Source organism: Streptomyces sp. NPDC048295, assembly GCF_040652135.1.
Classification (GTDB): Bacteria; Actinomycetota; Actinomycetes; order Streptomycetales; family Streptomycetaceae; genus Streptomyces.
This window is the reverse complement of sequence record NZ_JBEZLL010000019.1, coordinates 1-57,671: the sequence shown is the minus strand read 5'-3', so window position 1 is coordinate 57,671 and position 57,671 is coordinate 1. Positions and strand designations below refer to the sequence as shown.

47 protein-coding genes and 2 pseudogenes (1 of these 49 running past the window's edge) are annotated in these 57,671 nt (G+C 71.4%); 34 read left to right on the top strand and 15 right to left on the bottom strand.

Annotated elements, in window-relative coordinates:
- The 4 genes from AB0D53_RS26175 to AB0D53_RS26160 form a co-directional block, all read left to right on the top strand.
- Positions 1 to 907: the 3' portion of a CaiB/BaiF CoA-transferase family protein gene (locus AB0D53_RS26175; protein WP_362450721.1), read on the top strand. Its footprint begins 218 nt before the window's first position; only the last 907 of its 1,125 coding nucleotides appear in the window; its start codon lies off the left edge, out of view; it ends in the stop codon at positions 905 to 907.
- Positions 908 to 975: 68 nt separating this feature from the next.
- A complete protein-coding gene (locus tag AB0D53_RS26170; protein WP_362450719.1) occupies positions 976 to 2,118 on the top strand; it encodes an acyl-CoA dehydrogenase family protein in 1,143 nt (380 codons plus the stop codon).
- A 35-nt stretch (positions 2,119 to 2,153) separates the two neighbouring features.
- Positions 2,154 to 3,368: an acetyl-CoA C-acetyltransferase gene (locus AB0D53_RS26165; protein WP_362450717.1), complete on the top strand. Its 1,215-nt coding sequence runs from the start codon at positions 2,154 to 2,156 to the stop codon at positions 3,366 to 3,368.
- A gap of 39 nt (positions 3,369 to 3,407) precedes the next feature.
- Positions 3,408 to 5,579 (top strand): 3-hydroxyacyl-CoA dehydrogenase NAD-binding domain-containing protein, encoded by a 2,172-nt coding sequence (locus AB0D53_RS26160; RefSeq protein ID WP_362450715.1) that lies wholly within the window; start codon positions 3,408 to 3,410, stop codon positions 5,577 to 5,579.
- A 33-nt stretch (positions 5,580 to 5,612) separates the two neighbouring features.
- Here AB0D53_RS26160 and AB0D53_RS26155 read toward each other — a convergent pair whose 3' ends face one another.
- The gene (locus AB0D53_RS26155; RefSeq protein ID WP_362450713.1) at positions 5,613 to 6,344 is read right to left on the bottom strand and encodes a MerR family transcriptional regulator; all 732 of its coding nucleotides are present in this window, start codon (positions 6,342 to 6,344) and stop codon (positions 5,613 to 5,615) included.
- 127 nt (positions 6,345 to 6,471) lie between these two features.
- Between AB0D53_RS26155 and AB0D53_RS26150 the strand changes: the two genes are divergently transcribed.
- The 4 genes from AB0D53_RS26150 to AB0D53_RS26135 all read left to right on the top strand — a co-directional run bounded on the left by AB0D53_RS26150 (position 6,472) and on the right by AB0D53_RS26135 (position 11,737).
- Positions 6,472 to 6,948: a macro domain-containing protein gene (locus tag AB0D53_RS26150; RefSeq protein WP_362450710.1), complete on the top strand. Its 477-nt coding sequence runs from the start codon at positions 6,472 to 6,474 to the stop codon at positions 6,946 to 6,948.
- Positions 6,949 to 7,029: 81 nt separating this feature from the next.
- Positions 7,030 to 8,136, top strand: coding sequence for a helix-turn-helix transcriptional regulator (locus AB0D53_RS26145; protein WP_362450708.1), 1,107 nt, complete (start codon positions 7,030 to 7,032; stop codon positions 8,134 to 8,136).
- A 131-nt stretch (positions 8,137 to 8,267) separates the two neighbouring features.
- Positions 8,268 to 10,958 carry a M4 family metallopeptidase gene (locus AB0D53_RS26140; RefSeq protein WP_362450706.1) on the top strand — a complete coding sequence of 897 codons (2,691 nt, stop codon included), beginning with the start codon at positions 8,268 to 8,270 and terminating at the stop codon, positions 10,956 to 10,958.
- Between the two features lie 146 nt (positions 10,959 to 11,104).
- Entirely contained in the window at positions 11,105 to 11,737 is a 633-nt protein-coding gene (locus AB0D53_RS26135) for a TetR/AcrR family transcriptional regulator (RefSeq protein ID WP_362450704.1), read from the top strand.
- On the opposite strand, the gene AB0D53_RS26130 is transcribed toward AB0D53_RS26135, so the two are convergent.
- A complete protein-coding gene (locus AB0D53_RS26130; protein WP_362450701.1) occupies positions 11,655 to 12,629 on the bottom strand; it encodes an oxygenase MpaB family protein in 975 nt (324 codons plus the stop codon). The two genes, AB0D53_RS26135 and AB0D53_RS26130, sit on opposite strands and share 83 nt — an antisense overlap.
- A gap of 295 nt (positions 12,630 to 12,924) precedes the next feature.
- Here AB0D53_RS26130 and AB0D53_RS26125 point away from each other — a divergent pair, with 295 nt between their 5' ends.
- Positions 12,925 to 13,842 carry an oxygenase MpaB family protein gene (locus AB0D53_RS26125; RefSeq protein WP_362450699.1) on the top strand — a complete coding sequence of 306 codons (918 nt, stop codon included), beginning with the start codon at positions 12,925 to 12,927 and terminating at the stop codon, positions 13,840 to 13,842.
- Here the strand turns inward: AB0D53_RS26125 and AB0D53_RS26120 are convergent.
- Both AB0D53_RS26120 and AB0D53_RS26115 read right to left on the bottom strand, forming a co-directional pair.
- Complete coding sequence (locus AB0D53_RS26120) at positions 13,805 to 14,854, bottom strand: LacI family DNA-binding transcriptional regulator (RefSeq protein ID WP_362450697.1); 1,050 nt, start codon at positions 14,852 to 14,854, stop codon at positions 13,805 to 13,807. The two genes, AB0D53_RS26125 and AB0D53_RS26120, sit on opposite strands and share 38 nt — an antisense overlap.
- Positions 14,855 to 15,002: 148 nt before the next feature.
- Positions 15,003 to 16,493, bottom strand: a pseudogene (locus AB0D53_RS26115) (M1 family metallopeptidase).
- Between the two features lie 212 nt (positions 16,494 to 16,705).
- Here AB0D53_RS26115 and AB0D53_RS26110 point away from each other — a divergent pair.
- The 6 genes and pseudogenes from AB0D53_RS26110 (at position 16,706) to AB0D53_RS26085 (ending at position 24,680) form a co-directional block, all read left to right on the top strand.
- Positions 16,706 to 18,700: a Xaa-Pro dipeptidyl-peptidase gene (locus tag AB0D53_RS26110; protein WP_362450694.1), complete on the top strand. Its 1,995-nt coding sequence runs from the start codon at positions 16,706 to 16,708 to the stop codon at positions 18,698 to 18,700.
- A 265-nt stretch (positions 18,701 to 18,965) separates the two neighbouring features.
- Positions 18,966 to 19,454 (top strand): annotated as a pseudogene (locus tag AB0D53_RS26105) (BCCT family transporter); the annotation flags it as partial.
- Positions 19,454 to 21,091 carry an ABC-F family ATP-binding cassette domain-containing protein gene (locus AB0D53_RS26100; RefSeq protein ID WP_362450692.1) on the top strand — a complete coding sequence of 546 codons (1,638 nt, stop codon included), beginning with the start codon at positions 19,454 to 19,456 and terminating at the stop codon, positions 21,089 to 21,091. The pseudogene AB0D53_RS26105 and the gene AB0D53_RS26100, both read left to right, overlap by 1 nt.
- A gap of 195 nt (positions 21,092 to 21,286) precedes the next feature.
- On the top strand, positions 21,287 to 22,762 hold the full coding sequence (locus AB0D53_RS26095; RefSeq protein ID WP_362450690.1) for a chlorohydrolase family protein: 1,476 nt from the start codon (positions 21,287 to 21,289) through the stop codon (positions 22,760 to 22,762).
- Entirely contained in the window at positions 22,759 to 23,403 is a 645-nt protein-coding gene (locus AB0D53_RS26090; RefSeq protein ID WP_362450688.1) for a GntR family transcriptional regulator, read from the top strand. Before AB0D53_RS26095 ends, AB0D53_RS26090 begins: the two co-directional genes overlap by 4 nt.
- A 68-nt stretch (positions 23,404 to 23,471) precedes the next feature.
- On the top strand, positions 23,472 to 24,680 hold the full coding sequence (locus tag AB0D53_RS26085; RefSeq protein WP_362450686.1) for an amidohydrolase family protein: 1,209 nt from the start codon (positions 23,472 to 23,474) through the stop codon (positions 24,678 to 24,680).
- A gap of 70 nt (positions 24,681 to 24,750) precedes the next feature.
- On the opposite strand, the gene AB0D53_RS26080 is transcribed toward AB0D53_RS26085, so the two are convergent.
- From AB0D53_RS26080 to AB0D53_RS26050, 7 genes are all read right to left on the bottom strand, one after another.
- Positions 24,751 to 25,803: an oligopeptide/dipeptide ABC transporter ATP-binding protein gene (locus AB0D53_RS26080; RefSeq protein ID WP_362450684.1), complete on the bottom strand. Its 1,053-nt coding sequence runs from the start codon at positions 25,801 to 25,803 to the stop codon at positions 24,751 to 24,753.
- Positions 25,800 to 26,891, bottom strand: a complete 1,092-nt coding sequence (locus AB0D53_RS26075; protein ID WP_362450682.1) for an ABC transporter ATP-binding protein — start codon at positions 26,889 to 26,891, stop codon at positions 25,800 to 25,802. Before AB0D53_RS26075 ends, AB0D53_RS26080 begins: the two co-directional genes overlap by 4 nt.
- Positions 26,888 to 27,799 (bottom strand): ABC transporter permease, encoded by a 912-nt coding sequence (locus AB0D53_RS26070; RefSeq protein ID WP_362450679.1) that lies wholly within the window; start codon positions 27,797 to 27,799, stop codon positions 26,888 to 26,890. The genes AB0D53_RS26075 and AB0D53_RS26070 overlap by 4 nt, the downstream gene beginning before the upstream one ends.
- Entirely contained in the window at positions 27,796 to 28,770 is a 975-nt protein-coding gene (locus AB0D53_RS26065; protein ID WP_362450675.1) for an ABC transporter permease, read from the bottom strand. Before AB0D53_RS26065 ends, AB0D53_RS26070 begins: the two co-directional genes overlap by 4 nt.
- Positions 28,767 to 30,377 carry an ABC transporter substrate-binding protein gene (locus AB0D53_RS26060; RefSeq protein WP_362450673.1) on the bottom strand — a complete coding sequence of 537 codons (1,611 nt, stop codon included), beginning with the start codon at positions 30,375 to 30,377 and terminating at the stop codon, positions 28,767 to 28,769. The genes AB0D53_RS26065 and AB0D53_RS26060 overlap by 4 nt, the downstream gene beginning before the upstream one ends.
- A 489-nt stretch (positions 30,378 to 30,866) precedes the next feature.
- Entirely contained in the window at positions 30,867 to 33,287 is a 2,421-nt protein-coding gene (locus tag AB0D53_RS26055; RefSeq protein ID WP_362450671.1) for a Tex family protein, read from the bottom strand.
- 133 nt (positions 33,288 to 33,420) lie between these two features.
- The gene (locus AB0D53_RS26050; RefSeq protein WP_362450668.1) at positions 33,421 to 34,284 is read right to left on the bottom strand and encodes a hypothetical protein; all 864 of its coding nucleotides are present in this window, start codon (positions 34,282 to 34,284) and stop codon (positions 33,421 to 33,423) included.
- 133 nt (positions 34,285 to 34,417) lie between these two features.
- On the opposite strand from AB0D53_RS26050, the gene AB0D53_RS26045 reads away from it, so the two are divergent.
- Both AB0D53_RS26045 and AB0D53_RS26040 read left to right on the top strand, forming a co-directional pair.
- Positions 34,418 to 35,380: a GlxA family transcriptional regulator gene (locus tag AB0D53_RS26045; protein ID WP_362450666.1), complete on the top strand. Its 963-nt coding sequence runs from the start codon at positions 34,418 to 34,420 to the stop codon at positions 35,378 to 35,380.
- Between the two features lie 52 nt (positions 35,381 to 35,432).
- Complete coding sequence (locus tag AB0D53_RS26040; protein WP_362450664.1) at positions 35,433 to 36,068, top strand: DJ-1/PfpI family protein; 636 nt, start codon at positions 35,433 to 35,435, stop codon at positions 36,066 to 36,068.
- On the opposite strand, the gene AB0D53_RS26035 is transcribed toward AB0D53_RS26040, so the two are convergent.
- The gene (locus AB0D53_RS26035; RefSeq protein ID WP_362450661.1) at positions 36,062 to 36,832 is read right to left on the bottom strand and encodes an enoyl-CoA hydratase/isomerase family protein; all 771 of its coding nucleotides are present in this window, start codon (positions 36,830 to 36,832) and stop codon (positions 36,062 to 36,064) included. The genes AB0D53_RS26040 and AB0D53_RS26035 overlap by 7 nt on opposite strands.
- A gap of 80 nt (positions 36,833 to 36,912) precedes the next feature.
- Here AB0D53_RS26035 and AB0D53_RS26030 point away from each other — a divergent pair, with 80 nt between their 5' ends.
- Entirely contained in the window at positions 36,913 to 37,536 is a 624-nt protein-coding gene (locus AB0D53_RS26030) for an HdeD family acid-resistance protein (RefSeq protein ID WP_362450658.1), read from the top strand.
- A gap of 135 nt (positions 37,537 to 37,671) precedes the next feature.
- Positions 37,672 to 38,127, top strand: a complete 456-nt coding sequence (locus AB0D53_RS26025) for an ATP-binding protein (RefSeq protein WP_362450656.1) — start codon at positions 37,672 to 37,674, stop codon at positions 38,125 to 38,127.
- 39 nt (positions 38,128 to 38,166) lie between these two features.
- Here AB0D53_RS26025 and idi read toward each other — a convergent pair whose 3' ends face one another.
- The 3 genes from idi to AB0D53_RS26010 form a co-directional block, all read right to left on the bottom strand.
- On the bottom strand, positions 38,167 to 38,760 hold the full coding sequence (idi, locus tag AB0D53_RS26020) for an isopentenyl-diphosphate Delta-isomerase (protein ID WP_329817275.1): 594 nt from the start codon (positions 38,758 to 38,760) through the stop codon (positions 38,167 to 38,169).
- A 147-nt stretch (positions 38,761 to 38,907) separates the two neighbouring features.
- Positions 38,908 to 40,176: a bifunctional class I SAM-dependent methyltransferase/N-acetyltransferase gene (locus tag AB0D53_RS26015; RefSeq protein WP_362450651.1), complete on the bottom strand. Its 1,269-nt coding sequence runs from the start codon at positions 40,174 to 40,176 to the stop codon at positions 38,908 to 38,910.
- Between the two features lie 211 nt (positions 40,177 to 40,387).
- On the bottom strand, positions 40,388 to 41,329 hold the full coding sequence (locus AB0D53_RS26010; RefSeq protein ID WP_362450648.1) for a cation diffusion facilitator family transporter: 942 nt from the start codon (positions 41,327 to 41,329) through the stop codon (positions 40,388 to 40,390).
- 437 nt (positions 41,330 to 41,766) lie between these two features.
- Here AB0D53_RS26010 and AB0D53_RS26005 point away from each other — a divergent pair, with 437 nt between their 5' ends.
- From AB0D53_RS26005 to AB0D53_RS25935, 15 genes are all read left to right on the top strand, one after another.
- Positions 41,767 to 43,536 carry a DUF5941 domain-containing protein gene (locus tag AB0D53_RS26005; RefSeq protein WP_362450965.1) on the top strand — a complete coding sequence of 590 codons (1,770 nt, stop codon included), beginning with the start codon at positions 41,767 to 41,769 and terminating at the stop codon, positions 43,534 to 43,536.
- Entirely contained in the window at positions 43,533 to 44,270 is a 738-nt protein-coding gene (locus AB0D53_RS26000; RefSeq protein ID WP_362450646.1) for a phosphocholine cytidylyltransferase family protein, read from the top strand. The genes AB0D53_RS26005 and AB0D53_RS26000 overlap by 4 nt, the downstream gene beginning before the upstream one ends.
- Positions 44,258 to 45,319 carry an iron-containing alcohol dehydrogenase family protein gene (locus AB0D53_RS25995; RefSeq protein WP_362450644.1) on the top strand — a complete coding sequence of 354 codons (1,062 nt, stop codon included), beginning with the start codon at positions 44,258 to 44,260 and terminating at the stop codon, positions 45,317 to 45,319. Before AB0D53_RS26000 ends, AB0D53_RS25995 begins: the two co-directional genes overlap by 13 nt.
- Positions 45,297 to 46,076 carry a CDP-alcohol phosphatidyltransferase family protein gene (locus AB0D53_RS25990; RefSeq protein ID WP_329817269.1) on the top strand — a complete coding sequence of 260 codons (780 nt, stop codon included), beginning with the start codon at positions 45,297 to 45,299 and terminating at the stop codon, positions 46,074 to 46,076. The genes AB0D53_RS25995 and AB0D53_RS25990 overlap by 23 nt, the downstream gene beginning before the upstream one ends.
- Positions 46,077 to 46,084: 8 nt before the next feature.
- A complete protein-coding gene (locus AB0D53_RS25985) occupies positions 46,085 to 46,957 on the top strand; it encodes a glycosyltransferase (protein WP_362450963.1) in 873 nt (290 codons plus the stop codon).
- 107 nt (positions 46,958 to 47,064) lie between these two features.
- Complete coding sequence (locus AB0D53_RS25980; protein ID WP_362450640.1) at positions 47,065 to 47,994, top strand: ABC transporter permease; 930 nt, start codon at positions 47,065 to 47,067, stop codon at positions 47,992 to 47,994.
- Positions 47,987 to 48,772, top strand: a complete 786-nt coding sequence (locus AB0D53_RS25975) for an ABC transporter ATP-binding protein (protein WP_362450638.1) — start codon at positions 47,987 to 47,989, stop codon at positions 48,770 to 48,772. Before AB0D53_RS25980 ends, AB0D53_RS25975 begins: the two co-directional genes overlap by 8 nt.
- Before the next feature lie 480 nt (positions 48,773 to 49,252).
- Positions 49,253 to 50,137, top strand: a complete 885-nt coding sequence (hpnC, locus tag AB0D53_RS25970) for a squalene synthase HpnC (RefSeq protein ID WP_362450637.1) — start codon at positions 49,253 to 49,255, stop codon at positions 50,135 to 50,137.
- A gap of 29 nt (positions 50,138 to 50,166) precedes the next feature.
- Positions 50,167 to 51,087, top strand: coding sequence for a presqualene diphosphate synthase HpnD (hpnD, locus tag AB0D53_RS25965; protein ID WP_329817263.1), 921 nt, complete (start codon positions 50,167 to 50,169; stop codon positions 51,085 to 51,087).
- 118 nt (positions 51,088 to 51,205) lie between these two features.
- Positions 51,206 to 52,597 carry a hydroxysqualene dehydroxylase HpnE gene (gene hpnE, locus AB0D53_RS25960; protein WP_362450635.1) on the top strand — a complete coding sequence of 464 codons (1,392 nt, stop codon included), beginning with the start codon at positions 51,206 to 51,208 and terminating at the stop codon, positions 52,595 to 52,597.
- Entirely contained in the window at positions 52,594 to 53,697 is a 1,104-nt protein-coding gene (locus AB0D53_RS25955) for a polyprenyl synthetase family protein (protein ID WP_329817261.1), read from the top strand. The genes hpnE and AB0D53_RS25955 overlap by 4 nt, the downstream gene beginning before the upstream one ends.
- A gap of 109 nt (positions 53,698 to 53,806) precedes the next feature.
- Positions 53,807 to 55,807: a squalene--hopene cyclase gene (gene shc / locus AB0D53_RS25950; RefSeq protein ID WP_362450631.1), complete on the top strand. Its 2,001-nt coding sequence runs from the start codon at positions 53,807 to 53,809 to the stop codon at positions 55,805 to 55,807.
- Entirely contained in the window at positions 55,807 to 56,466 is a 660-nt protein-coding gene (locus tag AB0D53_RS25945; protein ID WP_362450628.1) for a 1-hydroxy-2-methyl-2-butenyl 4-diphosphate reductase, read from the top strand. Before shc ends, AB0D53_RS25945 begins: the two co-directional genes overlap by 1 nt.
- 5 nt (positions 56,467 to 56,471) lie before the next feature.
- Positions 56,472 to 57,491 carry an adenosyl-hopene transferase HpnH gene (hpnH, locus tag AB0D53_RS25940; protein ID WP_362450626.1) on the top strand — a complete coding sequence of 340 codons (1,020 nt, stop codon included), beginning with the start codon at positions 56,472 to 56,474 and terminating at the stop codon, positions 57,489 to 57,491.
- Positions 57,492 to 57,495: 4 nt separating this feature from the next.
- A partial coding sequence (locus tag AB0D53_RS25935) for a flavodoxin-dependent (E)-4-hydroxy-3-methylbut-2-enyl-diphosphate synthase (RefSeq protein WP_362450961.1) occupies positions 57,496 to 57,671 on the top strand: 176 nt, incomplete at its 3' end.

Sequence of the window (57,671 nt, the reverse complement as noted above, 5' to 3'; positions counted from 1 at the left end):
AGCCGCCAGGGTGCTCGATCTGGCCGAGCGTGCCGACATCCTGATCGAGGGGTACCGGCCGGGCGTCGCCGAGCGCCTCGGCGTCGGACCCGACGCCGCGCTGGCCCGCAATCCGCAACTCGTGTACGGGCGGATGACCGGCTGGGGCCAGGACGGACCGCTGGCCGAGCGGGCCGGTCACGACATCTCCTACATCGCGCTCACCGGCACCCTCTCCATGATCGGCAAGCCCGGCGAGCCGCCCACCGTCCCGGCCAACCTCGTCGGCGACTACGCGGGCGGCTCGCTCTATCTCGTCGTCGGGGTGCTCGCCGCCCTCCAGCACGCCCGCACGCCCGGCGGCCGGGGCCAGGTCGTGGACGCGGCGATCGTCGACGGCGCCGCCCATCTCGCCATGATGATCCACGGAATGCTGGCGGCCGGCGGCTGGCAGGACCGGCGCGGCTCCAACCTCCTGGACGGCGGCTGCCCGTTCTACGGCACGTACGAGACCGCCGACGGCCAGTACATGGCGGTCGGCCCGCTGGAGCAGCGGTTCTACGAGGAGTTCCGAACGCTCCTGGGGATCGGGGACGAAGCCCCGGACCGGGGCGACATCGGCCGGTGGGAGGAGCTGCGCGCCGTCGTCGCCGACCGGTTCCGGACCCGTACGCGCGCCGAGTGGACCGAGGTGTTCGAAGGGTCGGACGCCTGCGTCGCCCCCGTCCTCTCGCTCCGCGAGGCGCCGCACCACCCGCACCTGGCCGCCCGCTCCACCTTCGTCGAGCACGACGGGCTCACCCAGCCCGCGCCCGCACCCCGCTTCTCGGCGACCCCCGTCCATGTGCGCGGCGGGCCCGCACGTCCCGGCGCGGACACCGAGGCCGTCGCCGCCGACTGGGACGTACCCGGCATCGCCGGGCCGTGATCCCCGCCGGGCCCCGACCGGCCCGGCCCCTTCCCGCCCCGTCAAGAACCGGCCCCAGGAGGACTCCAGTGCAGCGGCAGATCTTCACCGAAGAGCACGACGCGTTCCGCGAGACCGTGCGCACCTTCCTCACCAAGGAGGTCCTCCCGCACTACGAGCAGTGGGAGAAGGACGGCATCGTCTCGCGCGAGGCCTGGCTCGCGGCCGGCCGGCAGGGGCTGCTGGGCCTCGCCGTACCCGAGGAGTACGGAGGCGGCGGCAACACCGACTTCCGGTACAGCGCCGTGCTCGCCGAGGAGTTCACCCGGGCCGGTGCGCCCGGCCTCGCGCTCGGGCTGCACAACGACATCATCGGCCCCTACCTCACCGGCCTCGGCACCGACGAGCAGAAGCTGCGCTGGCTGCCCGGCTTCTGCAGCGGCGAGACCATCACCGCCATCGCCATGACCGAACCCGGCGCCGGCTCCGACCTCCAGGCCATCCGCACCACCGCCGAGGACAAGGGCGACCACTGGCTGCTCAACGGGTCCAAGACCTTCATCTCCAACGGCATCCTCGCCGACCTGGTGGTCGTCGTGGCGAGGACCACCCCCGAGGGCGGCGCCAAGGGGCTCTCGCTGATCGTCGTCGAGCGCGGCGCGGAGGGCTTCGAACGGGGCCGCAACCTCGACAAGATCGGCCAGAAGTCCCAGGACACCGCCGAACTGTTCTTCAACGACGTCCGCGTCCCCAAGGAGAACCTGCTCGGCGAGCGGGACGGCGCCTTCATCCACCTGATGACCAACCTCGCACAGGAACGGATGGGCATAGCGGTCGCCGGGATCGCCGCTGCCGAACACCTGCTGGAGATCACCACGCGGTACGTCAAGGAGCGCGAGGCCTTCGGACGCCCGCTCTCCAAGCTCCAGCACATCAGGTTCGAGATCGCCGAGATGGCCACCGAGTGCGCCGTCACCCGCACCTTCCTGGACCGCTGCATCGTCGACCACTCCGACGGGACCCTCGACGCCGTGCACGCCTCGATGGCCAAGTGGTGGGCCACCGAACTGCAGAAGCGCGTCGCCGACCGCTGCCTCCAACTCCACGGCGGATACGGCTACATGGCGGAGTATCCGGTTGCCAAGGCGTTCACCGACGGCCGCATCCAGACCATCTACGGCGGCACGACCGAGATCATGAAGGAGATCATCGGCCGCTCGCTGCTCGCCTGACCCCGTCGCACAACCACCCCCGAAAGGCTGCTGTCTTGAGTACCGAAGCGTTTGTCTACGACGCGATCCGCACCCCGCGCGGCCGCGGCAAGGCCAATGGCGCCCTGCACGGCACCAAGCCGATCGACCTCGTCGTCGGCCTCATCCACGAGCTCCGCAGCCGCTTCCCCGGCCTCGACCCGGCGGCCGTCGACGACATCGTCCTCGGCGTGGTCAGCCCGCTCGGTGACCAGGGCTCCGACATCGCCCGGATCGCCGCCATCGCGGCAGGCCTCCCGGACACCGTCGCCGGAGTCCAGGAGAACCGCTTCTGTGCCTCGGGCCTGGAGGCCGTCAACCTGGCCGCCGCCAAGGTCCGTTCGGGCTGGGAGGACCTGGTGCTCGCGGGCGGCGTCGAGTCGATGTCCCGGGTCCCGATGGGCTCCGACGGCGGCGCCTGGGCGATGGACCCGATGACCAACTTCGAGACCGGCTTCGCCCCGCAGGGCGTCGGCGCCGACCTCATCGCCACCATCGAGGGCTTCTCCCGCCGCGACGTCGACAAGTTCGCCGCCCTCTCCCAGGAACGTGCCGCCGAAGCATGGAAGGAAGGCCGCTTCGCGCGTTCCGTCGTCCCCGTCAAGGACCGCAACGGCCTCGTCGTGCTCGACCACGACGAGCACATGCGGCCCGGCACCACCGCCGACTCGCTCGCGGCGCTCAAGCCCTCCTTCGCCGCGATCGGCGAGATGGGCGGCTTCGACGCGGTGGCGCTGCAGAAGTACCACTGGGTGGAGAAGATCGACCACGTCCACCACGCGGGCAACTCCTCCGGCATCGTCGACGGCGCCGCGCTCGTCGCGATCGGCAACAAGGAGGTCGGCGAGCGCTACGGACTCACGCCGCGCGCCCGGATCGTCTCCGCCGCCGTCTCCGGCTCCGAGCCGACCATCATGCTGACCGGCCCCGCACCCGCCACCCGCAAGGCCCTCGCCAAGGCCGGGCTGACCATCGACGACATCGACCTCGTCGAGATCAACGAGGCGTTCGCCGGAGTCGTGCTCCGCTTCGCCCGGGACATGGACCTCCCGCTCGACAGGATCAACGTCAACGGCGGCGCCATCGCCCTGGGCCACCCGCTCGGCGCCACCGGCGCGATGATCCTCGGCACCCTCATCGACGAACTGGAGCGCCGCGACCGGCGGTACGGCCTCGCCACCCTCTGCGTCGGCGGCGGCATGGGCGTCGCCACCGTCATCGAGCGTCTCTGACCGTCCCCCGGCCACCCCTGCTTACGGAGAAGAACCGCAATGACCGAGAGCACGACCATCCGCTGGGAACAGGACGAGACCGGCGTCGTCACCCTCGTACTCGACGATCCCGACCAGTCCGCCAACACGATGAACCAGGCCTTCAAGGACTCCATCGCGGCCGTCGCCGACCGCGCCGAGGCCGAGAAGGACTCCATCCGCGGCATCATCTACACCTCCGCCAAGAAGACCTTCTTCGCGGGCGGCGACCTCAAGGACATGATCAGGATCGGTCCGGAGAACGCCCAGCTGGCCTTCGACACCGGCACCGCCATCAAGAACTCGCTGCGCCGCATCGAGACCCTCGGCAAGCCTGTCGTCGCCGCCATCAACGGTGCCGCGCTCGGCGGCGGCTACGAGATCGCGCTCGCCTCGCACCACCGCGTCGCCCTCGACGCACCCGGCTCCCGGATCGGCCTGCCCGAGGTCACCCTCGGCCTGCTGCCCGCCGGCGGCGGCGTCACCCGCACCGTACGCCTCATGGGCATCGCCGACGCGCTGCTGAAGGTCCTCCTCCAGGGCACCCAGTACACCCCGCGGCGCGCCCTGGAGAACGGCCTGGTCCACGAGGTCGCCGCCACCCGCGAGGAGATGCTCGAAAAGGCCCGCGCCTTCATCGACGCCAACCCGGAATCCCAGCAGCCCTGGGACGTCAAGGGGTACCGGATCCCCGGCGGCACCCCGTCCAACCCGAAGTTCGCCGCCAACCTGCCGGCGTTCCCGTCCAACCTGAAGAAGCAGCTCGCGGGCGCCCCGATGCCCGCGCCCCGCAACATCCTCGCCGCCGCCGTCGAGGGCTCCCAGGTCGACTTCGAGACCGCGCTGACCATCGAGGCCCGGTACTTCACCGAGCTGGTCACCGGCCAGGTCGCGAAGAACATGATCCAGGCGTTCTTCTTCGACCTCCAGGCCGTCAACTCCGGTGCCAGCCGCCCCAAGGGCATCGAGGAGCGGCAGGTCAGCAAGGTCGCCGTGCTCGGCGCCGGGATGATGGGCGCCGGTATCGCGTACTCCTGCGCGCGCGCCGGGATCGAGGTCGTCCTCAAGGATGTTTCCGTCGAGGCCGCCGCCAAGGGCAAGGCGTACAGCGAGAAGCTGCTCGACAAGGCGCTCTCCCGGGGCCGCACCACCGAGGTCGAGCGCGACGCACTGCTGGCCCGGATCACCCCGACCGGCGACCCGGCCGACCTGGCGGGCTGCGACGCCGTCATCGAGGCCGTCTTCGAGGACACCGCGCTCAAGCACAAGGTGTTCCAGGAGATCCAGGGCATCATCGAGCCGGACGCGCTGCTCTGCTCCAACACCTCGACCCTTCCGATCACCGTCCTCGCCGAGGGCGTGGAGCGCCCGGCCGACTTCATCGGGCTGCACTTCTTCTCGCCCGTGGACAAGATGCCGCTGGTCGAGATCATCAAGGGCGAGCGGACCGGCGACGAGGCCCTGGCCCGCGCCTTCGACCTGGTCCGCCGGATCAGGAAGACCCCGATCGTCGTCAACGACTCGCGCGGCTTCTTCACCTCGCGCGTCATCGGCCAGTTCATCAACGAGGGCGTCGCCATGGTCGGCGAGGGCGTCGAGCCCGCGTCCGTCGAGCAGGCCGCGGCACAGTCGGGGTACCCGGCCAAGGTGCTCTCCCTGATGGACGAGCTGACGCTCACCCTGCCCCGCAAGATCCGCAACGAGACCCGGCGGGCCGTCGAGGAGGCCGGCGGCACCTGGGCCGGACACCCCGCGGACGCGGTCATCGACCGGATGGTCGACGAGTTCGGCCGGCCGGGCCGCAGCGGAGGCGCGGGCTTCTACGAGTACGACGAGAGCGGCAGGCGCACCCGCCTCTGGCCCGGACTGAGGGAGCACTTCACGCAGTCCGACCCGGGCATCCCCTTCACCGACATGCAGGAGCGGATGCTGTTCTCCGAGGCTCTGGACAGCGTCCGCTGCCTGGAGGAGAACGTCCTGATCACCGTGGCCGACGCCAACATCGGCTCCATCATGGGCATCGGCTTCCCGCCGTGGACCGGCGGTGTGCTCCAGTACATCAACGGGTACGAGGGCGGCCTGCCCGGCTTCGTCGCCCGCGCCCGGGAGCTCGCGCAGCGGTACGGCGACCGCTTCCTGCCGCCCGCCCTGCTCGTGGAGAAGGCCGAGAAGGGCGAGACCTTCCACGACTGAGCCCCACGGCCGACGCCCGCCCGCGGGCCGCGTTCACTCCGTCGTGAACGCGGCCCGCAGCTCTTCCTTCAGCGACCGCTGGAACGCGGTCACCAGCGCCTGGATCACCATCGGCTGCATATGGGCCGACAGCGACTTCATCGCCGCCACGTGCTCGGGGTCCGACTCCCGCTCCCGGTAGGGACCCCACACCTCGTCCCGGAACAGCCGGGTCAGCTCCTGCGCGGCGGACCGGGAGTGCTCCAGCAGGACCGTGCGGGCGGCCAGGATCGTCTCGTGCGCGATCGGCACGCCGAGCAGCTCGACCCCGAGCCGCAGCAGCCCCGGGTCCACCCGGTAGCAGCCGTCGACCGGCTCCGCGCGCTCCAGCACCCCCATCGCGGCCAGCCGCGCGATGTCCTGCCCGGTCAGCGCCCGGCCGGCCCGCCGCTCCAGCTCCGCCCGCGTCGCGTCCTCCGCCGAGTCCGGTGCCCAGGACGCCACCAGGGCCCGGTGGATCGCCAGGTCGTGCGCGCTCAGGTCCGGCGGCAGCTGCTCCAGATAGCGTTCGATCGCGGCCAGCGTCATGCCCTGGTGCTGGAGCTCCTCGATGAGCGCCAGCCGGGACAGGTGCTCGTGGCCGTAGTGCCCCACCCGGCGCGGTCCGATGACCGGGGGCGGCAGCAGCCCGCGGGTGCTGTAGAAACGCACCGTACGCACGGTCACTCCCGCGCGTGCCGCCAGCTCGTCGACGGTGAGCGTAGGTTCCTCGGCCCCGGTCGCCATGTCTGCTCCTCGTGTCCGGCCCTGAGGGCGATCCGCCGCGCGTGATCCACCCCGGTGCAACAGTATTGCTGTCTCACCATTGATGTGAAAGTGCCTGGTTGTCAGAGGCGCCGCCTAGCCTGATGCCATGTCCGGGATCATGTATGTACAGGGGGACGCGACGACGCCCCACGGCAAGGGTGTCAAGCTGATCGTCCACGTCTGCAACGACCTGGGCGGCTGGGGCAAGGGCTTCGTCCTGGCGCTCTCGCGCCGCTGGCCCGAGCCCGAAGCGGCCTACCGCCGTTGGCACCGGGAGCGCGCGGACAACGGCTTCGCCCTCGGCGCGGTGCAGTTCGTGCAGGTGAGCCCGTACATCTGGGTGGCGAACATGGTGGGCCAGCGGGGCATGCGCACCGGCAGCAACGGGGTCCCGGTGCGTTACGAGGCGATCGACGCGGGGCTGGACGCGGTGGCCGGACGCGCCCGCGAACTGGGGGCCTCGGTCCACATGCCGCGGATCGGCTGCGGGCTCGCGGGCGGGAAGTGGTCCCGGATCGAGCCCCTGATCGAGAAGCGGCTGACCGACCGGGACATACCGGTGACGGTGTACGACTTCGCCTAGCGGTCCGTCCGGCGCCGGGGCCTCGGCCTGCGGAAATCCGCCGGATAACCTGGCCCCGGCCGAAGGGCGGCAGGAAGAGGGGTGGGTCCGGTGGAGGGTGCCGAGGCGGGGCGCGAAGAGCCCGGACGTCCCGATGCCGGCGCGCCGGGCGACCCGGTGGACGGGTCCCTGCTGACCCTGCTCGGCCTCGGGGCGGACGAGGACGCGGTCTACCGCCTGCTGGTGGACCGTCCCGACAGCGAACCGGACGCGTTCATGGGCCCGTTGGACGGCTCGGCGGTGACACGTGTCCTCGGCTCGCTCGTCGATCGCGGGCTCGCCAGTGCCGCGAGGCCGGAGGCCGACGGCACCGTCCGGTACCGGGCCGCCTCGCCCGTTCTCGCGCTGGGGCCGCTCCTGGAAGCCCGCCGGTCCGCGCTGCACCGGGTCGAGTCGCTGGTGGGGGACCTCACCGAGCGCCACCGCGCCGCGCAGTCGCACGCCTCGGGCCCGCCGGTGGAGGTGCTGTCCGGTCCGGCGGCGATCCGGCGGCGCCTGCTGACCATGCAGCGCCAGGCCAGGAGCGAGGTGTGCACCCTGGTGCCGGCCAGGCATGTGCCCGCGGTGCTCAGCTTCGAGGACAACCACGAAGAGGTCGACTCCGAGATGATGCGGCGCGGGGTGACCGTGCGCAGTGTCGTCGAACGCGAATGGCTGGAGCATCCGGCGACCGCGGCGGTGCTGGCCTCCTGTGTCGCCCAGGGCCAGCACATATCCGTCACGGACCGGCTGCCGATCAAGCTCGCCATCGTGGACCGCCGCGTCGCCCTGCTGCCCCTGCACCCCGAGCGCGAGGCGGAGCCGGTGGCGCTCGTCGTGCACCGGACGGGGCTGCTCACCGCTCTGGTCTCGCTCTTCGAGGAGCACTTCGACAAGGGCTGGCGGCTGAGTGTCTCCGGCACCGAGGAGGAGCACGAGGCCCCGGTCGCGGCGATCGACCGGCAGATCGTCGCCCTCCTCCATGTCGGCCTGACCGATGCGGCCATAGCCCGCCAGCTGGGCATGGGCCACCGCACCGTCCAGCGGCGGCTGCACGCGCTGATGGACGAAGTGGGCGCGGCGACCCGCTTCCAGCTCGGCTGGTACGCCGCACGTGCCGGATGGCTGCCCGATATTTCGGACAACTCGCCTGCTGCCGAGCCCTCCTGAGGCGCAATTACGCCACGGCACTTTCGCGCCAGCTCCATCCCTTGTTCACGCAACCCCCCATGGCGAACGATCAGCACGTCAACGCCCGGGGCCCCGAAGGCCCGGGCGCAGGTGTGCGATGGGGAGGTCCCGTGAGACGAACGAGTGTGCTGCGGATGCTGGCGACCGGCGTGGTCGCCGCCGCGACCGGCGCGACGCTGCTGGCCGCACCGGCCTGGGCGGACGGCACCGCCGCGGCGCAGACGACGGACCCGGTGGGTGTCGCCCCGGCGATGACGCAGGGCCTGGACAAGACCGCCCGCGAGGGCACCCCGGCCGAGGCCGCCCGGGCCCACATCGAGGCCCATGAGGACACGTACAAGGTTCCGGTCTCCGACCTGAAGACGGTGAGGACCACCAAGGACGGCAAGCAGTCCTCGGTGCGCTTCCAGCAGAAGCACGACGGCGTCCCGGTCTTCGGCGCCGAGTACGCGGTGCAGACCCGGGCCGCGGACGGCGGCCAGCAGGTCACCTCCGCGACCGGCACGCTCTACACGGACCTCACGGTCTCCACCACGCCGAAGCTGAGCGAAGCCACCGCGAAGCAGCGGATGTTCACGCTCGACCGCGGCCTGTCCGGCGTGCTGGGAGCGAAGACCGAGGCGCACGGCCTGTCCGTGCTGCCCGACGCCCAGGGCGGCAGGCTGGCCTGGCACTTCACGGTCACCGGCGGCAGGGCGAACGGCAGCCCGGTGCGCCAGGAGGTGTACGTCGACGCGCGGGTGGGCGGCATCGCGCTCTCGTACAACAACATCGACGCGGCCGACGCGTCGCCCGCGCAGGGGACGGGCGTACGCGTCGACGGCACCGAGGCGAAGCTGGACGTCAACAAGGAGCCGGACGGCTCGTACACGCTCGTCGACTCCACGCGCGCCATGTACCCGCAGACCGGCGGCCAGATCCGTACCTACGACGCGAACCGCAAGGAGTACACGGCCGTCGCGGGCGGCCCGGTCACCGACGACATCCGGCTGGGCACATCGGCGAGCGACCGCTTCGACGGCGCCAACACCTCGTCGGGCGCGGTCGACGCGCACCTGAACGCGGCGAAGGTGTACGAGTACTACAAGAACCAGATCGGCCGCGACGGTGTCGACGGCAAGGGCGGCACGATCTACTCCGTCGTCAACGTCGCCGCGAACGGCAAGGACTACGCCAACGCCTTCTGGGACGGCTCCAAGATGGTCTACGGCCACATGGACGGCGTACCGCTGTCCGTCGGCCTGGACGTCGTCGGCCACGAGATGACGCACGGCGTCACCGAGCACTCCGCCGGGCTCGTCTACCTCAACCAGTCGGGCGCTCTCAACGAGGCGATATCCGACTACTTCGGCAACGCCATGGAGACCGCCGACAAGGGCATCGCGATGAGCGACCCGACGTCCGGCCTCGTCGGGGAGTACCTCTGCAACGGCACCAAGCCGCTGGAGGAGTGCGCCCTGCGCGACCTGAACGACGGGCGCAACGCACAGAAGGACTACGAGCCCATCACGCTCGACATCGACAACGGCGGAGTGCACTACAACTCCACCATCGTCGGCGGCGCGCTGTGGGACATGCGCAAGAACATCGACAGCAAGCTCGCCGACAGGATCGTCTACCGGTCCGCGCAGAACTACCTCACCCCCCTGTCCGGCTTCACCGACATGCGCAACGCGGTCGTCCTCGCGGCCAGGTCCCTGAACGTCTCGAAGGCCGATCTGGCCGTCATCACCAAGGCCTTCGACGACCACGGCATCGAGACCGGCTGGGAGAAGAAGGGCGGTACGCACGACGGCACGACCATCGGCGCCGACGTCCTGCCCGCCTACGAGGTCTACAGCGGGGTGGACGAGCAGGCCGCCCAGATCAACGGCGACGTCTATGCCATCAGCCACGGCGACGCCATCGCCTGGGACCAGGGCAGCGCCGCCTTCGGTATCACCGTCGGCCGCTTCAGCAAGAAGCCGAAGCACGAACTGGCCCAGAAGGACGCCTATCTGCTCGATCCCTCCGTGGACGACGACCGCATCGTCTTCACCCGGATCACCGCCGACGGCATCGGCATCTACCGGGCCGGTGACAAGGGCCAGGGTGCGATCAAGAAGCTGGTCGACCGCCCGGACGCGGACGAGACCGAGCCGGTGACCGAGAACGGGGCGCTCGCCTACATCAGCACCACCGCCGACGGCGAGCAGGACGTCATGCTCCGCAAGGCCGACGGCACCACGGTCAACGTCACCCCCGAGGCAGGCACCAAGGCCGGCCACCTCGCCATGAAGAACGGCCGGATCGCCTGGGCCGGCGGCGACGGCACGTATGTCTACGTCCACGACATCGCGACGGGCACCACGCAGACCAAGCGGATCGCCGGTTTCCTCTTCGACTACGTCTCGGACATCCAGCTGACCTCGGACCGTGTCTTCTGGCGGGAGACGAGCGGCTTCCTGATTCCGGGCTCGAAGTTCATGTCGGCTCCGCTCGACGATCTGTCCAAGGCGGCGAAGCTGCGGTACCCGTCGAGCGTCTACGCCGCTCAGTTCTCGGTCAACGACGAGTACTTCGCCTACTCCACGTACGACCTCTGGGGCGCGCTCGGCGCCTGGAACGGACCGACCAAGGTGAAGGTCGCCAGGACCGCCGATGTGCTCGCGGGCCTCGACAACTACTCCCGTGTCTCCTGCTCCTCCGGCTCCCAGCTGGCCCCGTCGCTAGGTGACGGTCAGCGCGTCGCCTGGCTGGACACGACCGCGGCGGCCACCGATGTGGTGACCCGCGGGACGTTCGCCGGGACCTGCGAGTAGTACCCACCGCACCGAAGGCAGGGGCGCCCACCGGAGTCGGGTGGGCGCCCCTGCCCGCGTCGGCACAGGGATACAGGGATACGGGGTGAGTCACTCCGTACCGACTCCTATGGTGGGGGTGGAAGCGGCGGAACGGGAGAGGGCCCATGACGGCACGGAGCACCGACGAGACACGGCTGGCCCTGGCGCTCCGCGCGACGCCGCCCTCCGACGCGCTGAGCGAGCAGATCCTGGACGCCGCGCGCGAGCAGTTCATGACCTTCGGGCTGCGCCGCTCCACCGTGGACGACGTCGCCAAACGCGCCAGGGTCTCGCGGGTGACCGTGTACCGCCGGATCGGCAACAAGGACAGCCTCGTCTCCGCCTGTCTGCTGCGCGAGTACCGCCGCTTCGTCGTGGAGGTCGACGAGGCCGTGGCCGCGCTGCCCACGACGGAGGACCGGCTCGTCGAGGGCTTCGCCGCGGTGCTCCGGCACATCCGCGAGCATCCGCTCATCGGCGGTCTGCTGAGGCTGGAGCCCGAGACGATGCTGCCGTTCCTGACCCTGGAGAGCGGACCGGCCTTCCTCGCCATCCGCGAGTACCTGGCGGACCGGCTGCGTGACGCCCGGCGCGCGGAGGGCCGGCCGGCCAGCGACCCGACTCCGGTCGCCGAACTGATGGTGCGGATCACCGTCTCCTTCCTCCTCAACCCCGTCAGCTGTTTCGAGCTGGACGACGACACCCAGGTGCGGGAGTTCGCCCGCCGCTATCTGGTGCCGCTGCTCGCCGCCGGGTAGATCCACCGGCGTGGCCGTCCCTCTCGTCGGGCAGGGGTTCCACGGGGCGGCTGCGCGCCCAGTTCGGCCCGAGGTCGTCGAGCCGCCAGCCGAAGGGGTACGAACGGGGGCGCGGACGCGCGGGAAGCCTGCGTGGCCGGGCCGGCAGCCTGCGGACACACCGGGCACGCAGGCGCAGGGCCGCCGACGCCGAGGCCCGCACCCACCGAGGCTGCGGCCGGAAGCCCAGCGCCGCCAGCAGCGGCTCGTCCAGCAGACCGAGGGCGAATCTCGCCACCAGGGGCCGTAACGGGCGCGGATACCAGCTCGCGATCACGCGGAACGTGGCGTTCGCGACCCGCCGGTTCGCCGGGTCGTAGGCGAACATCCGCTCCTCGTAGGAGTCGAGGAACCGCTCGAACCCCTCGTACGTGTCGGGCGCACCCTCGATGCCCATCATCGCCGCCGTCTTCCGGCCGGCCTCCACCAGTGCCTGCACCTCCTGGGCGCACAGGGGACGCCAGCCGAACCGGTCGATCCAGCGCTTCGGTCCCACGACCGTGGTGGCGAGGACATAGCGGAAGTCGTCGTCGGGGATCCTGTACTTGCCGTGGATCCGGTTGAGGTGACGCGCGGCCGCCCGCCCGCGCTCCGAGTCGAAGCCCTCCGCGGCCATCTCGTACCCGATCAGCACCGTGTCGTCGTACCGCTTCTGCCCGGCCCGTTCGAACTCCTGGGTCCGGTCCAGGAGCACGGAGATCCGGGGCACGCCGTAGTCCCTGAGGAAGGCGACGCTCACCCCCTGCCGGTAGTCCCAGGGGAACTCGTACTGAGAGATCAGCCGAAGGATCTCGGCGTAGTCGCGCGCCGGATCCATCCGGCGTATCTGGTGCAGGCGGCTGTATCGGCCCATGGTGCGCCCTCCTGTCCGGGTACCGACTCCCTGCGGGGCCGCTCCTGAGGGTTGTCGCTGTGCGGCCGGCCAACTCGCCTTCCGTGCAAGGAATGTGAGGGACCGTCTGGCAGGAGAGTCAAAGTTACAAATACTATCGACTTGTTTCACAAGTCCCGTCAACACCGCCGACGGCCGGGCATACGACGGGGTGCGGCAGGGGGCCGGTGCGCATGACTTCCCGAGCGCTCGCATACTGGATCACACAGGGGGCCGGGCGCCGGGCCGTGCGCCCGCCGACCGTCGGGAGCACCGTATGAGCAGCGAACCGGCCAGGGGCACCGACCCCGTACCGCCGCCGCCCGGCGGTGTGCTCTGGAGCCTCTCGGGCGACATCCGGGCCCTGCTGATGCTGCCCGCCGCGCTCACCCTCCAGGTCGCCCACCCGGCGGTCGGTGCCGGCGTCGACGAGCACTCCGTCTTCCGCACGGATCCCTGGGGGCGTGGCGAGCGGTCCCTGCGCTCGCTCCAGCTCTGGGTGTACGGGGGCGAGGAGGCGGCCGAGGAGGGGCGCCGCCTGCGCCGCCTGCACCGCACCATCCAGGGCACCGACACCAGGGGGCGCCGCTACCACGCGCTGTCGCCCGCTAACTACGCGTGGGTGCACGCCACCGGCTTCCCGGTCTACCAGCACGCCGCGCGCTATCTCGTCCGGCCGCTCACCGCGGCGCAGGAGCGGGCGCTGTACCGGGAGTGGCTCCAGGTCGGCCGGATCCTCGGCATCCACGACCGGGACATGCCGCAGACGATCGAGGAGTTCTGGCCGTATTTCCGCAAGGTGCTCGCCGAGGAGATCGAGGCGACCGCGGTCGTCGAGGACCTGATCGCCACCGATCGCCCCGTGCCGCCGCCGGACCGCGGGCCGCTGCCGCTCAGGCTGCTGCTGAAGGTGTTGTGGCCGGTGCTCTTCCCGCCGCTGGCTCGGTTCCGGCGGTTCGTCACCATCGGGCTGATGCCGCCGGAGGCACGTGAGGCGATCGGGCTGGAGTGGACGGACGAGCAGGAGCGCGCACTGCGGCGGTTCTGCTCAGTGGTGCGGTGCGTGGTGCCGGTGCTCCCCGAGCGGCTGCGCTATCTGCCGTACGCGCGCAGGGCACGGGCGGCCCACCGGCAGGGCCTCGGGAGCGGGGGAGGGCTCAGGCGGAAGCCCGGCGGACCAGCTCGGTCGGCGTGATCACCGATGCCTGCTCGTCGCCCCCGGCCTCGCCGTTGAGGCGGTTCATCAGCATCCGCACCATCAACCGGCCCATTCCCTCCACATCCTGACGGACCGTCGTCAGGGGAGGCTCGGTGGCCTCCGCAATCGACATCATGTCGTCGAAGCCGACCAGGGCCACCTCGTCCGGCACTCCGCGCCCGCGCTCGCGCAGCACCCGCAGTGCGCCCGATGCCATGAGATCGTTGGCGGCGAAGACCGCGTCCAGACCGGGGTGGCGGTCGAGCAGTTCCGCCATCGCCCGTGCGCCGCCCTCGACGGTGAAGTCGCCGTCCGCCAGGAGGGTCGGATCGGCGTCGGGCAGCACATCGCGGTAGCCGTCGATGCGGTCGAGGGCCGAGGTCTGGTCGCGCGGCCCGGCGATGTGCGCGATCCGCCGCCGGCCCAGGGCGACGAGATGGCGTACGGCCTCGGCCGCGCCGCCGCGGTTGTCGCAGTCGACGTACGGGACGGCCAGTTCGGACGCGGCGCCGGGCAGGCCCGGACGGCCGCCGTAGACCGTGGGTACGTGGAACCTGCGGATGATCGCGGGGAGTTCGTCGTCGGTGTGCAGCGAGAAGGCCAGCACCCCGTCCACATGGCCGCCGGCCAGATAGCGGGCGACCTGGTCGAAGTCCCCGCTGCCCTCCACCAGGAGCAGGACCAACTGGGAGTCGTGGAGGGTCAGTTCGCGGCTGATGCCACGGATCTGCTGGGAGAAGAACGGGTCGGAGAAGATCCGGAACTCCGGCTCGTCGATGATCACGGCGACCGCGCCGTTGCGCCGGGTGACCAGGGTCCGGGCGGCATGGTTCGGCACGTATCCGAGCTCCTCGACCGCCTTGCGCACCTGGTCCACGAGCGGCTTGCGCACCCCCGCCCCGCCGTTCACCACCCGCGAGACGGTCGCCCGGGAGACCCCGGCGCGGGCCGCCACGGCCTCCAGTGTGGGGCGGTCGTCGCGAACGGAATCGTGGGACGGACCGGGCAAGGGAGGCTCCTCGTACACGCGGGATCGGGCCGGAAACGGCCGGGCCGGCCGGACGGCACCGACGCCATCAGCCTAACCGGCGCCGCCGGCCCGCCGCCGGGCACCACCGCCCCCACCAGGGGGAAAGGGGCAGCGGTGCCCGGACCCGTCAGCGGTGGTCGTGCACGGAGTCCGTCGCGGCGATCTTCTTCCAGGACGCGGGCCGCGCGGGCTGCCCGGTGGCGTGCAGGGCGTGTGCCCCGGCCGCCGGGGCCTCGGGCCGTGTCGGCCGGAACAGCCAGGTGTCGAAGAAGGCGGCGAGCGGCTTGCCCGAGACCCGCTCCGCATAGGCGACGAAGTCGCTCACGCTCGCGTTCCCGTACGCGTGCTCCGCGGGCCAGCCCTTCAGCAGCGCGAAGAACGTCTCGTCGCCCAGCTCGTCACGCAGTGCCTGGAGCGCCAGCGCGCCCCGGTCGTAGACGGCCGCGTCGAACTGGTTGTCGGGGCCCGGGTCCCCGGGCTTCACCGTCCAGAAGGCGTCGTCCGCGGGGTGCAGGGCGTAGGTGTAGTCCGCCAGCTCCTGCGCCGTTCCCTCGCCCTCCTTCTCCGACCACAGCCACTGGCTGTAGCGGGCGAAGCCCTCGTTGATCCAGATGTCCTTCCAGCCCTTGAGGGACACACTGTCGCCGTACCACTGATGGGCCAGCTCATGGACGACGACCGAGACGTTCGCACCGTTGGCGAACTGCTTCGGGCTGTAGAACGGCCTGGTCTGGGTCTCCAGCGCGAAGCCGCTCGTCACATTGGGGGAGTACCCGCCCAGCGCGTCGAAGGGGTACGGCCCGAACACCTCCGTCAGCCACTCGGCGACCTCGGCGCTCCGCTCGATGCTGGCACGCGCCGCCCCGGCGTTGGCGCCGAGGTCCTTGCTGTACGCGTTGACGACCGGCAGCCCGTCCGACGTGGTGTCCGTGGTGATGTCGAACTTCCCGACCGCCAGCGTCGTCAGATACGTCGCCTGCGGCTTGCTGGAACGCCAGTTGAAGCGGGTCCAGCCCAGCTTCGAACTCTGCGACTGCAGCGTGCCGTTGCTGATCGCCTGGGTGCCGTCCGGGACGGACACGGAGATGTCGTACGTCGCCTTGTCCAGCGGGTGGTCGTTGCTGGGGAACCACCACGCGGCCGACTCGGGCTCCTAGGCGGCCACGGCGCCGTCGGGAGTGCGGACCCAGGAGGTCCAGTCGTTGATCTTCACCTCGGAGGGCTTCCCGGCGTATCGCACGACCACCGAGACGGCCCTGCCCTTCGCCAGCGGGGCCGCCGGGGTGATCTCCAGCTCCTGCTCGCCGTTCTTCACATGGCCGGCCTTCTTGCCGTTCACCCGCACCTCGGAGACGTCCAGCCCGAAGTCCAGGTCGAAGCGGGAGAGTTCCTGGGTGGTCGTGGCGAGGATCGTCGCCGTGCCCTCCAGCAGATCGGTCGAGGGCTGGTACTTCAGCCGCAGGTCGTAGTGGGACACGTCGTAGCCGCCGTTGCCGCTGGCCGGGTAGTAGGGGTCGCCGATGCCCGGGGCGCCCACGGTGCCTCCGGCGGCCGAGGCCGGGACCGCCAGCAGCAGGGAAGCCGCGAGTGCGCTCGGGACGATGAGTCTGCGGTGCACGGAATGCTCCAAGTGGTCGGGGCGAATGATCTTTCGAACCGTCACGTCGACACTATTCAGCGACCACGGCATCAGTGGTGTCCATGGCCGCAGCTGTCACACGATCGCCATTCGGCCGCCACCGCTGCTGTACGCATGTGCGCCGTGATCATGCCGTATGCACCACTGATCGCCCTCTGTCGCCGGGGAGTTGACCGGGGTACCTTCCGCCCATGCCGAATCGCGCGCGAGGCCCCCGTCCGAGGTACAGATCGCTGGTGGTGGCGGCCGTCGCCGCCCTGACGGCCGTCCTGCTGTCACCGGCAGGTGCACAGGGCGCGAGCCCGGGGAAGGAGCGGCCGGCGGAGAGCAGACCCGTCTACTCGTACGAGAACGCCGTCCGCGAATCGGTCTGGGTCGACACCGGACTGGACGGCGACGAGGACGGTCGGAGCGACCGCGTCGCCGTCGACGTCGTCAGGCCGCGCGAACCCGCCGGGCAGGGCCGGAAGATCCCCGTGATCATGGACGCCAGCCCGTACTACTCCTGCTGCGGACGCGGCAACGAGAGCCAGCTCAAGACGTATGACGCCGACGGCCGGCCCGTCCAGTTCCCGCTCCACTACGACAACTACTTCGTGCCGCGCGGCTATGCCTTCGTCGCCGTCGATCTGGCCGGTACCAATCGCTCCGACGGCTGCGTCGATGTCGGAGGCCGCTCGGACGTGCAGTCCGCCAAGGCCGTGATCGACTGGCTGAACGGACGCGCCCGCGGCTACACCACCCGCACCGGCAACGCCCGCGCCACGGCCGGCTGGTCCAACGGCCGCACCGGAATGATCGGCAAGAGCTACGACGGCACCGTCGCCAACGGTGTCGCCGCGACCGGCGTGGACGGGCTGCGGACCATCGTGCCGATCGGCGCCATCTCCTCCTGGTACGACTACTACTTCGCCCAGGGCGCGCCGCTCTACGACAGCGGCCCCGAATGGCTCTCCGACTATGTGGAGAGCCCGGAGGCGCGCGGACGCTGCGCCGCCGTCCAGCAGCGGCTCGTCGACGGGGCGCCGCGCACCGGCGACTGGTCGAGGCTGTGGAGCGGGCGCGACTACGTGAAGGACGCCCGCAAGGTGCGCGCCAGCGTCTTCGCCGTCCACGGCATGCAGGACCTCAACGTCCGTACCAAGCACCTCGGCCAGTGGTGGGACGCGCTCGCCGACCGGGGTGTGGAGCGCAAGATCTGGCTCTCCCAGACCGGCCACGTCGACCCGTTCGACTACCGGCGCGCCGAGTGGGTCGACACGCTGCACCGCTGGTTCGACCACTACCTCCTCGGCTACGACAACGGCATCGACCGCGAACCGATGGCCGACATCGAACGCCACCCCGACCAGTGGTCCACCGACCGTGTCTGGCCGCCCCGCACCACCCACGCCACCACCGTGCGCCCCGGCGCCGGGAGCGCGCCGGGCGTCGGCACCCTGTCCCTGCGGACGGCCCGCCCCGGCGCCACCGAGACGTTCACCGACGATCCGGCACAGAGCGAGACGGAGTGGGCCGCCGACCTGGACCGGACCACCAGAGCCAAGGCCGGATTCCGTACCGCGCCGCTCACCGCCGACCTCAGGCTCTCCGGATCCTCCGCGGTGACCGTCACCGCCACCCCGACCACCTCGACCGCCCACCTCTCCGCGGTCCTCGTGGACATCGGCCCCGACACCATCCGCGACTACGGCTCCTCCGGCGAGGGCATCACCACCCTCACCACCCGCAGCTGCTGGGGCGCGAGCACCACCGGGGACAGCTCCTGCTTCAAGGAGACCAGGGCCAGGACCACCACCGTCGACCGGACCGTGGTCAGCCGCGGCTGGGCCGACCTCGGCACGTACGCCTCCCCGGGGAAGGGCCGTCCGCTCACCCCGGGCCGGGCCGGCACCCTCACCATCGACCTGGCGGCCACCGACCATGTCGTCCCGGCCGGACACCGCCTGGCCCTGATCGTCGCCGGCACCGACCGTGACCTCATCGACCCGCCGGACTCCACCCCCACGCTCACCCTCGACCTGGCCCGAACCTCCGCGAAACTGCCGTTCGTCGGCGGCACCGGCGCCTTCGTCCGCGCCACCACGGGTTCCGCGTCCGCGACGGACACGCCCGGGGCGGCCGAGGTCCGGGGCGTGACACCGCCGCGCGCCGCCCGTCGCGTTCCGGGAGCCGGCCAGTCGTGACGGTGCCCATGCCCGTGCCGGGCACCTCCCGCGAGGGGCCCGGCACGGGCCGCGGGCGACCGGTTCCGGGGCGTCCCGCGATGCCGGTTCCGCGGGCGTCCGAACGCCCACCGCATCCAGGTCACCGAATCCGCGCGGATGCTCCTGGCGTGGGCCCGCATCGCCGTCGACCGCCGCGAGGCCGAACCGGCGGCCGCACGCCGGAGAGGCGCGATGCGGCCCGCGCCCGACCCGAAGGCATCTGCCGAGCCCGTCGCCGAACCGCACGCTCTCCCAGAAGGGCGTCCTCGAACCGGCCGGACGGGTCGTCGTCCTCCGGGGTGTGGTCACCGGCGCCGTGGCCGCGATCATGCTGCTCATCGGTAACGGCAAGGGCGACGCGCTCGCCGGACTCCAGGACCTGACGATCCTGGTCGCCGCGCCCTTCACCCTGGTCGTGATCGGCATGTGCGTGGCGCCGATGCGGGACCTGCGCCAGGACCCGCTGATCGTTCGGCGTGGGTTCGGTGTCGAAGCGGTCGAGTCCGCGGTCATCGAGGGGCACGCGAAGTACTCCGGCGACTTCGGGATCCGGATCGGTCCGGGCGGCTGCCAGGTCACCACCGGACTCCCCGGGGCCCCGACCCGCGACCGGGCAGCTCCGCGCCTACGGGCCTCCGGGCGACGGCTGAGGACGCTTCTGTCCGGCCCCGGTGCCGGTGCGGGGGCTGTCCGGTGGACCGAGGTCGGACAGGCCCTAGGATCGACACCCTGATGACTGCCACTCTCGTCGCCAAGGACCTCGCCGCCGGACACGGCGACCGCACACTCTTCGCCGGACTCGACCTCGTCGTCGCGCCCGGTGACGTGATCGGTCTCGTCGGAGTCAACGGGGCCGGAAAATCGTCCCTGCTCCGGCTCCTCGCCGGACTCGACCGGCCGGAGGAGGGCGAGCTGCGGCTCTCCCCGCCCACCGCCACCGTCGGACACCTCCCGCAGGAGCCGGAACGGCGCGCGGGGGAGACCGTGCGGGAGTTCCTGGCCCGCCGCACCGGCGTCGCCGACGCCCAGGCCGCGATGGACGCGGCGACGCAGGGCCTCGTCGACGGGACACCGGGCGCCGACGACGCGTACTCCGAGACACTGGAACGCTGGCTGGCCCTCGGCGGCGCGGACCTGGACGAGCGCGCCGAGGAGGTCGCGGCCGAGCTCGGACTGACCGTCGGCCTCGACCTGCCGATGACCGCGCTCTCCGGTGGTCAGGCCGCCCGCGCCGGTCTGGCCTCCCTCCTCCTGTCCCGCTACGACGTCTTCCTGCTGGACGAGCCCACCAACGACCTCGACCTGGACGGCCTGGAGCGGCTGGAGCGCTATGTCTCGGGGCTCCGCGCGGGCACGGTGGTCATCAGCCACGACCGCGAATTCCTGATGCGCACGGTCACCAAGGTCCTCGAACTGGACCTGGCCCAGCAGCAGATCAACCTGTACGGCGGCGGGTACGCGGCCTACCTGGAGGAGCGCGAGCGCGACCGTAGGCACGCCCGCGAGGAGTACGAGGAGTACGCCGACAAGCGCGCCGCCCTCGAAGGGCGCGCCCAGATGCAGCGCTCCTGGATGGACAAGGGCGTCAAGAACGCCCGCCGCAAGGCCACGGACTCCGACAAGCTCGGCCGGAAGTTCCGCAGCGAGTCGAGCGAGAAGCAGGCCGCCAAGGCCCGGCAGACCCAGCGCATGATCGAACGGCTCGATGTCGTCGACGAACCGCGCAAGGAATGGGAACTGCGGATGGAGATCGCCGCGGCACCCCGCTCCGGATCGGTCGTGGCCACCCTGCGCGAAGCGCGCGCCGTACGCGGCGACTTCGCCTTCGGCCCGGCGTCGCTGCAGATCGACTGGGCGGACCGGGTCGCCATCACCGGCGCCAACGGGGCGGGCAAGTCCACCCTTCTCGCCGCACTCCTCGGCCGCCTCCCGCTCGACTCCGGCCATGCGGTGCTCGGCTCGGGGGTGGTGGTCGGCGAGGTCGACCAGGCCCGCAAGCTCTTCCACGGCTCGGAGTCGCTCCTGGAAGCGTTCTGCGCGGCCGTGCCCGACACCGAACCGGCCGAAGTGCGCACGCTGCTCGCCAAGTTCGGCCTGCGCGCCGACCATGTGATGCGGCCCGCCACGACGCTCTCCCCGGGCGAGCGCACCCGGGCGGCGCTCGCCCTGCTCCAGGGCCGGGGCGTCAACCTCCTGGTGCTCGACGAGCCCACGAACCACCTCGACCTGCCCGCGATCGAGCAGCTGGAATCCGCCCTGGAGTCGTACCCGGGCACGCTGCTGCTGGTCACGCACGACCGGCGCATGCTGGAAGCCGTACGGACGACGCGGCGCATCGAGGTGTCGGAGGGAAGGGTGACCGAGGTCTGAGCCCGGGCCGCTCCGGTCTGGTATGCCAAAAGACTCCGACCTTGCGCCCTTGCGTCTTGCGACGAAGGGTCATTTGCGACCAATCGCTCATACTCCCTGGTGGCATCGGATTTTGGTATGCCAAGTGTTAGTGTCGGTTCGGCCAAGGACCGACGTCCGGCCGGACGGCCCTGACACACATCCGCAGGAGGCCCCGTGCGAACCCGCTGGCGCGCCGCCCACATCCTCGCCCACCGCGGCGGCGGTCACGCGCTGCTGCGCGACGGCGAGATCGTGTGGGACGGATCCACCATCGCGTACGTCGGAAAGCGGTACGACGGCCCGGTGGACGAGGAACTGGACCTCGGCGAGGCGCTGGTGATGCCCGGGCTCATCGACCTGGACGCCCTCACCGACATCGACCACCTCGTCCTGGACTCCTGGGCGTCGCCGGAGACCGGCGGCGGGCTCCTCTGGTCGCGGGAGTACTTCACCGACCGGCGCCACGACGTCTTCACCCCGGCCGAACGGGCCACCGTCCGCGAGTACGCACTCGTCCAGCTGGCGCTGCACGGCATCACCACCTACATGCCCATCGCCTCGGAGGTCCACAGCGCCTGGGCCGAGCCGTACGGCGAACTCGTCTCCATGGCGCAGACCTCCCGGCGGATCGGCCTGCGGGGCTATCTGGGCCCCGCCTACCGGTCCGGCGTCAATGTGACGCTGCCCGACGGCGGCCGGGGCGTCGAGTTCGACGAGGAGCGAGGCCGCGACGGGCTCCGGGACGCCGTGCGCTTCCTGGACCATGTGGCCGGGCTGGACGACCCGCTGGTCAACGGCGTACTGCTGCCGTGCCGCATCGAGACGCTCACCGAAGAACTCATGCGGGAGACCGCCGCGATCGCGCGCCGGCGCGATGTCCTCGTACGGCTCCACTGCCTGCAGGGCATGCACGAACGGGACCTGGTGCGCCGGCTGCACGGCACCACGCCCCTGCACCTGCTCGAACGCACCGGGCTGCTGGACACCCGCCTCCTTGTCCCGCACGGCATCGTCATCGACCGGCATCCCGGTGTGCACGGCGAGGACCACGGCGACCTGGCCACCCTGGCGGCGGCCGGCGTCTCGGTCGTCCACTGCCCGCAGACCTCGCTGCGCTACGGCCAGGTGCTGCACTCCTTCGACGCGTACCGGAGGGCCGGGGTCAACCTCTGTCTGGGCACCGACTCCTTCCCGCCGGACCTGATCCGGGGCATGGACCTCGGCGTCCACCTCGCGAAGGTCGTCGACGGGCGCGCCGACGCGGCGCCCGCCGAGCGCTACGTCGAGGCGGCCACACTCGGCGGTGCCCGTGCGCTGGGCCGCACCGACCTCGGACGGCTGGAGCCGGGTGCCCAGGCGGACCTGGTCGCGTTCCGGCTGGACGACATCCGCGACGGCGTCCGGGACGACCCCGTCCGCACCTTCCTGCTGAACGGCACCGCCCGGCAGGCCACCCACTCCGTCGTGGCCGGACGCCCGGTCATGACCGACGGCCGCATCCCCGGCATCGACCAGGCCGACCTGCGCCGCCGCGCCCAGGGCCTGTTCGACAGGATGCGCGAGGCCTACAGCGAACGCGACGTGCTGCGCCGCGGCGCCGACGAGCTGTTCCCGCCGACGTTCCCGCCGTTCCGGGAGACGCGCTCTTGACCGAGCCCGGGCCGTCCCACGCCGAGCCGACGATCCGCACCCGCGTCCTCGGCGGCGCGTACCCGCCCGGCTCGCGCCGGCGCGAACTGTCCGACGTGCCGGGAGTACCGCGCATCCCCGTCCGCGAGGCCCTCGCCCGGCTGACGGGGGAGGGCCCGGTGGTGAACTCGCCACGACGCGGCGCCTCCGTACGCAACCTCTCGCTCCGCGACGTGGCCGCACTCTTCGACCTCCGGCTGCGCCCGGAGGTGTTCGCCGCGCGCCGGGCCGCCGAATCCCGCGCCGGCGGACGCGGCGGCGAACGGCTGCGGGAGCTCATGGCGGCGGCCGAGGACGCCACCCGGCGCGGCGACACCGACGAGATCCCGGCCGCCACCGCCGCCCTGCGCGCGGAGATCGTCGCGCTGACCGGCAACCGCCTGCTCCCGGACGCCCCGCAGCCCTCGCCCGGTCCGGTGCAGTGGCTCTTCACCGTCACCGGCGGCCTCGACCCGCGCGTCCGGCGCGCCGAGCACCAGGACATCTGCGCCGCGATCCACGCCGGCGGGCCCGACCTGGCCGATGCCCTCGCCCACGCACACATCGGGAGGGGCCGCGGCCCCTCCCCGGCGGCCCTGGCCGAGGTCCTTCCGGCCGAGTGACCCGCGGCGGCCGGACGACCGCCGCCCGAGAACCGCGCACCGGCGCCCGAGACAAGGAGATCCCCCACATGCTGATCACGAATGTCCGCCCCTGGGGCGGCGAACCGTGCGACATCGAGATCGGGAACGGTGCGATAGCCGCGATCACCCCGCACGACCCGGACCGTGACCAGGACGGCGACACCGTGGCGGGACGGGGACGGCTCGCCCTGCCGTCGTTCTCGGACGTCCACTGCCACCTGGACTCCACCCGCATCGGCCTCCCCTTCCGCGCCCACACCGGTGCACCCGGTGTCTGGGCCATGACCATGAACGACCGCGCCCACTGGCGCGAGGACGCATGGAGCGTCGCCGAGCGGGCCACGTTCACCCTGGGCCGCATGATCGAGCGCGGCACCACCCTCGTCCGCAGCTACGCGCAGATCGACGCGGACTGCGGGCTGGAGCGCTTCGAGGGCGTGCTCGCCGCCAAGGAGGCGCACGCCGGTCGCTGCGAGGTCGAGATCATGGCCTTCCCGCAGGCCGGTCTGCTCAAGGAGAAGGGCGTGCCGGAGCTGATGGACCGGGCCCTGTCCGCGGGCGCGGCCGTGGTCGGCGGCATCGACCCCTGCACCCTGGACCGGGACCCGGTACGCCACCTGGACATCGTCTTCGGCCTCGCCGAGCGCCACCGGGCACCGGTCGACATCCACCTCCACGAGCCCGGCCCGCTGGGCGTGTTCAGTGTCGACCTGATCCTGGAGCGGGTGCGCGCCCTCGGCATGGCCGGCCAGGTGACGCTCTCGCACGCGTACGATCTCGGCGGTGTCGACGAGGCGACGACGCGGCGGCTCATCGAGGAGTTCGCCGAGCTGGACATCGCGATGGCGACCGTCGCCCCCGCGCAGCACCGGGCGCTGCCGCTCGCCGAGCTGACGGCCGCCGGCGTGCGGGTCGGCCTCGGCGAGGACGGCCAGCGCGACTTCTGGTCTCCGTACGGCAACGGGGACATGCTGGACCGCACCTGGCAGCTCGCCTTCACCAACCGCTACCGGGCCGACGAGCTGATCGAGCACTGCATGGCCGTCGCCGGTCGCGGCGGTGCCTCGATCCTGCATCCGGAGCTGCCGCGCCTGACATCGGTGGCCGACCGGCCCGGTGTCTCGGTGGGCGACGCCGCCGATCTGCTGCTGGTCGACGGCGAGACCGTGACGTCCGCCGTGATGGACCGCGGCAACGACCGTACGGTGCTGCACGCCGGCCGCGTCGTCGCGGACGGCCTGGAGCTCGTCGGCTGACCCGGGCGCGCACACGCCGGAAGCCCGTCCCCCACGCGGTGGACGGGCTTCCGGCGTGTGCGCCGTGGTGTTACGCCGTGGCCTTCGCGGCATCCGGTACGGTGCCGTCGTCCGCCACCAGGTGGCACGCCACCTGGCGCGGCGCCGCTTCCGGGCCGCCCTCGCCGGGCAGCGTCCGCAGCACCGGCGACTCGGTACGGCACCGGTCGGTGGCCAGCGGGCACCGGGTGTGGAAGTGGCAGCCGGGCGGCGGGTCCAACGGGCTGGGCAGGTCGCCGCCGAGCACGATCCGGCTGCGGCCCCGCTGCTCGGCGGGGTCGGGCACCGGCGCCGCGGACAGCAGCGCCTGGGTGTACGGATGCCTGGGCGCCGCGAACAGCTCGGCGGCCGGGGCCTGTTCGACGATCCGGCCCAGGTACATCACCGCGATGCGGTCCGCCAGATACTCCACCGCCGCCAGGTCGTGGGTGATGAAGAGGCAGCCGAAGCCCCGGTCGCGCTGGAGGTCCGCGAGCAGGTTGAGCACCGATGCCTGGACCGACACATCGAGCGCCGAGGTCGGCTCGTCGGCCACCAGGAGCGCGGGGTCGACCGACAGGGCGCGGGCGATGGAGACCCGCTGACGCTGACCACCGGAGAGCTCATGGGGGTTGCGGTCCGCCAGCTCGGGCCGCAGACCTACCTGGGCGAGCAGCTCGTCCACCCGGACCGAGGCCTCGGCGCGGTTCGCCATACCGTGCAACCGCATTGGCTCCGCAATGATCTGACGGATCGTCATGCGCGGGTTGAGTGAGGACGACGGGTCCTGGAACACCAGGTGGAAGTCCTTGCGCAGGGGCCGGAGCGCACGCGGCGTGAGTGTGGTGACGTCGGTGCCGTTGATCTCCACGCTGCCGCCGGTCGGCCGGTCCAGGCGGACCACACAGCGTCCCACGGTCGACTTGCCGCTGCCCGACTCCCCGACGAGGCCGACGACCTCACCCGGCAGAATCGTCAACGACACACCGTCCACCGCCTTCACGGTGCCGCCCGACGCGTCGAAGTGCCGCTTGAGGTCGCGCACGGCCAGCACCGGGGTGACGGTTCCCGCGGTGCCGGGGGGTGGGGTGGGGCCGGCGGTCATCGGACGGTTCCCTTGCTCGGATCGGGACGGGACGGGTCGGTGCCGGCCGGTTCGGCGGCGGCCGGGGCGGCCGGGTGGTGGCAGGCGATCAGATGGGGCCCGGCGGCCTGCCGCAGCGGGGGACGGCTCGTCGGGCAGTCCGCGTCGGCAGACGCGCACCGCGGGGCGAAACCGCATCCCACGGGCTGCTCGCGCAGATCGGGCACCAGTCCGGGGATCTCGTCGAGCCGGGTCCGGCCGCCCTCGCTCCGGCTGCCGGGACGCAGTACGGCACCGAGCAGACCGCGGGTGTACGGGTGCCGCGGCGAGGCGAACAGTTCGTCCACCGGGGCCTCTTCGACCGGGCGGCCCGCGTACATCACCAGGACCCGGTCCGCGGTGTCCGCGACGACCCCGAGGTCATGGGTGATCAGCACGATCGCGGTGCCCAGCCGGTCCCGCAGGGAGCGGAGCACATCGAGGATGCCCGCCTGCACCGTCACATCGAGTGCGGTCGTCGGCTCGTCCGCGATCAGCACCGCGGGGTCGCACGCCACGGCGATCGCGATCATCACCCGCTGCCGCATGCCGCCGGAGAGCTGGTGCGGATACTCGTCCACCCGCTTGCGCGGGGCCGGGATGCCGACGATGCCGAGCAGTTCGACGGCCCGCTTTCTGGCCTCGCTCCGGCTCAGACCCTGGTGCCGGCGCAGGACCTCGGTGATCTGCCGTCCTACGGTGAGTACCGGATTGAGCGAGGTCATGGGCTCCTGGAAGATCATCGAGAGCCGGCGGCCGCGCAGCGAGCGCAGCTGCTTCTCCGGCGCGCCGACCAGCTCCTGACCGTCGAGGGTGATCGACCCGCCGACCCGGGCGGTCGGGGGCAGCAGCCCCATCACGGCCATCGAGGTGACGGACTTGCCGCACCCCGACTCGCCGACCACGGCCAGCACCTCACCGCGCGCCAGGTCGTAGGAGACCCCGTCCACGGCGTGCACGGTGCGCTCCGCTCCGTGGAAGGAGACCGACAGATCGCGGACCCGGAGCACCGGACCGGAGCCGTCTCGGGGGCCGGGCACGGGCGCGGTGGACGTTTCGACTTCGGTCACCGGGAACCTCCGCGGGGGTCGAGGATGTCGCGTACGCCGTCACCGAGCAGGTTGAACGCCAGGGTGGCGAGCACGATGACCAGGCCGGGGAAGACCGCCATCCAGGGCGCGTCCGCGATGAAGGGCTGGGCGCTGGAGAGCATCACACCGAGCGAGGGGGCGGGCGGCTGCACCCCGAGGCCCAGGAAGCTGAGCACCGCCTCGCCGATGATCGCGGACGGGATGCCCACGGTGGCCTGCACGATCAGCGTCGAGGTCGCGTTCGGCAGGATGTGGCGGAAGAGGATCACGCCGTCCCCGGCGCCGTTGGCGATCGCAGCGCCGACGTAGTCCAGGTGCTTGAGCCGGAGGGTCTCGGCGCGGGTGACGCGGACGATCCCCGGGATCTGGGAGATGCCGATCGCGATGGTCGCGTTCTGCAGCGAGGGGCCGAGCACCGCGGCGAGCCCGACGGCCAGCACCAGGAACGGGAAGGCCAGCATGGTGTCGGTCAGCCGGGAGACCACCGTGTCGGCGAACCGGCCGTAGTAGCCGGCCACCAGCCCCAGTGGGACGGCCACGACGAAGGCCAGCAGTACCGCCGCCACGCCGACCTGCATGGACGCGGTGACCCCGACCAGCACCCGGGACAGCTGGTCGCGGCCCAGGTCGTCGGTGCCCAGCCAGTGCGACCAGCCGGGTTCGGCCAGCGCGGCGCCGAAGTCCGGCCGGGCCGGGTCGTACGGGGCCAGCAGCGACGAGACGACCGCGACGAGCACGAACACCGCGGCGAGCACCGCACCGACCAGTGCCAGCCGGTTGCGGCGCAGCCGCCGCAGCGAGGCGGCCGGCCGCGCGGCGCGGCCGGGGGCGGGCCGCGGCACGGGGGCGACGGCCGCACTCGGCGCCGGGGACGGGGCGAGGGTCATCGGGAACCTCCGAGCCGGATGCGCGGGTCGACCACGGAGTACAGGAAGTCGACGAGCAGATTGATCAGGATGTAGGCGGCCGAGGTGAACAGCACCACGCCCTGGACCATGGCGTAGTCGCGGGTGAAGACCGCGTCGATGGTGAGCTTGCCGAAGCCCGGCAGGACGAAGACCTGTTCGGTGACGACGGCGCCGGAGATCAGATGGCCCAGTTGCAGGCCCAGCACGGTGATCACGGTGACGAGCGAGTTGCGCAGCCCGTGCCGGCCGATCACGGCGGCCGGGGCCAGTCCCTTGGCCCGTGCGGTGCGCACATAGTCCGAGGACATCGCGTCGATCATCGCCGCCCTGGTCTGGCGCATCACCACCGCGGCGAGGCCGGAGCCCAGCACCACGGCGGGCAGCACCAGCCGGCGCAGGTTCTCCAGCGGATCGGTGCTGAACGGCACGAATCCGGAGGCCGCGAAGACGGGCATGGCGATGGCGAAGAGCAGTACCAGCACGATCCCGAGCCAGAACGAGGGCACCGACATGCCGAGCAGGGCGATGCCGTTGGCCAGCCACTCCGCCGGCCTGCCGCGCCGGACCGCCGCCAGCACCCCGGCGCCGATGCCGACCACCACGGCCATCAGCAGGGAAAACGCGGCCAGTTCGAGGGTGATGGGCAGCGCCTGGGTGATGGAGTCCAGTACGGGGAGCCCGGTGCGGGCCGAGGTGCCGAAGTCCCCGGTGGCCGCGTGGCTGACGTAACGCCAGTACTGGACCGCGATGTTGTCGTCGAGCCCGTACTCCTCGCGGATCGCGGCCAGGACCTCCGGGGAGGTCTGCTCACCGGCGAGGGCCTGGGCGGTGTCGCCGGGCATCGCGCGCACCCCGAGGAAGACGGTGATGCTCACCAGCACCATGGTCACCAGCGACATGCCGATCCGGCGGCTCACGTACGACGTGAGCAGTCTGCGCAGGAGTTTCACCGGCTCCCCTTCGTGTAACCGGCTTCCTTGACCTTGATCAGGCCGTCACCGGAGAGCTTGATCCCGCTCACGTTCTGCGAGGCGGAGACGTAGTTGATGTTCCGGTAGAGGTAGATGACGCCGTGCTGCTTGTTGATCGCGGCCGTGAGCCTGCGATAGACATCGCGGCGCTCGGCGATGTCGGAGGTGCTGCGGCCTTCGACGATCAGCCGGTCGATGGCCGGGTCCGAGAGCTTGCCCTGGTTGTTGCTGCCCTTGGTGCCGACGAGGCTGTCGATGTTGCCCGCCGGATCCGGCTGACCGCCCCAGCCGCCCGTCCGCGCCTCGAAGTCACCGGCGAGGGTGCGGGTGAGGCCGGTGGCGAACTCGGTCGGCCGCAGCTTGACCTCGAAGCCGGCGTCGGCGGCCATGGCCTGCACGACCTGGCCGAGACGGCTGTCGTCGGGAGTCGTGTTGATCATCAGCTCCAGCGGCACCGGAGTCCTCACCCCGGCGGCCTTCAGCAGCCGTTGGGCCTTCGCCACGTCCCGCTTCGGGCAGGTGAGCGGGGAGCTGAGCGGAGTACCCGGGGGTACGGGGCCGCAGGCCGGTTCGTACATCCCCTGGAAGACCAGCTTGTTGATCAGTTCGCGGTCCAGGGAGAGGTCGAAGGCCTCCCGCACCCGTACGTCGTGGCCGAAGGGGCTGTCGACCGGGCTGGGGTCCTTGTCGATGCCGTGCGAGTTGCCGACGTTGAGCGTGAGGGCCATGTAGCCGAGCGACGGGGTGTTGAGGAGCTGGAGGTCCTTCTCACCCATGGAGTTGCGAACCTCGACCGGGCCCATCTGGTCGCCGATCTGGATGTCACCGGACCGGATGTTGGCCATCCGGATGGTGCCGTCGGTGATCGTCTTGTAGATGACGCGGTCCAGGTGGACCTTGTCCGCGTCGTAGTACAGCGGGTCCTTCTCCAGCTCGATCCGGTCGCCGACGACCCGCTTGACGTACCGGAACGGGCCGACGCACGAGGGGTGCGCGGCGAAATTCCTGCCGTAGGTGCCGAGCGCCTTCGGGGACATGATCAGCCCGGCCGTGTTGGCCAGCCGTCCGAGGAGCGGGACATCGGGGTGGCTGAGCGAGAGCCGCACGGTGTACGGACCGATCGCCGTGACCTTCTGTACGGAGTCGATCTCGGACGCCCGCCCGGAGCCGCGCAGATGCAGGTGCCGGTCGAGCGAGGTCTTCACCGCCTGCGCGTCCAGCCGGGCGCCGTCGCTGAATTCGGCGTCCTCGCGGACGTCGAAGGTGAAGGTCCTGCCGCCGTCGGTGATCCTCGGCATCGAGGCGGCGAGCTGCGGTACGAACTTGTTGTCCTGGTCCACGTCGTAGAGCTGTTCGCACATGGACGAGAAGACGGTGCGGGCGACCAGGGTCGACGTCAGGCTCGGGTCCAGCATGTCGGGATCGGACTTCAGTCCGATCGTGACCGTGCCGCCGTCGCGTACGGGGCGCATATCGGTGAGCCGGGCTCGGGCGGTGGTCTCTTTGCCGGGGGGAGAGAGCGAGCTGCACGCGGTGGTGGTCACCAGCAGCGCGGCCACCGAGAGAGCGGCCGGAATTCGACGCACGGGAACAGCCTCCTTCGGGACGGCAGGCAGGACGGCAGGGCAGCAGAACGGCAGGGCGGCCGGAGGGCCGGACGACTGCCGGTGCGCGTGCACATTGAGGCGCAACGGTATACCAAGGGACTTGATCGTCAATCGGAATATGGTGCGCCGTTTGCCGTGCCGGAGGGAAACATGCTGGATATAAAGGGCAAGGCGTCCCATGTGCTGCCGGAGCGACTGTTCACCCGAGACCTATTTGGCATACCGATATGGGAAAGTCTTGGTGAATGCGGTGAAGGACCGGCGTCCGTGGGGGAGTTGTGCCGCTGCCGCTGCCAGGCGCTGCCGCCGCCGGCGGGCGCTGTGGACCCGGGTGCGCCGGTGCGCCGTCGGAGGAGTCGACGACGGCGACGAGGGGGCGGGGCCGGGGTGTGGTCACCGGCCCCGGGAGAAAAGAGGAGCGGGGAGGGGCCCGCCGCAGGCGTGGCCCCTCCCCGCTCGGTGGTCCCGCTACCGCTTGCTGCTGCGGCCGCCCTGGCCCGGGTCCGTCAGCCCGGCCCGCCGCAGGGCGTCGGCCATGGCGCTGTTCACAGGCGCCGGTGCCGGACGGGCGGATCCGCCCCCGTTGCCGCCACCGCGCCGGTCGCGGTCCTGGCCGCCCTGCCCCTGACGCTGCCGCGGCGGCCGGCCGCCCTGGCCGCCGCGCTCGCCCCGCTCACGCCTCGGGCCGCCCTGGGGACCCGTACCGGCCGCCGCCTCGTCGTCCAGCCGCAACGTCAGCGAGATCCGCTTGCGCGGCACGTCGACGTCCATGACCTTGACCTTCACGATGTCGCCCGGCTTCACGACGTCCCTCGGGTCCTTCACGAAGGTCCGCGACATCGCCGACACGTGCACCAGGCCGTCCTGGTGCACACCGATGTCCACGAACGCGCCGAACGCCGCCACATTGGTGACGACACCTTCCAGCACCATTCCGGACGCCAGATCGCCGATCTTCTCGACGCCCTCCTTGAAGGTGGCCGTCTTGAACGCGGGCCGCGGGTCGCGCCCCGGCTTCTCCAGCTCCTTCAGGATGTCGGTGACCGTCGGCAGACCGAACTTCTCGTCCACGAAGTCGTCGGCCCGCAGCGACCGCAGCACCCCCGTGTTGCCGACCAGCGAGGCGACGTCGCCGCCGGTCCGCTTCACCATCGCCCGCACCACCGGATACGCCTCCGGGTGCACGCTCGACGCGTCCAGCGGGTCGTCGCCCCGGATACGAAGGAAGCCCGCGCACTGCTCGTACGCCTTCGGGCCCAGCCGTGCCACGTCCTTGAGCGCCTTGCGGGACCGGAAGGGACCGTTCGCGTCGCGGTGCGCGACGATGTTCTCGGCGAGCCCCGAGCCGATCCCCGACACCCGCGAAAGGAGCGGCGCGGAGGCAGTGTTGACGTCGACGCCGACACCGTTCACGCAGTCCTCGACGACCGCGTCCAGCGAGCGCGACAGCTTCACCTCGGACAGGTCGTGCTGGTACTGCCCGACACCGATCGACTTCGGGTCGATCTTCACCAGCTCGGCGAGCGGGTCCTGCAGCCGCCGTGCGATGGAGACGGCGCCGCGCAACGACACGTCCATGTCGGGGAGTTCCTGCGAGGCGAAGGCCGACGCCGAGTACACGGACGCGCCCGCCTCGGACACCATCACCTTGGTGAGCTTCAACTCCGGGTGCTTGTCGATGAGTTCGCCGGCGAGCTTGTCGGTCTCCCGGGACGCCGTGCCGTTGCCGATCGCGATCAGGTCGACGTCGTGGGCCTTCGCCAGCCGTTCCAGCGCGGCCAGCGACTGGTCCCACTTGTTCGCCGGGACGTGCGGATGGATGACGTCCGTCGCCACGACCTTGCCGGTCGCGTCGACGACGGCGACCTTCACACCCGTACGGAAACCGGGGTCGAGCCCGAGCGTGGCCCGGGTTCCGGCCGGGGCGGCGAGCAGCAGATCGCGCAGGTTCGACGCGAAGACGCGTACCGCCTCGTCCTCCGCCGCCGTGCGCAGCCGCAGCCGCAGATCGATGCCGAGGTGCACCAGGATCCGGGTCCGCCAGGCCCAGCGCACCGTGTCGCCGAGCCACTTGTCGCCGGGGCGGCCGCGGTCGGCCACCCCGAAGCGCCGCGCGACCATGTTCTCGTACGTCGAGGGGGCGGGCGTCCCGGACGGCTCCTCCGGCTCCGGCTCCAGGACCAGATCGAGTACGTCCTCCTTCTCGCCCCGGAGCATCGCGAGCACCCGGTGCGAGGGCAGCGCGGTGAACGGCTCGGCGAAGTCGAAGTAGTCGGCGAACTTCGCCCCCGCCTCCTCCTTGCCGTCCCGCACCTTGGCGGCCAGCCGCCCGCGCGACCACATGCGTTCACGCAGCTCGCCGATCAGGTCGGCGTCCTCGGAGAACCGCTCGGTGAGGACGGCGCGGGCCCCCTCCAGCGCGGCCGCGACGTCCGCGACGCCCTTGTCGGCGTCGACGAAGCCGGCGGCGGCGACGAGCGGATCGACCGAGGGGTCGCCGAGCAGGCCGTCGGCGAGCGGTTCGAGCCCGGCCTCCCGGGCGATCTGCGCCTTGGTGCGCCGCTTGGGCTTGAACGGCAGATAGATGTCCTCCAGGCGGGCCTTGGTGTCGGCGGCCCGGATCTGTGCCTCCAGGGCCTCGTCCAGCTTGCCCTGCTCGCGCACCGAGTCGAGGATCGCCGCACGGCGGTCCTCCAGCTCCCGCAGATACCGCAGCCGCTCCTCCAACGTGCGCAGCTGCGCGTCGTCGAGCATCTCGGTCGCTTCCTTGCGGTAGCGCGCGATGAACGGCACGGTCGACCCGCCGTCGAGCAGCTCGACGGCCGCCTTCACCTGCCGTTCACGTACGCCGAGCTCCTCGGCGATCCTGCCTTCGATGGACGTCGTCACGGTTCTACCGACTCGCCTTCTCGTACTGGCTCTACTGGCTGTGCATGCCGGGGCAGGGCCCCTTCGTCTGCATTGTGCCGGGTGGCCGGGCGCCGTGTCGCCCGGCCACCCCCGTTGTCGGCCGGACGGCGGCTCAGCTCTTCGCGATCAGATCGGCCGGGAAGGCGCCCGCCGAAGCCGCCGTGAACAGGAACCCGCGCGCCAGCTCGGTCAGCCGCTCCACGCCCTCCGCGCCCAGGTGCTCGTACGGGGCCGCGTCCATCCGGTCCGTGGCCTCCTCCAGCTCCGCCCGGAGCGCGACGCCCGCCTCCGTCAACTCGCCCTCGGGGTCCAGGAGTCCGCGCCCGCGCAGCCGCTCGCAGGCCGCGTCCCAGTCCTCGCGGCGCCAGCCCCGGGTGGCGAGCACCCAGCGCGGGGACATTCCCTTGCCGGTCGCCGTGTGGCTGACCAGGGCCTCCAGAGGGTCGAGTCCGGCGGTCAGGAGTGCGGCGAGATGGCCGTCGCCGCGGTGCTCGCGCAGCAGCGCGGCGGCGTGCCACAACGCCAGATGCGGCTCCTCGGGCACCGGGAGATCGGCATGGGCGGCGTAGAGCGGCCGGGCGTGTCGGGTGCACCCCTCGGCCGCGCGCAGTGCGAGCTCCGCCGCCTCGGCCAGCTCCGGGGAGGCGATGATCTCCTCGCCCAGCAGCCGCCGCAGGGTGGCGTCGGCGGCGCGCAGCCGGGCGTCCAGGACCGCCTGCGGCGAGGCGACGGACCAGACGGCGGGCAGGTGCCGGGCCACCAGGTCGTGGCTGAAGTTGTAGAACGCCGCGGTGACCGTGCCCGGTCCGACGGGGCCCATCGCCGCCGAACGCGTGGCGAAGTAGGCGGCGTTCGAGTCGTCGATGCCGAGCTCCCCGAACTCCTTGCCGAGGTCGGGGGAGAAGTAGAACGTCGAGTGCAGCGGGTTGACGGCGTTGTGGCAGCGGCGTCCGGCGCGAGGCGGCAGAGTACTCATGAAGGCACATTACCGACCGGTTGGTACGCCTGGTAACCCCGGACGGTGCCCGAATCACGGCGGCCCAGACATGGCAGAAAAGGTGGGTTCTTCGTCATTGCGGCCATATGCGGGGCCGACCAGGATGACAGCCATGACGCAGCGATCCGTACTCGTCGTCCTCTACGACGGAGTCCAGAGCCTCGATGTCACCGGGCCGGTGGAGGTCTTCGCCGGGGCCTCCCACTTCCCCGGCGCCGGATACGCGCTGCGCACCGCCTCGCTCGACGGCGCCCCGGTCCGCACCAGCAGCGGCCTCGTCCTCGTCCCGGACGGCGCCCTGGCCGGCGCCGAACCGCCCCACACCCTGCTCGTACCCGGCGGCGAGGGCACCCGCGCCCCGGACCCGGCACTCGTCGACTGGCTGCGGACACACGCCCCGCGGGCCGAACGGCTCGTCTCCGTCTGCACGGGCGCGCTGCTGCTCGCCGGAGCCGGACTGCTCGACGGGCACCGGGTGACCACGCACTGGACGGTCTGCGACCACCTCGCCCGCAACCACCCGGCCGTCGAGGTCGACCCGGACCCGATCTTCGTACGTGACGGCCGGCTGGCCACCTCCGCCGGGGTCACGGCCGGAATCGACCTGGCCCTCGCGCTCGTCGAGGAGGACCAGGGCAGGGACATCGCGCTCAGCATCGCCCGGCACCTCGTGGTCTTTCTGCGCAGGCCCGGGAACCAGGCCCAGTTCAGCGCCCAGCTCACCGCCCAGACCGCCCGGCGCGAGCCGCTGCGCCAGGTCCAGCACTGGATCACCGAGAACCCCGGCGAGGACCTCTGCGTCGAGGCACTCGCCGCCCGGGCCCGTCTGTCGCCCCGTCATTTCGCCCGGGCCTTCCAGGCCGAGACGGGCCTCACGCCGGGCCGTTATGTCGACCGTGTACGCCTCGAACAGGCCCGCAGACTGCTGGAGGACACCACCGACGGCGTCGCCGGCATCTCCCGCGCCTGCGGCTACGGCACCCCGGAGGCCATGCGCCGCGCGTTCGTCAAGGCGCTGGGCACCGCTCCCGCCGAATACCGCCGCCGCTTCCGTATCCGGCCCGCCACCGACTGACCGCTCGCCCGACCGCCCGACCGCCCGACCGCCGGACCACGAAAGGGAACTCATGCAGATCGCCATCGTCCTCTTCGACCGTTTCACCGCACTCGACGCGGTGGGCCCCCACGAAATGCTCGTCCGCACCCCCGGCGCCGAGACCGTGTTCGTCGCCGAACGGTCCGGGCCGGTGCGCAATGACACCGGCACCCTCACGCTCGTCGCCGAAAGGTCCTTCTCCGAGGTGCCGGCACCGGACGTGGTGATCGTGCCCGGCGGCCCCGGCCAGCGCGACCAGATGGAGAACGAGGCGCTGCTCGGCTGGCTGCGCACCGCCGATGCCACCAGCACCTGGACCACCTCCGTCTGTACCGGTTCGCTGCTGCTCGCCGCGGCCGGACTGCTGACGGGTCGGCGCGCCACCTCGCACTGGCTCCTGCTGGACGTGCTGAAGGAGTTCGGCGCAGAGGCGACCGGCGAGCGCGTCGTCATCGACGGGAAGTACGTCACCGCGGCCGGCGTCTCGTCCGGCATCGACATGGGGCTCACCCTGGCGGGCCGGATCGCGGGCGACGAACACGCCATGGCCGTACAGCTGCTGACCGAGTACGACCCGCAGCCCCCGTACGACGCGGGCTCGCCGGAGAAGGCCCCGGCGGCCATGGTCGAGCGGTTCCGCGCCCAGCGCCACTACCTCCTTCAGTAGCGCGCGGGCGGACGGACCGTCCAGGTGAAGCGCGGCGTGCGCCGTTCCAGGAAGGCGGCGACCCCCTCGGCGGTGTCGCCGCTGCCGCGTGCCTGCTCCGCCCAGTACGCGTCCCGGTCCTCGCGCCCGGCGGAGAACTCCTTCGCCGCCGCCTGCGTCAGCTGCGAGCGGGCCGTCAGGGTCGCCGCGTACGCCTCGACCCGCTTGCCCAGCTCGCCGGCCGGCAGCACCTCGTCGACCAGACCGGTGCGCAGCGCCCGTGCGGTGTCGATCAGCTCGCCGGAGAAGAGCAGGTGCTTCGCCGTGGCCGGGCCGGTGAGTGCCACGAGCCGCCGGGTCGACGGCGCGGCGTACACGATGCCGAGCTTGGCCGGGGTGACACCGAAGGACGCGCCCTCCTCCGCGAACCGCAGATCGCAGGCGGCCGCCAGCTGGCTGCCGCCGCCCACGCAGTAGCCCCGGATCGCCGCGAGCGTCGGCTTGGGGAACGCGGCCAGCGCCTCCTCGGCCGCTACGGCGAGCGCCTGCGGATCGCCCGCCGGGTCCCGCAGCGAGGAGATGTCCGCACCCGCGCAGAAGGTGTCCCCGGCACCGGTCAGCACCAGCACCCGGACCTCCGGATCGGCCGCCAGCCGCTCCAGCAGAGCGGGCAGCGCGCGCCACATCGAGGCCGTCATCGCATTGCGTTTGGCGGGGTTGCTGATCACGACGGTGGCGACGCCGTTCGCGACGGCGTGTTCCAGCCCGGGTTCCGTACGGTCCATGCGCCGGATGCTATCCGTACCGTTCGAACCTATGATCAAGAAGGGGTCGCCGAACAGGCACGCACCGTGAGGAGCTTCCCGTGGCCGATCCCGCAACCGAGGGCAGGAGGCTGAGCCGCAGCTTCGGCTGGCTCGCCCTGCTCGGCACCCTTCTCGTCGTGGCCGGCATCGTCGGTCTCGTCTACACCGGCGTCGCGACGCTGACCTCGATGCTCCTGTTCGGCTGGCTGCTGCTGATCGGCGGCATCGTCGGACTGCTGCACGCCATCGACTCCCGCGGCAGCGACTACTTCTGGCTGGGTGTCGTGGTGGCCGCCCTGAACATCGCCGCCGGAGTCGTCGTCATCCGCCACCCGCACGGCACGGCGGAGGCACTGACGATGTTCGCCGCCCTGCTCTTCCTGACCGGCGGGGTGTTCCGCCTCGTGGGCAGCGTGGTGGTGCGCGGTCCGCAGTTCGGCTGGACGCTGCTGCAGGGCGCCTTCGGCCTGCTGCTGGGGCTGCTGGTGCTCTTCGACTGGCCGCACAGCAGTCTCTACGTGCTGGGCCTCTTCTTCTCCCTGGCACTGCTCTTCGACGGGCTCGGCCTGATCGCGATGGGTGTGGGCGGCCGGCGTATCGTCTCGATGGTCTCGGAACAGAGGGTGACCGGAGAGCTTCCCGACTCACCTCCGCGAAACGAGCAGAATCGGTTCAATGATTGAGTCATTTGTGTTCCGTCCGGTCAGAACATGTCGATAGAGGTCGAATTCTGTTCAGTGGCCCGGCCGGGGTCGACTACGCCCCGCACTCTGTACTCGACGTGCAGTCACCATCGAGCGGAGAGCGGGTACCGGACTATGGAGAGCCGCGGAAGTGTCCCGGCCCGGCCCGTGTCGTACGAGGGAGTCTGGCGGTTCACCGCCCCGGCCGTGGACGTCTCCGTACCGCAGGCCCGGCACGCGGTACGCGATCTGCTGAGGCGCCAGGGCGTGCCGCTGGACGAGGACGTCGCCGAGGGGCTGCTGCTGATCGTCTCCGAGCTGGTCACCAACGCGGTGAAGCACGCCGCGCTGCTCTCGCCGGAGCTCGCCGTCGAGGTGGCCGTCGGCGAGGAGTGGATCAGGGTGTCCGTCGAGGACAACCACCCCTACCGGCCGACGGCCCTGGAGACGGACTACGCGCAGACCGGCGGGCGCGGTCTGCTGCTGGTCCGGGAGATCACCCGGGAAGCGGGCGGAGCCTGCGATGTGGAGCACACCGCAGGCGGCGGAAAGATCATCTGGGCGGCGCTGCCGCTGAACCCGAGGCCCTGACCACCGGCATCCGCCGGCGCGCCCGGTGCCGCCCGCCCGTCACCAGCCGGCGGACGGCCCGGTCAGCTCCCTGATCGCCGGACGCGCGGCATCCAGCACCGTCATGAACCAGGCCGAGAACGGCGACCGGGCATGCCGCTCGGTGAGCTCCTGGGCCGTCACGAACGCGGTCTCACCGACCTCCTCGGGGTCCGGGGCGGGCCGCTCCTGCGCCATTCCCACGAAGAGGTGGTTGAACTCCTGCTCCACCAGGCCGGAGGCGGGGTCGGGGTGGTTGTAACGGACCGTGCCCGCCTCGGCCAGCAGGGAGGGGGAGATCCCCAGCTCCTCGTAGGTGCGCCGGGCCGCGGCGGCGAAGGGCGCCTCACCCGGGTAGGGGTGACCGCAGCAGGTGTTCGACCAGACACCGGGGGAGTGGTACTTGCCGAGCGCACGGCGCTGGAGCAGCAGCCTGCCCTGCTCGTCGAAGAGGAAGACCGAGAAGGCGCGGTGCAGCTGACCGGGCGGCTGGTGGGCGGCGAGCTTCTCCGCCGTACCGATGGTGGTGCCGTTCTCGTCGACCAGTTCGAGCATGATCGCTTCTGCTGTGCCGTTCGACGAGCTGTGCGCCGCGGTGGCTGGTGTGGTCGGCATACCCATCCTTCGCTATGGTCCCGGCCCGGTGCGCCGGTCCCGTCGATTCCGGTCAAGTCTGCCGTACAAAAGCCGCTTGTCCGCACCTCGGGGTCTCGCATGTCCGGTCCCGCCGCACCACGCGGCGCGGCGGGACCGGACGGTGCGTCAGACGCCGAAGGCGGCCGGGTAGAGGATCGTGCCCTGCGGCACCGGCGCGGATTCGTCCAGCACCAGGGCCATCATCGCCTCGTCCGGGACGTCGAAGCCCGGCCGGATCCCGTACCGCGACGCCGGAACGAAGCCGAACTTCGGGTAGTACTCGGGATGACCGAGCACCAGGACGAGTGACTCGCCGCGCAGTCTTGCCGCGTCGAGCACCGCCCGCACCACCGCCTGCCCCGCCCCCCGGCGCTGGTGCTCCGGGGCCGTCGCCACCGGTGCCAGCGCGAGCGCCGGAGCGTCCCCGACCCGGCACCGGGTCAGCAGGGCGTAGGCCGCGACGTCCCCGTCCGGGCCGTCCGTCGCGACCCGGGAGAGGCCGGGCAGCCAGGCCGCCGGGTCGGCGCGCAGCGCGTCGACGAGAGCGGCCTCGTCCGGGGTCGGGAAGGCGGCGGCGTTGACCGTGTGCACGGCCGCGGCGTCCGCCGCCGTCTCCGGCCGGGTCGTCCAGCGCGGGTCGGCGGGACGCAGTACGTAGCCGGCGTAGCCGTACTCCGTACCGTGGTCGCGCCGCACGGCCAGCTCCTCGCGGGTCGCCGCGAGCGCCCACGCCATGCCGGGTGCCGACGCGTCGGCGGCCTCGACCCGGCCGGCGAGCGGGACGTAGTACTCGTCCCAGTCGCTGTCGGGCTGCACCAGAGCCCCGAGAACGTGGTAGCCGGCCGCCACGGCCGCCGCGGTGTTGCCCGCCACGGGGCGCATCGACGTCTCACGCTCCCAGAAGGCGCGTGCTTCGGCGGTCGGCGCGTCCGTCGTCCAGACGCACTCGCTGACGACCAGGGAGCCGCCCGGGGCGAGCAGCCGCTTCCAGTCACGCAGGGCGGTGTCGAAACCGATGAGATACGCCGACCCCTCGGCCCAGACGAGGTCGAACGACCCGTCGGGGAAACCGGGGCCGGACAGCTCCGCCATGTCGGCCCGGACCGTACGGATACGGCCGCCGAGCCCGCGGGCGTCGGCCGACTCGCGCAGTTCGTCGAGGAACGGCTGATGGAGGTCGACGGCGGTCACCTCGGCGCCGGCCTCGGCGGCGAGGAGCAGTGCGGCACGGCCGGGCCCGCAGCCCAGGTCCAGGACGCGCGGACGGTGCGGCAACGGGCCGGTGTGCTCCAGCAGCCGCCGGGTGGTGGCATCGGAGCCGGGGCTCTGCCGGGGCAGGCCGTGGTGCAGGGAGAAGAACGCCTCGGTACGGACGGCGTGGTCGTTGTCGGTCAACGTGGGAACCCTTGGTGTACGAGGGCTCCGGCCAACGAGTCGACCCGGTGCGAGTCGGGGTGCTAGCCGAGAACCCGGGAGATGAGGAGGGACCGGATGCTGCGCCGGGCGGGCGCCGTCGCGACGGTCATCAACCTCAGCTCCTCTCTCGCACATGCGGGAGGCCGAACGCCTCTGCGAATACCCTACACGGCCCTGCCGGCCGGGGATCTCAGTGGCAGAGCCTGGCCTCGTGCTCGGCATGGCCGCTCGGCTCCAGCTGGAAGGTGCAGTGCTCCACGTCGAAGTGGACGCCCAGGCAGCCCTGCAGCTCGTGGAGGAGCTTCTCGTGCCCGATCGAGTCGAGCATGTCCTGGCGCACCACCACATGGGCGGAGAGCACCGGCATTCCCGAGGTGATCGTCCAGGCGTGCAGGTCGTGTACGTCCAGCACCCCGGGCAGGGCGGTGATGTGGGCCCGTACCTCACCCATGTCGACCCCCTTGGGCGCCGACTCCAGCAGCACATTGAGCGTCTCCCTGAGCAGCTTCACGGTCCGGGGGACGATCATCAGGCCGATGACCAGTGAGGCGATCGGGTCGGCGGCCTGCCAGCCGGTGGCCAGGATGATCCCCGCCGAGATCAGCACCGCGAACGAGCCGAGCGTGTCCGCGAGCACCTCCAGATAGGCGCCCCGCACATTGAGGCTGTCCTTCTGCCCGCGCATCAGCAGCGACAGCGAGATCATGTTGGCGACCATGCCGACCAGGGCGAAGGCGATCGTCAGCCCGCCCCTGGTCTCGGCCGGGGTGATGAAGCGCTCGACGGCCTCGAAGAGCAGGAAGCCGCCCACACCGAGCAGCAGCAGACAGTTGGCGAGCGCGGCGAGGATCTCGGCACGGGCGTAGCCGAAGGTGCGGTTCAGCCCGGCCGGCCGGTTGGCGAAGTGGATCGCCAGCAGCGCCATGCCCAGGCCGAGCGCGTCGGTCGCCATGTGGGCCGCGTCGGCGATCAGTGCCAGGGAGTCGGCGAGCACACCGCCGACGATCTCCACGACCATCACGGTGAGTGTGATGCCGAGCGCGATCCGCAGCCGTCCCCTGTGCGCGGCGGCCGCCGTGCCGGTGGGCGGCGGCCCGCCGTGTGTGTGCCCGTGGTCGTGCCCTGCCCCCATGGGGAACGCCTCCCGGTCGTCTCGCCGTCCCGGACGCGGTCGGCCCGGGCACTGCAAGTCAACTACGGGTGGGGGGTATCCGGCAACACGGCACTGAACACCGTTGTCATATGCTCTGACCTGCGGAAATGCTTGCAGGTCAGAGCGGCGCCGCGAAGGCCGGGAGTGGGTCGCGCCGATGCGTTTTGTCAGGCGGGGCGGCGATCGACGATGATGATCGCGGGCGGCGTCGCATGATGCCGGTCCACATCGAACAGAGCGCAAACAGGCAGTGAACTCGCGCTTCCGTTCATCCGATAGCCTCTGCCGACGTGCCGCCGGCCCGTCTCCGGGCCGCACAGTCGCGCGCCGACCCCGTCAGCACCAAGGAGTGAGTTCGTCTGTCGACCGCCATCCTCACCGGTGCTCCGGTACCCGGGTCGTCGCTCGCGGACGATCTGCGGTCACTGGGCTTCGACGTACAGGCCGCCGCCGATGTGACCGAGGCCGCACGGCTGCTCTCGGCCGTCCCCGCGGACCGTCGCGTCGCACTGGTCGATCCCCGCTTCGTCGGCCATGTCCACGCCCTCCGGCTCGGACTGACCGACCCGCGCTTTCCCGCAGCCACCGTGCCCGGCGCGCTCACCGCGCAGCCGGAGGCGCGCCCCGCGCTCGTCCGGGCCCTGGACACCACGGCCGAGGCCGTCGGCGCCGGCGTCCCCACGGGCCCGCCGGACGCACCGGTCACCGACCGCACCGTGCCGGGCCGCATCGCGGCCACCATGGACGCCGACGGCGCCGCCGTCCAGCGCCCCGAGCTGGGCTCGCTGGTCGCGGCCGTGCCGGTCGACGGGCCCGCGCGCGAAGCGGCGCAGAGCGCCCGCGCGGCGGTCGACGACGAGGCGGTGCGGCTGCGCAGCGCGGTGAAGGCCCATGACGGCTTCTTCACCACGTTCTTCATCAGCCCGTACTCCCGCTACATCGCCCGCTGGTGCGCCCGCCGCGGCCTCACACCGAACCAGGTCACCACCGCGTCCCTGCTGACCGCGCTGATCGCGGCCGGCAGCGCGGCGACCGGAACCCGCGGCGGCTACATCGCCGCCGGGCTGCTGCTGCTCCTCTCCTTCGTCCTGGACTGCACCGACGGGCAGCTCGCCCGCTACTCGCTCCAGTACTCGACGATGGGCGCCTGGCTGGACGCGACCTTCGACCGGGCCAAGGAGTACGCCTACTACGCGGGCCTCGCGCTCGGCGCCGCCCGCGGCGGCGACGACGTATGGGCGCTCGCACTCGGCGCGATGGTGCTCCAGGCCTGCCGGCACGTCATCGACTTCTCGTTCAACGAGGCCAACCACGACGCCGTGGCCAATTCGAGCCCCACCGCAGCACTCTCCGACCGGCTCGACAGCGTCGGCTGGACCGTCTGGCTGCGCCGGATGATAGTGCTGCCGATCGGCGAGCGCTGGGCGATGATCGCGGTACTGACCGCGGTGACCACCCCCCGGATCGTCTTCTACGCCCTGCTCATCGGCTGCGCCTTCGCCGCCTGCTACACCACCGCCGGACGGCTGCTGCGCTCCCTGACCCGCAAGGCCGAGCGCACCGACCGTGCCGCCCGGGCACTTGCCGAGCTGGCCGACTCCGGACCGATCGCCCAGGTCGTCGCCGTGGTCGGGCCCCGGCTCGGCGGCAGCTGGAGCGCCCCGCTCACGGCCCTGCTCGCCGGGGCGCTCATGATCGCCTCCGCGCTCTCGCAGCCCTTCGGCAGCTGGCACACCATCCTGGCCGCGGTGGTCTACGCGATGTTCTCCGGCATGGCCGTCTCCCGCCCGCTCAAGGGCGCACTCGACTGGCTCGTACCCCCGATATTCAGGGCGGCCGAGTACTGCACCATCCTGATCCTCGCGGCCCGCAGCGATGTCCAGGGAGCCCTTCCCGCGGCTTTCGGGCTGGTTTCGGCCGTCGCCTACCATCACTACGACACGGTGTACCGCATCCGCGGCGGCACCGGTGCGCCGCCCCAGTGGCTGGTGCGCACGATCGGTGGGCACGAGGGCCGCACCCTGGTGGTGGCCGTACTCGCCGCCGTATTCACTCAGCACCCGGCTTTCACCGTGGCACTCACCACGCTCGCTGTGGCGGTGGCACTGGTGGTGCTCGTGGAGTCCATCCGCTTCTGGGTGTCCTCCGGAGCACCCGCCGTTCACGACGAAGGAGAACCCGCATGATCGGCCTCGTACTGGCAGCCGGTGCAGGACGGCGTCTGCGCCCCTACACCGACACGCTTCCGAAGGCGCTCGTGCCTGTCGACGGCGAGAAGACGGTCCTGGACCTCACGCTGGCCAACTTCGCGGAGATAGGCCTCACCGAGGTCGCCGTCGTCGTCGGCTACCGCAAGGAAGCCGTGTACGACCGCAAGGCCGAACTCGAGGCGAAGTACGGCGTCACCCTCACCCTGATCGACAACGACAAGGCCGAGGAGTGGAACAACGCCTACTCCCTGTGGTGCGCCCGCGAGGTCCTCAAGCGGGGCGTCATCCTGGCCAACGGCGACACCGTCCACCCGGTCTCCGTGGAGAAGACCCTGCTCGCGGCCCGGGGCAACGGCCAGAAGATCATCCTCGCCCTCGACACGGTGAAGCACCTCGCCGACGAGGAGATGAAGGTCATCACCGAGGACGGCAAGGGTGTGCGGCGCATCACCAAGCTGATGGACCCGGCCACCGCGACCGGTGAGTACATCGGCGTCACCCTCATCGAGCCCGAGGCCGCCGAGGAGCTCGCGGACGCCCTGAGGACGACCTTCGAGCGCGACCCCGACCTCTACTACGAGGACGGCTACCAGGAGCTCGTGAACCGCGGCTTCACCGTCGACGTGGCCCCCATCGGCGAAGTGACGTGGGTGGAGATCGACAACCACGACGACCTCGCGAAGGGCCGTGAGATCGCGTGCCAGTACTGACCCGGCTCATCCCGTCCCCGGTCGTCGTCGACATCCGTCGCGGCGCCCTGGACGATCTGGCCGGCCTCCTCGCGGACCAGCGGATCTCCGCCTCCGGCAAGCTCGCCGTCGCGATAAGCGACGGCTCGGGGCGCGCCCTGCGCGAGCGGCTGACCCCCGCGCTGCCCGGCGCCCACTGGTACCCCGTGAGCGACGGCACCCTCGACTCGGCGGTCAAACTGGCCGACGACATCAAGGGAAACCGGTACGACGCCGTGGTCGGCCTCGGCGGCGGCAAGATCGTCGACGTGGCGAAGTACGCGGCGGCGCGGGTCGGGCTGCCCATGGTCGCGGTGGCGACGAACCTCGCCCACGACGGTCTGTGCTCACCCGTCGCGACGCTCGACAACGACAACGGCCGGGGCTCCTACGGAGTCCCCACCCCGATCGCGGTGGTCATCGACCTCGACATCGTCCGCCAGGCACCGGCCCGCTTCGTGCGCTCCGGCATCGGCGACGCGGTCTCCAACATCTCCTGCGTGGCCGACTGGGAACTCGCCCACGAGGTCAAGGGCGAGGAGATCGACGGACTGGCCGCGGCCATGGCCCGCCAGGCCGGCGAGGCCGTGCTCCGCCACCCCGGCGGGATCGGCGACGACGCCTTCCTCAAGGTGCTGGCCGAGGGACTCGTGCTGACCGGCATCTCGATGTCCGTCGCCGGGGACTCCCGGCCGGCCTCGGGCGCCTGCCACGAGATCAACCACGCCTTCGACCTGCTGTATCCCAAGCGCGCGGCCAGCCACGGCGAGCAGGTCGGCCTCGGCGCCTGTTTCGCCATGCACCTGCGCGGCGCGCGCGAGGAGTCGCTGCTCATGGCGGCCACCCTGCGCCGTCACGGCCTGCCGGTCCTGCCCGGCGAGATCGGCTTCAGCGCCGAAGAATTCGTCCAGGCCGTCGACTACGCCCCGCAGACCCGCCCGGGGCGGTTCACCGTCCTGGAACACCTCAACCTGTCCACCGACCAGATCAGGGACGCGTACGCCGACTATGCAAAAGCCATCCATAGCTGAACTCCGTCCGGTCGTGCACCCCCCGGGTGTGAAGGACCGCCGCAGCGGTGAGCACTGGGCTGGTCGGCTCTACATGCGCGAGATCTCGCTGCGCATCGACCGGCACCTGGTGAACACCAAGGTCACCCCCAACCAGCTGACCTATGTGATGACGGTCGCCGGAGTACTCTCCGCGCCGGCCCTGCTCGTCCCGGGCATCCCCGGCGCGCTGCTCGGGGTGCTCATGGTCCAGCTCTACCTCCTGCTCGACTGTGTCGACGGCGAGGTGGCCCGCTGGAAGAAGCAGTTCTCGCTGGGCGGCGTCTACCTGGACCGGGTCGGCGCGTACCTCTGCGACGCGGCCGTGCTGGTCGGCTTCGGCCTGCGCGCCGCCGACCTGTGGGGCACCGGACGGATCGACTGGCTCTGGGCCTTCCTGGGCACGCTCGCGGCCCTCGGCGCCATCCTGATCAAGGCCGAGACCGACCTGGTCGGCGTCGCCCGTCACCAGGGCGGGCTGCCGCCGGTCAAGGAGGCCGCCTCGGAGCCGCGCTCGTCCGGGATGGCACTCGCCCGCCGGGCCGCCGGCGCGCTCAAGTTCCACCGGCTGATCCTCGGGGTCGAGGCGTCACTGGTCATCCTGGTGGCCGCCGTCCTCGACGCGGTCCGTGACGACCTGTTCTTCAGCCGCCTGATGGTCGCGGTGCTGGCCGGCATCGCACTGCTCCAGACGCTCCTGCACCTGGTGTCGATCCTGGCGTCGAGCAGGCTGAAGTGAGCACGCCCATGAAGCTCGGCGCGGTCGTGATCACGATGGGCAATCGCCCCGAGGAGCTCCGCGCCCTCCTCGATTCGGTCGCCGGACAGGACGGCGACCGGATCGAGGTGGTGGTCGTCGGCAACGGCGCCCCCGTACCGGACGTCCCCGCCGGTGTGCGGGCCGTCGAGCTGCCCGAGAACCTGGGCATCCCCGGCGGCCGCAACGTCGGGATCGAGGCCTTCGGCCCGTCCGGCGCCGACGTGGACGCCCTGCTCTTCCTCGACGACGACGGGCTGCTGCCGCTCGCCGACACCGCCGAGCTGTGCCGGCGGGCCTTCGAGGCCGATCCCGAGCTGGGCATCATCAGCTTCCGCATCGCCGACCCGGACACCGGTGTCACCCAGCGCCGCCACGTGCCGCGGCTGCGTGCCTCCGATCCGATGCGCTCCTCGCGCGTGACGACCTTCCTCGGCGGCGCCAACGCCGTGCGCACCAAGGTCTTCGCCGAGGTCGGGCCGCTGCCCGGGCAGTTCTTCTACGCGCACGAGGAGACCGATCTCGCCTGGCGGGCCCTGGACGCCGGCTGGATGATCGACTACCGCGCGGACATGGTCCTCGACCACCCGACGACCGCCCCCTCGCGGCACGCGGTGTACCACCGCATGGTGGCCCGCAACCGGGTCTGGCTGGCCCGCCGCAATCTGCCCGCCCCACTGGTGCCGGTCTACCTCGGGGTGTGGCTGCTGCTGACCCTGCTCCGCAAGCCCTCGGCCCCCGCGCTGAAGGCCTGGTTCGGCGGCTTCCGGGAAGGCTGGTCCACACCGTGCGGAACCCGCCGTCCGATGAAGTGGCGCACGGTGTGGCGGCTGACCAGACTCGGCCGACCTCCCGTGATCTGAGAGGCTCACCTCTGAGAGCATGGGACGTACGTTTTCTCCACGGGACCTGTCCGCTCCGAGCCGCGCCCCCGACCGGCTGCGCATCTTGAATACGAGAGTTTCATCTGGTGAGAGACACAACCCATGACGGTGCGGTGGCATTGAGCACCCCACCATCCGCCGACGACGGCCTGAGCTCGGCCGGGCTGGCAGCCAAGTACGGCCTGACGGTGAGCGGCGCCCGGCCGGGACTCTTCGAGTACATCCGGCAGCTCTGGGGCCGGCGCCACTTCATCATGGCGTTCTCCAGGGCGAAGCTGACCGCCCAGTACAGCCAGGCGAAGCTCGGCCAGCTGTGGCAGGTGGCCACACCGCTGCTCAACGCCCTGGTGTACTACTTGATCTTCGGGCTGATCCTGGGCACCCGGAAGGGAATGAGCCAGGAGGTCTTCATCCCGTTCCTGGTGACCGGCGTCTTCGTCTTCACCTTCACCCAGAGTTCGGTGATGGCGGGCGTGCGGGCCATCTCCGGCAATCTGGGCCTGGTCCGGGCACTGCACTTCCCGCGTGCCTCGCTGCCGATCTCGTTCTCGCTCCAGCAGCTCCAGCAGCTGCTGTTCTCGATGATCGTGCTCGCGGCCGTGGCCATCGCCTTCGGCAGCTACCCGAGCCCGTCCTGGCTGCTGATCGTCCCGGCGCTGGTCATGCAGTTCGTCTTCAACACCGGCCTGGCGCTGATCATGGCCAGGCTCGGCAGCAAGACCCCCGACCTCGCCCAGCTGATGCCGTTCGTCATGCGGACCTGGATGTACGCCTCGGGCGTCATGTTCTCCATCCCGGTGATGCTCAAGGACAAGCCGGACTGGATCGCCGATGTGCTGCAGTACAACCCGGCGGCCATCTACATGGACCTGATCCGCTTCGCGCTGATCGACGGGTACGGCGCGGGCAACCTGCCGGCGCACGTCTGGATCGTGGCGCTGGCCTGGGCGGTCCTCATCGGCATCGTGGGCTTCGTGTACTTCTGGAAGGCAGAGGAACGGTACGGCCGTGGCTGACGACAAGACTCCGGGGCGCGTCCCCACCGTCATCGCCGACGACGTGCACATCGTGTACCGCGTCAACGGCGCCGGCGGCGGCAAGGGCAGCGCCACCGCGGCGCTGAGCCGGATCCTGCGCCGCGGCAAGGGCGAACCCCGCGGGGTTCGCAAGGTGCACGCCGTCCGCGGTGTCTCCTTCACCGCCTACCGGGGCGAGGCGATCGGCCTCATCGGGACCAACGGTTCCGGGAAGTCGACCCTGCTGCGGGCCATCGCCGGCCTGCTGCCGACCGAGCACGGCAAGGTCTACACCGACGGCCAGCCCTCGCTGCTCGGGGTGAACGCCGCGCTGATGAGCGATCTGACCGGTGAGCGCAACGTGGTGCTCGGGGGTCTCGCGATGGGCATGTCCCGCGAGGAGATCCGCGAGCGCTACCAGGGGATCGTCGACTTCTCCGGGATCAACGAGAAGGGCGACTTCATCACCCTGCCGATGCGTACGTACTCCTCCGGCATGGCCGCGCGCCTGCGCTTCTCCATCGCGGCCGCCAAGAACCACGACGTCCTCATGATCGACGAGGCGCTGGCGACCGGCGACCGCAAGTTCCAGATCCGCTCCGAGAAGCGCATCAGGGAGCTCCGCAAGGAGGCCGGCACTGTCTTCCTGGTCAGCCACAGCAACAAGTCCATCAGGGACACCTGTGACCGGGTGCTGTGGCTGGAGAAGGGGGAGCTGCTGATGGACGGCCCCACGGACGAGGTGCTCAAGGCGTACGAGCGCGAGACCGGCAAGTAGCGGCTCTCCCGGTCCCGCGACACCGCTGCGGCCCCCGCCGGTTCTCCGGCGGGGGCCGCAGCGGTGTCCGGATCGTGGAACGTCACCGGCGCTCTCCACGCCCGGCGGTACGTCCCGCACCGGATCTCGTTCCGACGGATGACGTCAATCGCCGTGTGTACGAGGAAGGTTGGCGGGGCGGGAAGCGTTCCCGCAACGCGCTCAACACCCCGCCGTATGGATGAGCGTTGTACAACGTAAGCTGTACCGGTGCTGATTCGAGGCAAGTGGGGCGATCGTGCCCGGTGCGCGGCCCGTAGGCAGCGCTCCGCACTCGGCAGAGCGGGCGGCGTGTCCGGAATGGGATGTTTTGGGTCAGCAGTGTAGAACGGGAGATGTGACGGCCATGACGGAAGATCTCCAGCGCCGAGGTGCTCACGCCGTCCCAGCACCGGGCGGTCACTGGTGACCCGTACCCGGCAGACGCACCCCGATGACGTCATGCCCAGCACCCTCGACAAGGCCGCGGACGAGAACTTCCCCGTAGCCCCCTTCTTCCTGCCCCGTGCCTGGCGCGACGACCTCATGGCCGTCTACGGCTTCGCCCGTCTGGTCGACGACATCGGCGACGGCGACCTCGCCCCCGGCGGCGCCGACGCCCGCCACCTCGGCGTCGACCTCGCGCGGGCCGAGGACCGGCTCGCCGTGCTCGACGCCTTCGAGGCCGATCTGCACCGGGTCTTCGACACCACGGGCGACGGCCCCCGCCACCCCCTGCTGCGCGCCCTGCGTCCCACCGTGCGGCGCTGCGCGCTCACCCCCGAACCCTTCCTCGGCCTCATCGAGGCGAACCGGCAGGACCAGAAGGTCCGCCGCTACGGGACGTACGAGGAACTGCTGGCCTACTGCGAGCTCTCCGCCAACCCCGTGGGCCGGCTGGTCCTGCAGATCACCGGCACCGCCAGCCCCGAGCGCATCCGCCGTTCCGACGCGGTCTGCACCGCCCTCCAGATCGTCGAGCACCTCCAGGACGTCACCGAGGACCTCGGCCGCGACCGGATCTATCTCCCCGCCGACGACATGGCGCGGTTCCACGTCGACGAAACCGATCTCGCCGCCCCCTCGGGGAGCGCGTCGGTGCGTTCGCTGGTCGCGTACGAAGCGGAACGCGCGCGGGAACTGCTGAATGAAGGCACCCCTTTGGTGGGTAGCGTCCACGGCAGGCTCAGGCTGCTTCTCGCCGGATTCGTGGGAGGGGGGCGCGCCGCCCTCACCGCGATCGCGGCCGCCGGGTTCGACGTACTGCCCGGACCGCCCAAGCCCACCAAGCCCAGCCTGCTGCGCGAGGTGGGAGTTGTCTTGCGAAAAGCGCGTAGAGAGGGGTGAGCCGGACCGTGGAGGGACAGACGACGTACATGTCGGCACCGGTACAGGCCGCATACAGTTACTGCGAGGCGGTCACCGGACAGCAGGCGCGTAACTTCGCGTACGGCATCCGGCTGCTGCCGACCGAGAAGCGACAGGCCATGTCGGCGCTGTACGCCTTCTCCCGGCGCGTCGACGACATCGGTGACGGCGAGCTGGACGCGGACACCAAGCGGACCCGCCTGGAGAGCACCCGTACGGTCCTGGACCGGATCCGGGACGGGGCGGTCGACGAGGACGACACCGACCCGGTGGCCGTCGCGCTCGCCGACGCCGCGCGCAGATTCCCGCTCCCGCTCGGCGGGCTCGACGAGCTCATCGACGGCGTGCTGATGGACGTGCGCGGCGCGACCTACGAGACCTGGGACGACCTCAAGGTCTACTGCCGCTGTGTCGCGGGTGCCATCGGCCGTCTCAGCCTGGGCGTCTTCGGTACCGAGCCCGGCGCCCCGGGGGCCGACCGGGCCGCGGAGTACGCCGACACGCTCGGCCTCGCGCTCCAGCTGACCAACATCCTGCGCGACGTGCGCGAGGACGCGGGGAACGGGCGGACGTACCTGCCCGCCGACGACCTCGCCAAGTTCGGCTGCTCGGCCGGCTTCCACAGGGCCACACCACCGCCCGGCGCCGACTTCGCGGGCCTCGTCCACTTCGAGGTGCGGCGCGCCCGCACCCTCTTCGCCGAGGGATACCGGCTGCTGCCCATGCTGGACCGGCGCAGCGGAGCCTGTGTCGCGGCCATGGCGGGGATCTACCGCCGGCTGCTCGACCGGATCGAGCGGGACCCCGAGGCGGTGCTGCGCGGCCGGGTCTCGCTGCCGGGCCACGAGAAGGCGTACGTCGCGGTGCGCGGCCTGTCGGGTCTCGACGCCCGGTACATCTCCCGGCGCACCACCAGGGGGCGTGTCTGATGCGCCGTGAGGACTTCTCGCGCACCATGTGCAACACGGAGACCCGATCCGCCCGGCGATCAACCCCGCGCCGAGCCCTCGCGTCCCAGACTGAAGTGACCCGGCGAAAGGAGGACGCATGACGGACGACGACGCCCCGCGCTCCTCCCGCGCGGTCGTGATCGGCGGAGGCCTCGCCGGAATCACCTCGGCGCTGCGTCTCGCCGACGCCGGGCTTGACGTGACCCTGCTCGAAGGCCGGCCCCGGCTCGGCGGCCTCGCCTTCTCCTTCCGGCGCGGCGAACTGACGGTCGACAACGGGCAGCATGTCTATCTGCGCTGCTGCACCGCCTACCGCTGGTTCCTCGACCGCGTCGACGGGGCCCGCCTGTCCCCCCTGCAAAACCGTTTGGACGTGCCCGTTCTCGATGTCGGACGCCCCTCGGGCCCCCGGCTGGGACGGCTGCGCCGCAACGGGCTCCCGGTGCCCTTCCACCTCGCCGCCGGACTGGCCGGCTATCCGCACCTCTCGCTCGCCGAGCGGGCAAGCGTCGGCCGCGCCGCACTGGCACTCGGCCGCCTGGACCCCGACGATCCCGCGCTCGACGCCGTCGACTTCGGCAGCTGGCTCGCCCGGCACGGTCAGTCGCCGCGTACCGTCGAGGCGCTCTGGGACCTGGTCGGCGTCGCCACGCTCAACGCCACCGCGCCGAACTCCTCGCTGGCCCTGGCCGCGAAGGTCTTCAAGACCGGACTCCTCTCCGAGCCCGGCGCCGCCGACATCGGCTGGGCGGCCGTGCCCCTCGGCGAGATCCACGACACGCTGGCCCGCAAGGCCCTCGACTCCGCCGGAGTCCGTACCGAACTGCGGACGAAGGCATCCTCCCTCACCCGGACGGCGGACGGCCGCTGGATCGTGGAGACCGGCGCCGAACGGATCGAGGCGGACACCGTCGTCCTCGCGGTTCCGCAGCGCGAGACCCATGACCTGCTGCCCGAGGGCGCGCTCGACGAGCCCGGGCGGCTGCTCGGCATCGGCACGTCGCCGATCCTCAATGTGCACGTCGTCTACGACCGCAAGGTGCTGCGCCGCCCGTTCTTCACCGCGCTCGGCTCCCCGGTCCAGTGGGTCTTCGACCGTACGGACGCCTCGGGTCTCACGGGCCCCGGGCAGTACCTCGCCGTGTCCCAGTCCGCCGCCGACGAGGAGATCGACCTTCCCGTCGCCGAGCTGCGTGCCCGCTACCTGCCCGAGCTGGAGCGGCTGCTGCCGGCCGCCCGCGGGGCCGGTATCAGGGACTTCTTCGTCACCCGGGAGCGCGCGGCGACCTTCGCCCCCGCCCCCGGCGTCGGCCGGCTGCGGCCGGGGGCCCGCACCCGCCTCCCCGGCCTCTGTCTGGCCGGGGCGTGGACGGCCACCGGCTGGCCCGCGACGATGGAGGGTGCCGTCCGCAGCGGATCCAGCGCGGCGGACGCCGCGCTCCGGGCGCTCGGCCGCTCCCATGAACATCCGCTGCAGGAGGCGGCATGAGCAGTACCACCGGAACAAGAGGAGAGTCAGTGACCCCGGCGAATCCGGCTTTCGACACCGTGGCCGACACCACGGACGTCACCGCGCTTCTGGAGCGCGGACGGGCCCTTTCCACGCCGGTGCTCCGGGCCGCCGTTGACCGGCTCGCACCGCCCATGGACACCGTCGCCGCCTACCACTTCGGCTGGATCGACGCCCAGGGACAGCCCGCCGACGGCGACGGCGGCAAGGCCGTCCGTCCGGCTCTCGCCCTGCTGTCCGCGGAGGCGGCGGGCGCAGCGGCCGAGGCCGGTGTCCCCGGCGCCGTGGCCGTCGAACTCGTGCACAACTTCTCGCTGCTGCACGACGACCTGATGGACGGCGACGAACAGCGCCGCCACCGCGACACCGTCTGGAAGGTGCACGGCCCCGCCCAGGCGATCCTGGTCGGCGACGCGCTCTTCGCCCTGGCCAACGAGGTCCTGCTGGAGCTCGGCACGGTCGAGGCGGGCCGTGCCACCCGACGGCTGACCGCGGCCAGCCGCAAGCTCATCGACGGCCAGGCCCAGGACATCTCCTACGAGCACCGCGAGCGGGTCACCGTCGAGGAGTGCCTGGAGATGGAGGGCAACAAGACCGGCGCCCTGCTCGCCTGCGCCTGCTCCATCGGCGCGGTCCTCGGCGGCGCCGACGACCGGACCGCCGACACCCTGGAGGCGTACGGATACCACCTCGGCCTCGCCTTCCAGGCCGTCGACGATCTGCTCGGCATCTGGGGCGACCCCGAGTCCACCGGCAAGCAGACCTGGAGCGACCTGCGCCAGCGCAAGAAGTCCCTCCCGGTCGTTGCCGCGCTCGCCGCGGGTGGCCCGGCTTCGGAGCGCCTGGGCGAACTGCTCGCGGCCGATGCCAAGAGCAGCGATTTCGACAGCTTCTCCGAGGAGGAGTTCGCCGCCCGTGCGGCACTCATCGAGGAGGCGGGCGGCCGCGAGTGGACCGCCCAGGAGGCCCGTCGGCAGCATGCGGTGGCCATCGAGGCACTGCACCGCGTCGACATGCCGCAGACCGTGCGGGCGCAGCTCACGGCGCTCGCGGACTTCGTCGTCGTACGAAAGAGATGATCACTATCTGCTCCATATGACTCGCAGTCGCCGGCCGGTGCCCGTATCAGGCACCGGCCGACGGAGACCCCCAGCACAGCAGAGGAACTGACTGCACGAAGGGGAAGCCATGACAGCGACGACCGACGGAAGCACCGGGGCCGTGAACCCCCGCGCAGCCTCGGCCAGTGAACCGACCGACACAACCATCGCCGCGGACGACGTGTTCACCGCCGCGCGGCGGGCCGCGGAACGCTCGGTGGAGCACCTCCTCGGCAGGCAGGACGAGCAGGGCTGGTGGAAGGGCGACCTCGCCACCAACGTCACGATGGACGCCGAGGACCTGCTGCTCCGTCAGTTCCTCGGAATTCAGGACCCGGCCACGGTCCAGGCGGCCGGCCGCTTCATCCGCAGTGAACAGCTGGGCGACGGCACCTGGGCCACCTTCCACGGCGGCCCCGGCGATCTCTCCGCCACCATCGAGGCGTACGTGGCCCTGCGGCTGGCCGGGGACCGGCCGGACGAACCGCACATGGCACGTGCCTCGGCCTGGATCAGGGAACAGGGCGGCATCGCCGCCGGCCGGGTCTTCACCCGGATCTGGCTCGCCCTCTTCGGCTGGTGGAAGTGGGACGACCTGCCGGAACTCCCGCCCGAGCTGATGTTCTTTCCCAAGTGGGCGCCGCTCAACATCTACGACTTCGGCTGCTGGGCCCGCCAGACCATCGTGCCGCTCACCATCGTCTCGGCGAAGCGGCCGGTACGCCCGGCGCCCTTCCCGCTCGACGAACTGCACTCCGATCCGCACCATCCGAACCCGCCCAGGCGCCCCGCGCCGGCCGCGAGCTGGGACGGCGTCTTCCAGCGCCTGGACAAGGCGCTGCACGTCTACCACCGGATCGCGCCGCGCAAGCTGCGCCGGATCGCGATGAACTCGGCGGCCCGCTGGATCATCGAGCGCCAGGAGAGCGACGGCTGCTGGGGCGGCATTCAGCCGCCCGCCGTGTACTCCGTCATCGCCCTGCACCTGCTCGGCTACGACCTGGACCACCCGGTGATGCGGGCCGGACTCGAATCGCTCGACCGGTTCGCCGTGTGGCGCGAGGACGGCGCCCGGATGATCGAGGCCTGCCAGTCACCGGTGTGGGACACCTGCCTCGCCACCATCGCGCTCGCCGACGCCGGGGTCCGCCCCGACCACCCGGCGCTGGTGAAGGCCGCGGACTGGATGCTCGGCGAGGAGATCGTCCGGCCCGGCGACTGGTCCGTGCGCCGCCCCCGGCTCAACCCGGGCGGCTGGGCCTTCGAGTTCCACAACGACAACTACCCGGACATCGACGACACCGCGGAGGTGGTCCTCGCGCTGCGCCGGGTCCGCCACCCGGACCGGGCACGCGTCGAGGCCGCCATCAGGCGCGGGGTCCGCTGGAACATCGGCATGCAGTCCCGCAACGGGGCCTGGGGTGCCTTCGACGCCGACAACACCAGCGCCTTCCCCAACCGGCTGCCGTTCTGCGACTTCGGCGAGGTCATCGACCCGCCGTCCGCCGATGTCACCGGACACGTCGTGGAGATGCTCGCCGTCGAGGGGCGCTCAGGTCACCGCGTCACCCGGCGCGGCATCGAGTGGCTGCTCGCCGAACAGGAGTCGAGCGGAGCCTGGTTCGGCCGCTGGGGCGTCAACTACGTATACGGAACAGGGTCGGTGGTGCCGGCACTGGTGGCCGCCGGGATGCCCGTGACGCACCCGGCGATCCGCCGCGCGGTCGGCTGGCTGGAATCGGTGCAGAACGACGACGGCGGCTGGGGCGAGGACCTGCGCTCGTACCAGGAGGAGAAGTGGATCGGGCACGGTGCCTCGACCGCCTCCCAGACCGCCTGGGCCCTGCTCGCGCTGCTCGCCGCCGGACGCCGGGACAGCAGGGCCGTACAGCGGGGCGTCTCCTGGCTCACCGCGACGCAGCAGGCGGACGGCTCCTGGGACGAGCCGTACTTCACCGGCACCGGCTTCCCGTGGGACTTCTCCATCAACTACCACCTCTACCGTCAGGTGTTCCCGCTCACCGCACTCGGGCGGTACGTGTACGGCGAACCGTTCGCCGACCGCACGGCCACCCGCAAGGGGGCCTGATGACCGACGGGCCGGGCACACCCGGCCCCGCGGCGCCGCTGCTGATCGCCTGCGCGCTCGGCATCGAGCAGTTCGCCCTGCGCAGCGGCCGGGGCAGGGCCGGCACCGCCTCCGGCCCGGTGACCGTGCTCCGTACGGGCATGGGACCCAGGGCTGCCGAAACAGCCGTCGCACGGGCGCTCGGGCAGCACCGGGTGCCCGGTACGGCGGTCCTCGCCTCCGGGTTCTGCGCCGGGCTGGTGCCCGGAATGCACCCCGGAGACCTGGTGGTCGCCGACGAGACGCGGGACTCCGCGGACCCGACGGTCTGTACCGGTCCGGGCCTGCTCGCCGAGGCCCTGGCCAGGGCGGTGCCCGGCCGCACCGTCCACACCGGTCCGCTGACCGGCTCCGACCATGTCGTACGCGGACATGAGCGGGCCGGGCTGCGGGCCACCGGAGCGATCGCGGTGGACATGGAGTCCGCCGCCACTCTGCGCACCGCTCTGCGGTCCGGGCCCCGCCCGGTTGCCGCCGTACGGGTGGTCGTGGATGCTCCGGAGCATGAGCTCGTCCGCATCGGCACGATACGCGGTGGAATATCAGCTTTCCGGGTTCTCCGTGCCGTCCTGCCGGCTTTCTACGAATGGCACCGATCTTTGCTGCTCCCCAGGAGGTGAGCCAGATGGCCATGCCGCTCCGTCAGTCCATCAAGGTTGCGACGTACCTCATTGAACAGAAGCTCCGCAGGCGGGAAAAATTCCCGCTCATTGTGGAACTGGAGCCGTTGTACGCCTGCAATCTCGCATGCGAGGGCTGCGGGAAGATCCAGCATCCGGCGGGCGTGCTCAAGCAGCGCATGCCGGTGGCCCAGGCCGTGGGCGCCGTGCTCGAATCGGGCGCCCCGATGGTTTCCATCGCCGGCGGCGAACCGCTGATGCATCCGCAGATCGACGAGATCGTCCGGCAGCTGGTGGCACGGAGGAAGTACGTCTTCCTGTGCACCAACGCGATGCTGCTGCGTAAGAAGATCGAGAAGTTCACGCCCTCGCCGTTCTTCGCTTTCGCCGTGCACATCGACGGGCTGCGGGAGCGGCACGACGAATCGGTTGCCAAGGAAGGTGTTTTCGACGAGGCGGTGGCGGCGATCAAGGAGGCCAAGCGGCGCGGCTTCCGGGTCACCACGAACTCCACGTTCTTCAACACCGACACCCCGCAGAACGTCATCGAGGTGCTCAACTACCTCAATGACGACCTGAAGGTCGACGAGATGATGATCTCGCCCGCCTACGCCTACGAGAAGGCCCCCGACCAGGAGCACTTCCTGGGCGTCGAGCAGACCCGCGAACTGTTCAAGAAGTCGTTCGCGGGCGGCAACCGGGCCCGCTGGCGGCTGAACCACTCGCCGCTCTTCCTGGATTTCCTGGAAGGCAAGGCGGACTTCCCGTGCACGGCCTGGGCCATCCCGAACTACTCGCTGTTCGGCTGGCAGCGGCCCTGCTACCTGATGAGCGACGGCTACGTACCGACGTACCGTCAGCTCATCGAGGAGACCGACTGGGACAAGTACGGCCGGGGCAAGGACCCGCGCTGCGCCAACTGCATGGCGCACTGCGGCTACGAGCCCACCGCGGTGCTCGCCACCATGGGATCGCTGAAGGAGTCCCTGCGCGCGGCGCGCGAGACCGTCTCCGGGAACCGGTGACGTCATGACCGCCGGAGAGCCGGTCGAACTGGGTCTCCCCGGGCTGCCGGCCCGGCCGCTCGCGATGCGCCGCCCCTCGCGGCGCATCCAGGTCGGGTCGGTTGCGGTGGGCGGGGACGCGCCGGTGTCGGTGCAGTCGATGACGACGACGCGTACGTCGGACATCGGTGCGACGTTGCA

Excerpts from the sequence above, each read along its gene's own strand:
- AB0D53_RS26160 (WP_362450715.1), top strand. The coding sequence starts at position 3,408 with ATGACCGAGAGCACGACCATCCGCTGGGAACAGGACGAGACCGGCGTC.
- AB0D53_RS26155 (WP_362450713.1), bottom strand. The coding sequence starts at position 6,344 with ATGGCGACCGGGGCCGAGGAACCTACGCTCACCGTCGACGAGCTGGCG.
- AB0D53_RS26150 (WP_362450710.1), top strand. The coding sequence starts at position 6,472 with ATGTCCGGGATCATGTATGTACAGGGGGACGCGACGACGCCCCACGGC.
- AB0D53_RS26135 (WP_362450704.1), top strand. The coding sequence starts at position 11,105 with ATGACGGCACGGAGCACCGACGAGACACGGCTGGCCCTGGCGCTCCGC.
- AB0D53_RS26130 (WP_362450701.1), bottom strand. The coding sequence starts at position 12,629 with ATGGGCCGATACAGCCGCCTGCACCAGATACGCCGGATGGATCCGGCG.
- AB0D53_RS26125 (WP_362450699.1), top strand. The coding sequence starts at position 12,925 with ATGAGCAGCGAACCGGCCAGGGGCACCGACCCCGTACCGCCGCCGCCC.
- AB0D53_RS26110 (WP_362450694.1), top strand. The coding sequence starts at position 16,706 with ATGCCGAATCGCGCGCGAGGCCCCCGTCCGAGGTACAGATCGCTGGTG.
- AB0D53_RS26100 (WP_362450692.1), top strand. The coding sequence starts at position 19,454 with ATGACTGCCACTCTCGTCGCCAAGGACCTCGCCGCCGGACACGGCGAC.
- AB0D53_RS26085 (WP_362450686.1), top strand. The coding sequence starts at position 23,472 with ATGCTGATCACGAATGTCCGCCCCTGGGGCGGCGAACCGTGCGACATC.
- AB0D53_RS26080 (WP_362450684.1), bottom strand. The coding sequence starts at position 25,803 with ATGACCGCCGGCCCCACCCCACCCCCCGGCACCGCGGGAACCGTCACC.
- AB0D53_RS26070 (WP_362450679.1), bottom strand. The coding sequence starts at position 27,799 with ATGACCCTCGCCCCGTCCCCGGCGCCGAGTGCGGCCGTCGCCCCCGTG.
- AB0D53_RS26050 (WP_362450668.1), bottom strand. The coding sequence starts at position 34,284 with ATGAGTACTCTGCCGCCTCGCGCCGGACGCCGCTGCCACAACGCCGTC.
- AB0D53_RS26045 (WP_362450666.1), top strand. The coding sequence starts at position 34,418 with ATGACGCAGCGATCCGTACTCGTCGTCCTCTACGACGGAGTCCAGAGC.
- AB0D53_RS26040 (WP_362450664.1), top strand. The coding sequence starts at position 35,433 with ATGCAGATCGCCATCGTCCTCTTCGACCGTTTCACCGCACTCGACGCG.
- AB0D53_RS26035 (WP_362450661.1), bottom strand. The coding sequence starts at position 36,832 with ATGGACCGTACGGAACCCGGGCTGGAACACGCCGTCGCGAACGGCGTC.
- AB0D53_RS26025 (WP_362450656.1), top strand. The coding sequence starts at position 37,672 with ATGGAGAGCCGCGGAAGTGTCCCGGCCCGGCCCGTGTCGTACGAGGGA.
- idi (WP_329817275.1), bottom strand. The coding sequence starts at position 38,760 with ATGCCGACCACACCAGCCACCGCGGCGCACAGCTCGTCGAACGGCACA.
- AB0D53_RS26010 (WP_362450648.1), bottom strand. The coding sequence starts at position 41,329 with ATGGGGGCAGGGCACGACCACGGGCACACACACGGCGGGCCGCCGCCC.
- AB0D53_RS26000 (WP_362450646.1), top strand. The coding sequence starts at position 43,533 with ATGATCGGCCTCGTACTGGCAGCCGGTGCAGGACGGCGTCTGCGCCCC.
- AB0D53_RS25990 (WP_329817269.1), top strand. The coding sequence starts at position 45,297 with ATGCAAAAGCCATCCATAGCTGAACTCCGTCCGGTCGTGCACCCCCCG.
- AB0D53_RS25985 (WP_362450963.1), top strand. The coding sequence starts at position 46,085 with ATGAAGCTCGGCGCGGTCGTGATCACGATGGGCAATCGCCCCGAGGAG.
- hpnC (WP_362450637.1), top strand. The coding sequence starts at position 49,253 with ATGCCCAGCACCCTCGACAAGGCCGCGGACGAGAACTTCCCCGTAGCC.
- hpnD (WP_329817263.1), top strand. The coding sequence starts at position 50,167 with ATGTCGGCACCGGTACAGGCCGCATACAGTTACTGCGAGGCGGTCACC.
- hpnE (WP_362450635.1), top strand. The coding sequence starts at position 51,206 with ATGACGGACGACGACGCCCCGCGCTCCTCCCGCGCGGTCGTGATCGGC.
- AB0D53_RS25955 (WP_329817261.1), top strand. The coding sequence starts at position 52,594 with ATGAGCAGTACCACCGGAACAAGAGGAGAGTCAGTGACCCCGGCGAAT.
- shc (WP_362450631.1), top strand. The coding sequence starts at position 53,807 with ATGACAGCGACGACCGACGGAAGCACCGGGGCCGTGAACCCCCGCGCA.
- AB0D53_RS25945 (WP_362450628.1), top strand. The coding sequence starts at position 55,807 with ATGACCGACGGGCCGGGCACACCCGGCCCCGCGGCGCCGCTGCTGATC.
- hpnH (WP_362450626.1), top strand. The coding sequence starts at position 56,472 with ATGGCCATGCCGCTCCGTCAGTCCATCAAGGTTGCGACGTACCTCATT.